The sequence below is a fragment of the Streptococcus massiliensis DSM 18628 genome (assembly GCF_000380065.1).
Classification (GTDB): Bacteria; Bacillota; Bacilli; order Lactobacillales; family Streptococcaceae; genus Streptococcus; species Streptococcus massiliensis.
This window is the reverse complement of the sequence record NZ_KB904366.1, coordinates 1-43,105: the sequence shown is the minus strand read 5'-3', so window position 1 is coordinate 43,105 and position 43,105 is coordinate 1. Positions and strand designations below refer to the sequence as shown.

Genomic DNA, 43,105 nt, shown 5'->3' with positions numbered 1-43,105 from the left:
GACTTTCTCGATTAGTTTTTGAGCGATTTTCTGGTTGACGATGGTTGCAATTTGGTGGTTTTTCTTGACCAGAGAAGTCTCAGCAACAGCCATTTTTCTACAGTCTTTACAGCGGAAACGCCGTTTTCTCAATCGAATCAGCGTTTTGTATCCCGCNCACTCTAAATAGGGAATTTTTGATTCTTTCTAGAAGTCATATTTAGCCATCTGACCATGACAGCTGTAGCATTTAGGAGCAGGATAATCCAACTTCGCGATGATTTCTTTATGCGTTCCAGTATCTAGAACATCCAAGATTATGATGTTAGGGTCTTTTATTCCCAGTAAGTTTGTGATAAAATTGAACTGTTCCATAAGAGTCTTTCTAATGATGGTTTTGTCGCTTTTCATTATAGGTCATATGGGACTTTTTTTCTACAACAAAATAAGCTCCATAATCCCTAAAGTGATTTTACCCACTACAGAAATTATAGAGCCAGAATAAAAAGATTGAGCTTTTCTCAATCTTTTTTCGTTGCCCAAAAATAAAGTGAATTTTTAGGTCAGCAAAAATTAAGTCATAGTAATGTTGGTGTCAATTTTGTTTCAAAAGTATGTAATTCTATTTTCTGTATTTTAAGGTAAGGAAATATCTAATTGTGTTATAGAAAAGTTCGGCTATTTATGGTATAATAGAACGGAACGTCTACGTGATAGAATTGTATGAAAGTTTGAAAATATGAAAAAAATTATCATTAACGGTGGTCATCGTCTTAAAGGACGAGTGACTGTTTCAGGAGCTAAAAATAGTGTTGTTGCTTTGATTCCAGCTATCATTTTGGCTGATGGTTTAGTAATCCTAGATGGTGTGCCAGACATCTCAGATGTAGCAAGTTTGATTGATATTATGAAGGCTATGGGAGCTAAAGTTGAGCGTCAAGAGGACAGCCTCATCATTGATCCTCGTGGTGTTCAAAATATGCCCATGCCTTATGGTAAGATTAATAGTTTGCGAGCTTCCTATTACTTCTATGGAAGTTTATTAGGACGCTATGGTGAGGCAACGGTTGGCTTACCTGGTGGTTGTGATCTTGGTCCAAGGCCAATTGATTTGCATCTAAAGGCTTTTGAAGCGATGGGGGCGTCTGTTAGTTATGAGGGCAGTGCTATGCGTCTGGCGACAGAAAATGGGCAACGCCTGAAAGGTGCAACCATCTACATGGATACAGTAAGCGTGGGAGCAACGATCAATACCATGTTAGCTGCTGTTAAGGCAGTGGGTAGAACGGTTATTGAAAATGCAGCTCGTGAACCTGAAATTGTTGATGTAGCAACCTTGCTCAACAATATGGGAGCTCATATCCGTGGTGCAGGAACGGACGTCATTCTGATTGAGGGTGTTGATAAACTTCACGGAACTCGTCATCAGGTCATCCCCGATCGAATTGAAGCAGGGACTTATATATCTATGGCTGCTGCAATTGGTGATGGGGTGCAGATTAACAATGTTCTTTACGAACATCTGGAGGGGTTCATTGCTAAACTGGAAGAGATGGGTGTTCGTATGACCGTATCTGAAGATAGCATTTTTGTTGAAAGACAAGAAAAGCTTAAACCTGTTATCATCAAAACGGCGCCTTATCCCGGTTTTGCGACCGATTTACAGCAACCGATTACTCCTTTGCTTTTGACAACACAAGGGCGCGGTACGATTATTGATACCATTTATGAAAAACGAGTCAACCATGTAGCAGAGCTGGGCAAAATGGCTGCAAATATTAGCACGATTAGAGATCAGATTGTTTATGAAGGGCCTAATCAGCTTAAAGGTGCTGCTGTTAAGGCAACCGATCTACGGGCAGGGGCTTGTTTGGTGATTGCCGGTTTGATGGCTAAGGGGCAGACGGAAATTACGAATGTTGAATTTATCCTACGAGGCTATTCAAATATCATTGAAAAATTGACTGATTTAGGGGCAGATATTCGTCTGATTGAAGAGTGAACTATCTTTAGAAAAGAGGAAAACAGAGATGAATCTCTGGACAAAATTTGCGGTCTACAGTGTATTTGAGACAGAGCGACTTATTTTGCGACCACCACTTTTTACAGATGCTGAGGATTTTCATGATATTGCTCGTAATCCTGAAAATTTACAATTTATCTTTCCTGTGCAGACTAGTCTAGCAGAAAGTCAGTTTGCTTTGGCAAATTATTTTATGAAGCAACCCTTGGGAGTTTGGATGATTTGCGAGAAAGAAAGCCAGCGGATGATTGGCTGTATTAAATTTGAAAAGTTAGATGAAGTAAAAAGAGAAGCTGAGCTTGGTTATTTTTTGCATAAAGACTATTGGGGGCAGGGGCTTATGACTGAATGCCTACGTGAGCTAGCTTTTTTATCTTTTCAAGTGTTTGAGCTAAAGGTTCTTAGGATCATTACGCACCAGGAAAATATTGCTAGCCAAAAAGTAGCGAAAAAGAGTGGATTTAAGCTCTCTCGTCACTTTAAGGGGAGCGACCGCTATACGCGGAAAATGCGAGATTATTTAGAGTTTCGTTTGGAGAAGGAACAATTTCATGAGTAAGCACCAAGAAATTATTGATTATCTTGAAAATTTGCCAGTGGGTAAGCGCGTCAGCGTGCGCAGCATTTCAAATTTTTTAGGTGTCAGCGATGGAACAGCCTATCGAGCTATTAAAGCGGCTGAAAATCTAGGTCTAGTAGAAACTCGTCCGCGAAGTGGGACGGTTCGCGTCAAGCAGAGTAAGGAAATTTTGCAGCATCTGACCTATCATGAAGTGGCGCAGGTTACAGGATCTGAAGTTTTAGCTGGTCATGCAGGACTTGAAGGGGAATTTTCACGCTTTCTGATTGGAGCAATGGAGACAGATAGTGTCGTTCATTACTTGACTGATAGTGGTTTGGTCATTGTTGGAGATCGGACAAGTGTCCAGCTTTTGGCCTTGGAGCATGCCAATGCTGTTTTGGTAACAGGTGGTTTTAAGGTCTCTCAGAGTGTATTAGAGCTGGCTAACCGCCTCTCAATTCCAGTATTGCGTAGCTCGCATGACACTTACACGGTGGCTCGAACGATTAATCACGCCTTGTCTAATATGCAAATTAAGACCGACATCATCAAGGTGGCGCAGGTTTATCGTGATAGTCAGAGTTATGGCTTTTTGAAAGATACGGATACGGTTCGTGATTATCTCAACTTAGTCCGAAAAAATCGTTTTAGCCGTTTTCCCATCATCAATCAGCATCAAGTCGTAGTAGGGGTGGTGACTATGCGTGATGCAGGTGATAAATCACCAGATTTGTCTTTGCATCAGGTTATGACTAAGTCGGTTTTCACGACATCACCCAAAGATAGTTTGGCCAATGTTAGTCAGCAAATGATTGCTGAGGATTTTGAAATGGTGCCTGTTATTCGTGGGAATGGCACACTTTTGGGTGTTCTAACTAGACGCGATGTTATGGAGCAGATGAACCAGATTCAGACTTCTAATTTGCCGACTTTTAGCGACCAAATCATTCATAAATTGGATAGTAAGGACAGTAAGTTTTCTTTTTTGGTTGAGCCTTTCATGCTAGAAAGCAATGGTGCCCTAGCTAGTGGTGTCTTAACAGAGATGTTAACTACGGTGACTCATCAACTGATGCGCGATAAGGGGAAAAATCTGATTATTGAGCAGTTAGTGCTTTATTATTTACAAGCTCTACAGTTAGACGAGGTTGTTCATTTGGAGCCAACAATTGTGCGTCAGACTAGACGTTCTGCTATTATTGATTATCATCTGTATCGAGAACAACAGTTAGTAGCGAAAGCAACGATTACAGTAAAGATTAATTAAAAGAAAGGAAAGTATGATTACTTTAAAATCACAACGTGAAATTGATTTAATGGATAAAAGTGGAGATTTTCTGGCCAGTGTTCATCTCGGTCTGAGAGAGCTGATTCAGCCGGGGATTGACATGTGGGAAATCGAAGAATATGTCCGCAAACGCTGTAAGGAAGCCAATGCTCTGCCCTTGCAAATCGGTGTAGAGGGTAGCGTCATGGACTATCCTTACGCAACTTGCTGCTCCTTGAATGACGAAGTAGCGCACGCTTTCCCCCGTCACCAAAAGCTGGTCGAGGGCGACCTCATCAAGGTAGATATGGTTTTGGGTTTGGTGGACAAGGCAGAATTGGACGTTTCTAAGCTCAATTTTGATAATGTTGCGCAGATGAAGCAGCACACAGAAAATTTCCGTGGCGGCATGGCCGATTCTTGCTGGGCTTATGCGGTTGGTGAAGTTAGTCAAGAAGTCAAAGACCTCATGGCAGTGACCAAGGAATGCCTCTATCGCGGCATTCAGGCGGCGCAAGTTGGCAATCGGATTGGCGATATCGGCGCAGCCATTCAAGAATACGCCGAAACACACGGCTACGGTGTGGTGCGTGATTTGGTCGGACACGGTGTTGGACCGACCATGCACGAGGAACCTATGGTGCCGCACTACGGCCGTGCTGGACGTGGCTTGCGTTTGCGCGAAGGCATGGTCTTGACGATTGAGCCCATGATTTCGACAGGCACTTGGGAAATTGACACCGACTTTGAAACGGGCTGGGCGCACAAGACCTTAGATGGCGGTCTATCTTGCCAGTACGAGCACCAATTTGTGATTACCAAAGACGGTCCGGTCATTTTGACCAGCCAAGGCGAGGAAGGAACTTATTAAGAAAGATGAAAAAGATTGTTAAAATGGTAAGGCAAAATCACTTTTTACAGTCTTTTTTGTCTTTTTATAAGCAGGCCGAGACTGATATTACCAGCATTGCAGTAGCCTACTACATGCTGATTTCGATTTTTCCCCTGCTCTTGATTGTGGCAAATATCCTGCCTTACTTTCATATCAAGGCCGATACGCTCCTGCAGATTTTACAGGATAATCTGCCCGATACGCTTTATCAGACCGTGGCAAAAATTGTGAAGAGCGTGCTGACTCAGCCTTCGTCGGGCTTGCTCAGCTTTTCCATTTTGTCAGCTCTGTGGAGCTTTTCGCAAAGTCTTTCTTTTCTGCAAAAGGCTTTCAATAAAGCCTACGGCGTGGGAAAGGACCGCAGTTTGATTTGGAACCGATTGTTTGGCTTGATTGTCAGCTTCGGCCTGCAAATCCTTTTTGCTCTGTCGCTCCTTTTGACCATGTTCAGCCGGACGCTGCTGACCCTGCTCCACAATTTTTGGGATTTCGACGATAGCTTTTATCAGCAACTCTCGACCATGACCCAGCCGACCATTTATCTGGTGCTCTTCCTGTCTCTGGTCATGCTCTATTTTTTCCTACCTAATGTCAAAATTCACAAGCTGCGCTATGTGCTACCAGGGACAGCTTTTGTTCTGGTCGTCATTTTCAGCCTTATGCATTTGTTTTCAGTCTATATTGACAATTACATGAACCACTTTATCGATGCTCGCTTTCTGGGCTCGGTAGTGACCGTTGTTATCATGGTCTGGTTTATTATTATTTCCAAAATCCTGATTATTGGAGCCATTCTAAACGCTAGCTACCAAAGTTGCCACGAAGACCAATTTGAAACGCGAAGCGGGCAAATAATTTCTTTAGTCAAAAAGGGAAAAGGTAAAAATTAATTTGGATGAAGGCAATGTCAATGAAAATAAAAAAACTCTATATTATCGGTAGATAATATAGAGTTTTCGCTGTTTGATTAAATAAACCGACAAGATATCATTGAAGTAATTATCCACCCTGAGAGAATCGAACTCCCATCTCAAGAACCGGAATCTTACGTGATATCCATTACACTAAGGGTGGCGACCACATTAGTATAACATATCACAAAAAAATTGGCAAGTAGAAAAATATTAGGTAGTGCTTTTCATTTGGAGAAAACAGTAATTACATGATACCCTCTTAGAGAACTAATTTATTGTTATTGATAACAGAACTTTGGTAGAAAATTAAACTTTAAATTTCTGACTGAGAACATTGTTCTATCCTTTTTAGCAGCTTGCCAAATGCTCAAAAATCTGCTAAAATAATAGTCATAATTAAATATTGTCCGCAAGACTAGTAACCTAGGGGAAGTTTGACAGGGAGAGGCGCCGTGACTGAGAGCTCCTTAGATGAAAGCTAGGCGAATTCACTTGCCCAAGGACGAGGAATTAAGGTCTGGTTTCCAGACAAAAACGGATGGTACCGCGTGTCAACGCTCCGCTTGTGAGTGTTGCTGCGCGGTTTTTTGTTTGAAAAATAATGAGGAGAAATCATGTCAACGATTGAAGAAAAATTGCAGGCTTTGCGGGAAGAAACCCTGTCAAAACTGAAAGAACTAAAGTACGAAAATGCTAAAGAAATGCAAGATTTGCGCGTTTCTGTCCTAGGGAAAAAAGGCTCCCTGACCGAAATTCTCAAAGGCATGAAAGATGTCTCTGCCGATATGCGTCCCGTTATCGGCAAGCATGTCAACGAAGCGCGTGATATTCTGACCCAGGCCTTTGAGGAAACAGCTCAGTTTCTAGAAGAGCAAAAGGTAGCGGCTCAATTAGCCAACGAACGGCTGGATGTGACCCTGCCCGGACGCAAGGTGGCAGCGGGAAATCGTCATGTGTTGACCCAAACCAGCGAAGAAATTGAAGATATTTTCATCGGTATGGGCTACCAAGTGGTGGACGGCTTTGAGGTAGAGACGGACTATTACAATTTTGAGCGCATGAATTTGCCTAAGGACCACCCAGCGCGTGACATGCAAGACACATTCTACATCACTGAGGAAATCCTCATGCGTACCCACACCAGCCCTGTCCAAGCGCGGGCAATGGATGCTCACGATTTTAGCAAGGGGCCGCTCAAGATGATTTCGCCAGGACGCGTTTTCCGTCGGGATACGGACGATGCGACCCACTCCCACCAATTCCACCAAATCGAGGGTTTGGTTGTTGGAGAAAATATTTCTATGGCGGATTTGACGGGGACGCTGGAACTCATCATCAAAAAGATGTTTGGAGAAGAGCGCAGCATTCGCCTGCGTCCAAGCTATTTCCCATTTACCGAGCCGTCAGTTGAGGTTGACGTTTCCTGCTTCAAATGCGGCGGAAAAGGCTGTAATGTCTGCAAGCAGACCGGCTGGATTGAGATCTTAGGAGCTGGTATGGTGCACCCTCATGTCTTGGAAATGAGCGGAATTGACAGCCAGAAATACTCAGGTTTCGCCTTTGGTTTAGGGCAGGAACGGATTGCCATGCTCCGCTATGGAATCAACGATATTCGTGGTTTCTATCAGGGAGATGTCCGTTTCTCAGAGCAGTTCAAATAAAGAATTAATAACATGTTGATAAGAGTCAAGGAAAATCAAGCAGCGCTTCTCCGCGAATTGGAGATTGAAACCTATCAGGAGACCTTTGGTCCTTACATCGATGACGCCGATATGGAGCATTATTTTGCCCATGAGCTGTCGCTTGCGACCATTGAAAAGGAGCTGAAAGACCCTCAGTCTGAGACCTATTTTGTGCTCAAGGATGACCAAATCGCTGGTTTTCTCAAGTTTAACTGGGGGCAGGCGCAGACCGAGCAGCCAGACTTGGACGAGCCTTTTGAAATTCATCGGATTTACGTCCTGCAAAAATATCATGGTTTGGGCTTGGGCAAGGAAATGTTCGAGTTTGCCTTGGCAGAGGCTGAAAAGCGTGGCTTTGCTTGGGCCTGGTTAGGTGTCTGGGAAAAGAATTTCAAGGCGCAACATTTCTATTGGAAATACGGATTTGAGCGCTTCGGCGAGCACCAATACGCCACAGGAGACAAGGTTGATACCGACTGGTTGATTGGAAAAAAGTTGACTTAAGCATGGGGAATCATAAAAAGAGGAAAAATAGATGTTAGTAAGTTATAATTGGTTAAAAGAATTGGTTGATGTGGATGTGCCAAGCAGCGAATTGGCTGAGAAAATGTCAACCACAGGGATTGAAGTAGAGGGCGTGACGTCGCCAGCTGCCGGCTTGTCAAAGATTGTCGTCGGTGAAGTCCTATCTTGCGAGGATATTCCAGAAACGCACCTGCACTTGTGCCAAGTAGATACGGGCGAAGGCGAAGCGCGACAAATCGTCTGCGGAGCGCCTAACGTTCGCGCGGGTATCAAGGTTATCGTGGCGCTGCCCGGTGCTCGCATTGCCGATAATTACAAGATTAAAAAGGGGAAAATCCGTGGCTATGAGTCTTTGGGCATGATTTGTTCGCTGGCTGAGCTGGGGATTTCCGATTCAGTGGTGCCTAAGGAGTTTTCAGACGGTATCCAAATTTTGCCGCAAGAAGCGGTCAATGGGGAAGCAGTTTTCAGCTATCTAGATCTTGACGACGAGATTATCGAGCTTTCGATTACGCCGAACCGTGCGGACGCCCTGTCCATGCTGGGTGTGGCGCACGAAGTGGCAGCGATTTATGACAAGGAAGTCAAGTTTAAAGATTTCCCTTTGGTAGAAAGCGAAAAAGCGACTGCTGAGCACTTGTCAGTAGCGATTGAGACAGAGAAAGCGCCTTTTTATGCGGCACGGATTTTAGAGGATGTGACCATTGCGCCTAGTCCTCAGTGGCTGCAAAATTACCTCATGAACGAGGGCATTCGTCCCATTAACAATGTGGTCGATGTGACCAACTATATCTTGCTTTATTTTGGCCAACCCATGCACGCCTTTGATTTGGACACCTTTGAGGCGGAGACAATCGTTGTGCGCGAGGCGCGTTCTGGTGAGAAGTTGGTGACGCTAGACGGCGAAGAACGCGAGCTGGAAACCAGCGATTTGGTCATCACAGTGGCTGATAAGCCTGTGGCTCTGGCTGGGGTCATGGGCGGAGCCGACACCGAGATTTCTCATACTTCCCGCCGCCTTGTGCTGGAAGCTGCTGTCTTTGACGGCAAGGCTGTGCGCAAGACCAGCGGACGTTTGGGGCTGCGTTCGGAGTCGTCATCCCGCTTTGAAAAAGGCATCAATCTAGCAACAGTCACTGAGGCGCTTGATGCGGCAGCCAGCATGATTGCGGACCTGGCTGGCGCGACGGTTTACAAAGGCAGTGTTTCTGCTGGCCAACTTGATACGGCTGATACCCAAGTTTCGACGAGCTTGGCAGATGTCAATCGTGTCTTGGGAACGGAGCTGGTTTACAACGATATTGAGGAGATTTTCCGCCGTCTAGGCTTTGGACTTTCTGGCAATGCGGAGCATTTTACTGTCAGTGTGCCGCGTCGTCGTTGGGACATCCGTATTCCAGCGGATTTGTTTGAAGAAATCGCGCGGATTTATGGCTATGACCGTCTGCCTGTGACCCTGCCACAAGATGCGGGAACGGCTGGCGAATTGACTGCGACCCAAAAATTGCGGCGCAAGGTCAGAGCGACTGCCGAGGGAGCAGGCTTGACCGAGATTATCTCCTACGCTTTGACAACGCCTGAAAAAGCAGTCGAGTTTAGCCTAGCGCCGTCTCATCTGACCGAGCTCATGTGGCCGATGACCATTGAGCGTAGCGTCTTGCGGCAAAATATGATAGCAGGTATGCTGGACACCGTCAGCTACAATGTTGCGCGCAAACAAAAAGATTTGGCTCTTTATGAAATTGGTAAAGTATTTGAGCAAAAGGGCAATCCTAAGGAAGAGCTACCGCATGAAATCAACAGCTTTGCCTTTGCTCTGACGGGCTTAGTCAGTGAGAAGGATTTCCAAACGCCAGCAGTACCTGTTGATTTCTTCTATGCCAAGGGGATTATTGAGGCGATTTTCGACCGGCTCAACCTGCAAGTGGACTATACGGCTGATAGTAGCTTAGCTAGCATGCACCCTGGGCGTACCGCATTGATTTCCCTCAAGGGGCAAGTGGTCGGCTACGTCGGGCAAATTCACCCAGCGACAGCTAAGAGCTACGATATTCCAGAGACTTATGTGGCTGAGCTTAATCTCTCGGCTATTGAGGAAAACTTGGAAGCCGCGCAGCCATTTTCCGACATCACCAAATTCCCTGCGGTAACCCGCGATGTGGCGCTGCTCCTTGACGCCAAGGTCAGCCACAAGGAAGTGGTGGAGGCAATCCGCGCTGCGGGTGTCAAGCGACTGACGGACATCAAGCTTTTCGACATTTTCTCTGGGGAAAAATTGGGCGTGGGCGTCAAGTCAATGGCTTACAGCCTGACCTTCCAAAATCCAGAAGCAACCCTGTCCGACGAAGAAGTCGCCAAGTACATGGAAAAAATCCAAAAATCCCTGATTGAAAAATTGGGCGCGGAAGTGCGGTAAATTAAGATATGAGCCCGTTAAGAAAACGAGAGAAAAATAGAAATTGTGACAACGGAGCCTCAAGCTCCTAGGAACAATTATCTTTTTTCCGAAGTTTTTAGGGCGAGTTCAGTTACATAAGATACAAGGGCGTTGGCAGAGACATCTGCGACTAGCAGCTAAAACCTTGTTTCTTGGTAGAAACTATCTGAATGTTGGGTAAAGAAGCCATAGACCTACATAACACATCCAATGCCAATAGCTATGGACTGAATTACCAAAAGACAGGAAAAGAGCTGATGAGCCAAGACGAGATAACGGTTATGGATGACAGTAAATGTATTTTTCAGCTTCGAGGTGTAAGACCGTTTTTATCAGATAAATTCGATATTACAAAGCATAAGAATTACAAGCTCTTGGAGGACTATGATAAAAAGAATGTGTTTGATATAGAAAACTATATTAAGAGAAAAGGCAAAGTTAAGCTTAATAGAAATACAGTAATTACAAGATTGTAATATTTTCTGTTATAGCTTTATGTGGCATGGGGTATATTTGGTATAATAAAACAAATTTGGATTTATCGGGGTATGAGTTATAAAATTTCATGAGTTTGGAGATAAAAATTTTCCGCATATATTATTGATACATAGTGGGGGTAATTCTTGGTGGAATTATCTTAGGCAAGCTTGTATGCTATCAGACGAGTACCATGTGATTTTACCAACTCTTGATGGACATGGAGAAGAATACCAAAAAGATTATATCTCAACTGAATATTCAGCACAGATAATAATGGATTATATAAAAGATAATTGTGGTGGGAAGTTGTTTGCATTAGGTGGTGTTTCTCTAGGAGGACAAATTGCGATAGAGTTATTATCATTAGATGATAATATAGCTCAGAAAGCAATAATAGATGGCAGTATTTGTATACCTCAGCCTAGATTGGCAAAAATTTGCATAATAATTGTAAAACTCTTTGGAAAACTTATGTTTAGCAAATCGGTAAGTAAAATGCAGCTTAATCTAATGAAAAAAATATACCCTAAAATGGCATATCCAAAAGAAATAGAAAACTGTTATATGGAAGATATGCCAAGACTTCCTATGAAGACACTAGTGACAATGTATAGAACATATATGGCGAAATATAGATTGAAAGATTCTATTGCAAAGAGCAAAGCACAGGTTTTATATATTTACGGTGAAAAAGAAATGGACTGTGTCAAGCAATCAGCAAAATTGTTTCAAAAAATGCATCCGGATTGTACTCTTTATGAAGCTAAAGGTTACAATCATGGATATTTATCAGCTTATTTACCTTTAGAATGGATGGAACTGGTTAGTCCATTTTTGAAAAATGGTGAACTGAAATCAGGTAAAGATATTTAAAAAATGCCAGTTTGTCGAACTGAATATAAGATATTAAAGACGATAGAAAAGCAACATCTATCGTCTTTTTTAATGCCTATTTTCAATTTATATTGCGATCAATAAATAGGGAAAACTCGCAGAGAAGCTAACTAGTATTTTAGATGCCTCTCACTAATATATACACGACAAAATGCTAATTCCCTTAAATATGTTACAGAAAGTAAAGGAGAAAAGATGATAAGGATAAGAAGCCCTACTTAATAGACAACTAAATATACAAATACTTGGCGATTGGAATTAACTTTTCAGTCGCTTTTTTAATTGGAGGAAAAAATGGTTAAAGAAATGATTAATATCAATGCCAACCTGTTAAAAGAACCTACTTTTGGAACTTTTACAAGAGGTGATGAAGAGGTTCAAGTTGTAAATTTTGCTCTTTCGAAAGGATATGGAAAAGGTAGAGAATATATCAACTGTGCAGCCTATGGCAATAAATCTGAAGTAGCTAAGGAATTTTCAAAAGATGATTCCATTCATGATGTGTATAGGAAACTAGTTGACATGGAAGAAAAATAATTTACACGTTAAGATTTTTAGATAGTCAATCGTTTTAGGTTGACTATTTTTTGTTATAATATTCTTATGAACAACATGATTAAATCAAAATTGGAATTGCTGCCTGCGAGTCCGGGCTGCTACATTCACAAGGACAAGAATGGGACGATTATTTATGTCGGAAAGGCGAAAAATCTGCGTAATCGGGTGCGTTCCTATTTTCGTGGCAGTCACGACACCAAGACAGAAGCTCTGGTGTCCGAAATCGTTGACTTTGAATTTATCGTCACCGAGTCTAACATTGAAGCTCTGCTATTGGAAATCAATCTCATTAAGGAAAACAAGCCCAAGTACAATATCATGCTCAAGGACGATAAGTCCTATCCCTTTATCAAGATTACCAATGAAATCTATCCCCGTCTCATCATCACGCGTCAAGTCAAAAAGGACGGTGGGCTCTATTTTGGTCCTTATCCGGATGTGGGCGCCGCAAATGAAATCAAACGGCTCTTAGACCGCATTTTTCCTTTTAAGAAATGCACCAATCCACCTGAAAAAGTCTGTTTTTACTATCATATCAACCAGTGTCACGCCCACACTATCTGTCATGTTGATAGTCAATATTTTAAAAACATGGCACAAGATGTTGCCAACTTTCTCAAAGGGCAGGACGACAAGATTATTGAGGACTTACGCGGGAAAATGGCTAGCGCTGCGGAACAAATGGAGTTTGAAAAGGCAGCGGAATATCGGGATTTATTGCAGGCTATCTCAACCCTGCGTACCAAGCAGCGAGTTATGGCAAAAGACCTGCAAAATCGGGATGTTTTTGGCTATTTTGTTGATAAGGGCTGGATGTGCGTACAGGTCTTCTTTGTTCGTCAAGGAAAATTGATTGAGCGCGATGTCAATCTCTTTCCTTACTACAATGACCCTGACGAGGATTTTCTAACTTATATTGGACAATTTTACCAAGAGAAAGCCCATCTGGTTCCCAATGAGATTTTACTGCCCAGCGACATTGACGCAGAAGCGGTAGCGGCTTTGGTAGACACAAAAGTTCTCAAACCTCAGCGGGGAGAAAAGAAGCAGCTGGTCAATCTAGCGACAAAAAATGCGCGGGTCAGTCTTCAGCAGAAGTTTGATTTGCTAGAGAAGAATTTGGAGAAAACGCAAGGTGCGATTGAAAACTTAGGGACTCTCCTCAATATTCCGACCCCTGTTCGGATTGAGGCTTTTGATAATTCCAACATTATGGGAACCAGTCCGGTCTCTGCTATGGTCGTTTTTGTCAATGGTAAGCCCAGCAAGAAAGATTATCGTAAGTATAAGATAAAAACAGTTGTCGGACCAGATGACTATGCCAGCATGCGGGAAGTCATCAAGCGTCGTTATAGTCGCGTCATGCGTGACGGGCTTACTCCGCCTGATTTGATTGTCATCGACGGGGGGCAAGGGCAAGTCAAGATTGCTAAAGAGGTAATTCAAGAGCAGTTAGGGCTGGATATTCCTATTGCAGGTTTGCAGAAGAACGAAAGACACCAAACCCATGAGCTACTCTTTGGTGAACCTTTGCAAGTAGTGGAATTGTCGCGTAATTCGCAGGAATTTTTCCTCTTGCAGCGCATTCAAGACGAGGTGCACCGCTTTGCCATTACCTTCCACCGACAACTACGCTCTAAAAATTCCTTTTCTTCAAAGTTGGACGGCATTGAAGGGCTTGGACCGAAGCGCAAGCAATATCTGATGAAGCATTTCAAGAGCTTGACCAATATCCAAAAGGCTAGTGTGGACGACATTGCCGCTATCGGACTTCCCAGAAAAGTCGCAGAAGCGGTCAAGGAGAAATTATCGCAGTAAATAAACTTATTCGTCTCAGCCCTACTAAAAATCCTAGTCCTATATAATGTTTGACAAAGAAAAAGTGGTACGCTATAATGTACATAAATAGGTGAAGAAAATGGTTACAGTATCTGTAAGTAATTTTAGAAAAGATGTTTTCAGTATGATTGAGAACACGATTAAGTATAATGAAACTTTAAATATTACGACAAAACAAGGTAATGCGGTAGTATTGAGTGAGGAAGAATATAATGATCTGATTGAAATGGTGTATATTCAGTCTATCCCTCATTTAAAAGAGGATATTTTAGAAGCAATGGGAACTCCGACATCTGACTTTATTCCAGAAGAAGAGGTTGATTGGTGAGTTATAAGATTGTTTATTCTAAAAAAGCAGTATCTCATATTCAGAATTTGAAATCTACCAAGTTAGATAAAAAAGCAAAGAACTTGATAGAGCTTTTGAAAGAGAACCCCTATCAAACACCACCTAGCTACGAGAAGTTACTGGGTGATTTAAGTGGCGCTTATTCTCGGAGAATTAACCTGAAACATAGGCTAGTCTATCAAGTTGATGAGAAAGAAAAAGTAGTCAGAATTTTGAGTATGTGGTCTTATTATGAGTTTTAAGATGACGTTATCGTTATTAGACGATTAGGAAAAATTGCAGAAGTGTTTCAAAGAGGAACTAACAAAAAACAAATAAAGGAGGAATTAAAGTCTACATTCCTCTTTTTTCTAACAAAAAATACCTGCAAGCTCTTTCAAAAAATGGTACAATAGAGTTATCATATGTAGTAGAGGAAGTATTTTATGAAATTTTTAGAACTCAATAAAAAACGTCATGCGACCAAGCATTTTAATGATAAAGCAGTAGATCCAAAAGATGTTCGCACGGCGATTGAGATTGCGACTTTGGCTCCAAGTGCTCATAATAGTCAGCCTTGGAAGTTTGTCGTGGTGCGGGAGAAAAATCAAGAGCTTTCTGAGATTGCTTTTGGTGGAAATAAAAATCAAATCAAAGAAGCGCCTGTTACCATTGCTTTGTTTGCTGATACAGACCTTGCTCAGCGTGCGCGCAAGATTGCCCGTATTGCTGGGGTCAAGAATATGTCTGATGAACTCCTGCAATACTATATGCAAAACCTGCCAGCCGAGTACAGTCATTTTACAGAGCAGCAAAAGAGTGATTATCTGGCTCTCAATGCTGGTCTGGTAGCTATGAACTTGGTTCTGGCTTTGACTGACCAAGGGATTGCTTCTAATATCATTCTTGGTTTTGATAAGTCTAAGGCCAACCAAGTTTTGGAGATTGATGAGCGTTTTCGTCCTGAACTTTTGATTACGGTGGGCTACAGTGATGAAAAATTAGAGCCAAGTTATCGTTTGCCAGTTGATGAAATTATTGAAAAACGTTGATTTTATAAAATGAAAGGAAAAAAGATGACGATTGATTTTAAAGCAGAAGTAGAAAAGCGCCGCGAGGACATGTTGGCAGACTTGTTCAGTCTCCTTGAGATTAACTCTGAGCGTGACGACTCTAGAGCCGACAAGGAACATCCTTTTGGACCTGGTCCCGTCAAGGCCTTGAAGAAGTTTTTAGAAATTGCGGCGCGTGACGGCTATCCGACCAAGAATGTTGACAACTATGCAGGGCATTTTGAGTATGGCGAGGGTGAGGAAGTCTTGGGAATTTTTGCCCACATGGATGTGGTACCTGCTGGAAACGGTTGGGAGACAGATCCTTACGCGCCGACGATTAAAGACGGCAAACTGTATGCTCGTGGAGCGAGCGATGACAAAGGTCCGACTATGGCTTGCTATTACGGCTTGAAAATCATCAAGGAATTGGGCCTGCCGACCTCTAAAAAAGTGCGTTTTGTTGTCGGAACGGACGAAGAGTCTGGCTGGGGTGATATGGACTATTACTTTGAGCATGTTGGGCTTAAAGAGCCAGATTTTGGCTTCTCTCCTGACGCTGAATTTCCAATTATCAACGGCGAAAAGGGGAATATAACCGAGTATTTGCATTTTGCGGGAGAAAATAGCGGAGCTGTCCACCTGCATAGCTTTACTGGCGGGCTGCGTGAGAATATGGTGCCTGAGTCTGCGACTGCGGTTGTTTCTGGACAGTTGCCAGCGGATTTGGTTGACCAGTTAGATGCTTTTGCCAAAGAAAACCAAGTGAAATTTAGCTATAGAGACTTGGCAGACAGTCAGCTTGAATTGACAATCGTTGGAAAATCCGCTCACGGAGCGTCACCACAGTCTGGCGTCAACGGGGCGACCTATCTGGCGCGTTTCCTCAATCAATTTGACTTTGCAGGAGCAGCCAAGGATTACTTAGTAATCGCTGGAACAGTTTTATTTAACGATCATGAAGGTCAGGCGCTTGGTGTTGCTCACGTTGATGAAAAAATGGGCGCTTTGTCCATGAATGCTGGGGTTTTCCGCTTTGATGATAGCGAAGATGACAACACGATTGCACTGAATTTCCGCTATCCAAAAGGAACGGATCCTGAACTAGTCCAAGCAGAGTTAGAGAAATTGCCAGTTGTCAAGGTGACACTTTCTAAGCATGGTCATACCCCACATTATGTACCAATGGAAGATCCACTTGTATCAACTTTGTTAGATGTTTACGAGCGTCAAACAGGTCTCAAAGGTCATGAACAGATTATTGGTGGTGGAACATTTGGTCGTCTGCTCAAGCGTGGCGTGGCTTACGGTGCCATGTTCCCCGGTTATACGGATACCATGCACCAAGCCAATGAATTTGTGGATGTTGAGGATTTGTTCCGCGCAGCAGCGATTTATGCTGAAGCGATTTACGAATTGATTAAATAAAAATGAAGCTCGTTTGGCTTTGCCAAATGAGTTTCTTTGCAGGTGGGAAATATGGACAGATTAGCAGAAATTACCAAAGCCATTATGGCTGACCCAGAAAATAAACGTTTTACTGAGCAGGGGATTGAGCCGCTTTTTGCAGCGCCAAAGACTGCTCGGATCAATATTGTCGGTCAAGCACCGGGAATTAAGGCGCAAGAAGCGCGGATTTACTGGAAGGATAAGAGCGGCGAGCGTTTGCGAGAGTGGCTGGGCGTTACGGACGATGTTTTTTACCATTCAGGCATGTTTGCGGTTCTGCCTATGGATTTTTACTATCCTGGCAAGGGCAAATCAGGCGACTTACCGCCACGAAAAGACTTTGCGGCCAAGTGGCATCAGCCGATTTTGGATTTGTTACCAGATATTGAGTTGACCATTTTGATTGGGCAGTATGCTCAGAAATATTATTTGCAGCAAAAAGGGGAGGTCAAGCTGACAGACACGGTGGAGCATTATCAAAACTACTTACCAGACTTTTTTCCGCTTGTTCACCCTTCGCCGAGAAATGGGATTTGGCTGGCTAAGCACCCCTGGTTTGAAGAGCAAGTTGTGCCAGATTTGCAGAAAATAGTAGCAGCCATTTTAAAGAAATGAGGAGAATATGGTTTCAGAAATTAGTGCAGAGGATTTTTATCAGAAAGTAGAAAAAGAACATTTGGCTCTTATTGATGTGCGCGAGCAGGATGAGTTTGAGTGTGGGCATGTCGCGGGCGCGCAAAATCTTCCTTTGAGCACTTTGCCAGAGCATTATCAAATTTTGGACAAGAAGCAACATTATTATGTCATATGCAAAATGGGCGGGCGTTCCGCCAGAGCTTGCGACTTTCTCACTTCAAAAGGCTATCAAGTCACCAACGTCCAAGGCGGAGTGGATGCTTATCGAGGAGAGTTGGTGGAATGAAAAAGATAGCAGTTTTAGGGCTTGCTTTGTTAGCTTTAACTGCTTGCTCAAATGGTGCAAGTAAAACAAATGCGAGTGAGGGAGGTAAATCCAGTATTTCCAGCGAAAAACAGGCAAGCTCCTCGCAGAAGACCCCCCCTTCAACCGACAGCAAAGTCCACCACAATGGTTCTTACTATTATGTGGACGGCAAGTATGGTCAGGTTGTGGTTGTCAATAAGCGCTATCCTTTGTCCAGTGATTATAATCCTGGCGAAGATGCGACGGCAAAGGCTGAGTTGCTCAAGTTGATTGCGGCCATGCAGGCAGAAGGATTTCCGATTAGCGACCAGTACAGCGGCTTTAGGAGCTATCAGACTCAGACTTCGCTCTATCAAGATTATGTCAATCGTGACGGAAAAGCAGCAGCAGATCGTTATTCAGCGCGTCCGGGCTATAGTGAGCACCAGACTGGCTATATGCCTGAGCAATGGCATTTACGTTATATTGGGCAAGAAGCGCAGGATATTGCCGATTCAGGGCTTTCTTTGGAAGAATATTACGGCTTTGCAGGCGGCGATTATCAATAATAGGTAAGGTGGCAGCAATGAGTAAATATTTTGTAATTGGTGATGTGCATGGCAAGTTTGGCATGTTGCAAGAACTTTTGAAGTATTGGGATGGAACGAGCCAACTTGTTTTTTTGGGTGATTTGATTGATCGCGGTGAGGATAGCAGATCTGTTTTGACCTTGGTTTGTGACTTGGTAAAAAATCACAATACAATCTGCCTTGCAGGTAATCATGAACATATGTTTAAGGCTTGGTTAGATAATCCAAGTGAATGTTATGATCATTATCGTCGCAACGGCGGTGACACGACTATCAATTCCCTTTTAGGACGACCTTTAAATACGAATGTCAAAGCAATTGCAGATGCACAACGTGTACGAGAAACTTGTCCTAATCTTGTAGAATTTATTTATAGTCTTCCTTATGTCTATGAAACGAATAAGTACATTTTTGTTCATGCGGGATTAGATTTGAAATTGGCTGATTGGCATGATACATCTGATTATGACAAAGTATGGATTCGTCAGCCTTTCCATAGTGGTCAAAATAAAACGGGAAAAACGATTGTTTTTGGGCATACACCGACTTTTTATCTATTTGGAGAAAGACCCGGCACAGAAAAGCTCTGGCAAACAGCTGATGGCAAAATTGGTATGGATGGTGGTGCTGTTTATGGTGGTGTGTTGCATGGACTATTGTTAGATGATGAAGGCATTCGAGAGCGTCACTTTATTCGATACATTTAGCAGAGGACGATTAACTTAGTAAGCTATTAGTAAAAGAAAAGGAGCTATAATCATGAACCTGAAACCGATAACATTGAAAAATGGTGTAACCTTAAGAAACCCTCTTGTCATGGCACCAATGACTGTTCAGCTCAGCTATTTTAATGGGCATGTAACAGGTGATGAAATCCGCTATTATGCTAATCGTTCGCACGATGTGGGAGCTGTTATTACTGCGGCAGCCAATGTTCAGGCAATCGGTAAGGGCTGGCAGGGCGAATTGGGGATTTATGATGATGAATTTTTACCAGAACTCAGCCAATTAGCACAAGCAATTCAAGCTGGTGGCGCTAAAGCCATTGTGCAGCTATTTCACGCAGGACGAATGACTGATAGCAGCGTCCTTAATGGTCGGCAGCCTGTGTCAGCTAGCGCGATAGCAGCAGAACGCCCGCAGGCAGAGCTTCCACGCGCCTTGAGTGAGAAAGAGATTTGGGATTTGATTGAAGATTTCAAGGCAGCTACTCGTCGTGCCATTGATGCGAGTTTTGACGGTATTGAACTTCACGGCGCTAATACCTATATTATTCAGCAGTTTTATTCGCCTCACTCCAATCGTCGCAAGGATGAATGGGGTGGTAGTCGTGAGAAACGTTTCCACTTTATTGATACCTTGATTGATGAAGTACTGACTACTGTTTCGACTTATGCTAAACATCCTTTTATTGTTGGCTATCGTTTTTCACCTGAGGAATTTGAAAAACCTGGTTTGCGAATGGCGGACACTTTTTATCTAGCAGATAGGTTGGCAGAAAAAGGGCTTGACTATCTTCACTTATCAACCAACGATTATCAGCGTCGCCCTATTGAAGAGGAATATCAAGAAAAAACAATCCTTGCTTATGTAGCTGAACGTTTAGCAGGACGACTTCCCTTAATCGGAGTTGGTTCTGTGGAAAAACGTCAGCAAGTTGAAGAAGTGCTAGAACTGGCAGATTTAGTAGCAGTTGGGCGCAGCCTGTTACACGACCCTGATTGGGGCAAAAAGATTTTAAATGATCAAGAAACGGCAGATTTGAGGAAATTACCTATCGCCATTGATGACTATGGTAAGCAAGGCATCTGGAATTTTGTGCAGGCCATCCGTTTAGATAAAAATTTGTAAATGAAACTTAAAGAGCTGGATGACTCCAGCTCTTTTTATAATTATTATATTTATTTACCAGCAATATCTTTGACATCATCAATCATCAGTTTAGTAGATTCGAGTCCACCGCCACTGAGATACCAAAGGTCAGAAGTTAAGTTTACAATCGCTTTGTTCTTACCGGCATTAGTAGCTTGAATAAGCGCATTGTCTAAAATACCTTCGTTAGATGAATTATCTCCACCGATTGCTAGCGTACGGTTAAGAGCAAAGATAATATCAGGGTTGATTTCACTGATGCTTTCAAAGCTCATTTCTTGACCGTGACGAGAATCTTCGATTTTTGTATCAGTTGCCTTGAAACCGAGTGTAGAATAGAGGAAAGCGAAGCGTGATTTAGCGCCAAAGGCAGACATAGATCCTTCATTAAGCATAAGGGTTAAGGCCTTTTTGTCAGATGCTTTGTTCTTATCAGCAATATCTTTGATACTTTTATCTAGGCTAGTCAGTTGTTTTTTCGCTTTTTTGGTTCCCTCTTCGCCAAAAATGCTTGCTAAACTAAGGATATTTGTTTTTGTTGAATTCCAATAGTCTTTATTATCAGATTTGAAAAGAACGGTTGGTGCAATTTCTTTAAATTGATCAACAAAATCAGCTGTGCGCCCAGAAGCAATAATGAGATCTGGTTTGAGAGCAGCAATAGCTTCCATGTCAGGATCTTTCATAGTTCCAACATTGGTCACCTTCTTTGCCAAATCCTTCAGATAAGCTGGGACGGTTTCAGTTGGCATACCTGCAAGGCTACTTTCTTTTCCAAGTGCACGGATAGTATCGGCTGCTCCTAAATCAAAAGTTACAATTTTTTTAGGATTAGCTGGAACAGTTACGTCACCATTGCTTGTTTTTATGGTAACTTCTGTTGCAGCTGCTGAACTTGAACTGGAAGTGCTGCTACTTGTCGTTTTGCTGGTATTTTTAGCACCACAAGCTGCTAAAACAAAGATAGCAACAAGGGCTAATGTTGATAGAAGTAGAGTTTTAAATTGTTTTTTCATTGATATTTTCCATTTTAAAATAATATATTATTAACGATAGATACAGATACGGGTTCCATCAATTTCTCCTATGGTCATTTCCATATCGTAAAGAGGGTTGAGGATCTGAGTTTGCATCATGTCATAGGTGCTTCCTTGTGCAAAAACCTTTCCGTCTTTAAAAGCGACCATTTGGTCAACATACTGGCTGGCAATATTGATGTCGTGAATGACAATGATGATGGTCTTGCCCAACTCATCGACTAGGGAACGCAGAATCTTCATCATACCGATGCTTTGCTTGATGTCAAGATTATTGAGCGGCTCATCTAGTAAAATAAAGTCTGTGTCCTGTGCTAGAACCATTGCAATAAAAACTCGCTGAAGCTGCCCACCTGATAAAGTATCAATCATACGTTCACGAAGCTCTAAAATATTTAGATGACGAAGAGCCAGCTCTATCTTTTCATGATCTTCACTGGTTAATCTGTCACGGCTATAAGGGAAACGTCCAAAACTAACTAGTTCCTCTACTGTCAACTTGGCTTGATAGTTTATTTTTTGTTTAAGGATAGTTAATTCTTTAGCTAATTCTTTGGAATTCCAAGCTTCGATCTCTGTCCCTTTTATGGTTAGGATTCCTTGATCTTTGTCTAACAAACGACTCATGATGGCAAGCAGGGTTGATTTGCCCGCTCCATTTGGGCCGATAAAAGCGGTAAATTTTCCAGTCGGAATTTGTAGTTCAATATCATCAAGGATGAGAGTTTTGCCAAAAGATTTATGAATATTGACTAGTTTCATGTTTGATTTGCCCTCGCTTTCTGGTACAAAAGATAAAAGAAGAAGAGTCCGCCCAAAAGCTCAATGACTGAACTAACGGAGACCTGAAGCCGAAAAACACGCTCAACAATCATTTGTCCAAAAAGGAGACTGACAAAACCTAATAGACTGGCAACTATGAAAAGAGTGCGGTGCTGATACTCGGCGACTAAGATGTAAGTTAGATTGGCAATGAGAAAGCCAAAGAACATCATAGGGCCTACCAGAGCGGTTGTTGTTCCTGTCAGAAGAACAATAGCCCAAAGGATTCTCTTTTGTTCTTTTTCGACCTCAATTCCTAAAACTTGTGCAGTTTCCTTATCCAAATGAAATGCATTAAGTATGGCATTTTTTCGCCAAAGATAAACCACTGCTAATAAAATAATCGGCAGTGCTAGTAGCAAAATACTCGTATTGATGCGCTGAAATGAGGCAAATAGCCGTCCCTGAAGCTTATCATACTCGTTTGGATCCATCAAAACTTGTAGAAAAGTGCTGACACTCCGAAAGAGAGTTGCTACGGTCATGCAGATCAAGAGAATCAAAACGAAGCCTTGTTTTAGCAATTTCTTGATAACAGGTTGCAGCAGGAGGAAAAAGAAAGCTAACAAACTTAGAATCAAGATAAATTGACCAAGGGCTGGAATAGTTTCTCCTAAAAAGCGAGCAGCAATGAAGAAATAGAGACTTTGCAGAAGAACATAAAAACTTTCAAGTCCTAGAACACTAGGAGTTAAAAAACGATTTTCCGTGATCGTTTGAAAACTGATTGTTGCAAAACTGCTGGCAACTGCGACCAGTATGTAAGCGACTAATTTCCAACTGCGTAATTTGAGAGAGTAGGGGGTCAGTGGCGTTTTAGAGAGGAAAAAATAGAAACAGACTGCAAGAATGCTTAAGAAAATGAGCCCTAAAATCCATATTCGAGTAGCTGGTTTTATCTTAGGCATGACGCTGACCTCCTTTCCAAAGCAAGATTAGGAAAATGATACTGCCTAAAATACCTAAAACTAAGCTAACAGATAACTCATAAGGACGAATGACTAAGCGTGCTACAATATCGCAAACCAACACCAGACATGCTCCTATTAATGCAATGCTGCCCTTGACCCGCTTGATATTGTCACCCCAGAATTGCCGCACTAGATTGGGAACAATAACGCCTAAAAAGGGTAAGGAACCTACTGTAATCATGGTAACACTAGTGGTCAAGGCAACAAGAAAGAGCGTTAGTTTTTCCATCTGGCTATAAGAAATTCCTAAACTCTGGCTGGTGTCTTCACCAAGTTTCATAATAGTAAAGACATCTGCCAAGATCCAAGTGGCTACTAAGATGATCAAGCTAAGAAAAAGCCATTCGTATTGATGACGCTGAATCATGGCAAAAGACCCTTGCGTCCAAGAGGTCATGCTCTGTACTAGATTAAAACGAAAGGCAATTAACTGCGAACTAGCGCTTAAAATTCCACTAAAAATCATCCCCACCAAAGGAAGTAACCATTTTTCTGAAAAGGATAAATTTCGTATGGAATAGATAAATATCATGGTAAAGAACATGGCTGAAATAAAAGCGCTAACCATCTTTTGTAGCAGGGTAGCCTGCGGGAAAAGAAATAGGCTGATGATCATCCCTAGTCTAGCCGCATCAACAGTTCCAACCGTAGAAGGTGCCGCAAAGGGATTTTGCGTGACAGTTTGTATAAGAAGCCCCGCAATACTCATACTAGAACCAGCCAAAATAATACTGAGCGTTCGAGGAAGACGTGATTCCTGAAAAAGGGTCCAAGTCTCGGAGTGTCCCCTAAAAAGCATGTCCCAAGAAAAATTACTGGCACCAATGGTCAATGACACAAAAATCAATAGCGAAAGCAAGAACCAAAGCGGCAAGGTGCGTTTTAACAAGTCCCTATCAACTCCCCTCATCTTTTTATTGTGGATAGCTACACACATATAGTAGAGTAACAAAAATAACACCTACTGTCAATAAATTTTCTGACAATTTAATTTTTCTGACAATTTCTGAAATTTTCAAAGATAATTTGGATAAAATCCGCCAAGAGACACAATTAGGAATAGCGTATTTCCGTAATTTTTGCTATACTAATAAGTATATAAAATTCATAAAAGTAGGAAAACTATGTCTAAAATTAAAATTGTGACAGACTCTTCTATCACTATCGAGCCACAAGTTGTAAAAGATTTAAATATCACTATTGTTCCCCTTTCTGTTATGGTGGATGGTGTGCTTTACTCAGATGCTGATCTCAAAGAAGAAGGAAAGTTTTTACGCCTTATGCGGGAAAGTCAAAACTTACCCAAGACAAGCCAGCCCCCAGTTGGTGTTTTTGCCGAGATTTTTGACAGCTTAGCTGAGGAAGCTGACCATATCATTGCCATTCATATGTCTCATGCCTTGTCAGGGACGGTCGAGGCGGCTCGGCAGGGGGCTAATCTTTCAGGGGCTTCTGTGACGGTTATTGATAGTAGCTTTACTGATCAAGCTATGAAATTTCAGGTAGTGGAAGCAGCACGTCTGGCAAAAGAAGGAGCAGATTTAGCAACCATTTTGGCACGAATTGAAGAAGTAAGAAAGAAATCAGAGCTTTATATTGGCGTCTCTACTCTAGAAAATCTTGTCAAAGGTGGTCGTATTGGGCGCGTGACGGGATTATTGAGCTCTCTTTTGAATATTCGTGTGGTTATGCAGATGAAAAATCACGAACTACAGCCTATTGTCAAAGGGCGGGGAGCGAAAACCTTTATTAAGTGGTTGGATAATTTGATTGAAAATCTCAAAACAAAAACTGTGGCAGAGATTGGAATTTCATATGCAGGAACCAGAGAATTGGCTGATACGATGAAAGCAAAATTGCAGCCAGTGGTAGAAAAGCCTATTTCTGTTCTTGAAACTGGTTCAATCATCCAAACACACACAGGTGAGGATGCATTTGCTGTCTTAGTTCGTTACAAATAAGCTAAAATTTCTATTGATAGCTTAAAATATCCTGAAAAAACTAAAAAATTGTCATTCTCGCTTGACCTATCGCTATTTTTAAGATATGATAATAATTGTTGGAGCGAGAGCTCACAAAAAAATTGGAGGATTTGTTTAAATGGCAAACAAACAAGATTTAATCGCAAAAGTGGCAGAAGCTACTGAATTGACTAAAAAAGATTCTGCAGCAGCAGTTGATGCAGTTTTTGCAGCTGTAACAGAATACCTTTCAAAAGGTGAAAAAGTTCAACTTATCGGTTTTGGTAACTTTGAAGTTCGTGAACGTGCAGCCCGCAAAGGTCGCAACCCACAAACTGGTAAAGAAATCGAAATCGCAGCTTCTAAAGTACCAGCTTTCAAAGCAGGTAAAGCTCTTAAAGACGCTGTTAAATAATTGCAAAAGAAAAAGCCTGTCACATCAACGCATGACGTTGGGTGATGGGCTTTTTGTGTCTTTTAGGACATGAAGTTAAAAATTTTAGTAATACCTTCACGCATTTTCTTTTGTGAGAGTTAAAAACTAAGCTTATTTAGCTGATAAATAGTTCACCATTCTTGAGAACAATTTCCTGCACCTGAGCGTATTTTTTGAGTGCTTTGAGCTCCTCTGGGTGGCTGATAAGGGTAATAACCGAGCCAGCCTTGCCCATGCGCCCCGTGCGTCCAGAGCGGTGGGTATAGCTTTCCACATCGCGAGGAACATCATAGTTGACGACGCACTCCAGTGAGTCAATATCAATTCCTCGAGCCACCAGATCCGTTGCCAGAAGCAGGGTGATGTCGTGGTTTTTGAATTTTTCTAGAATGACCTTGCGGAATTTGACATTGACATCGCTAGCCAGAGATACCGCATTGGCTTCCCGATACTGCAATTTTTCTTCGGCGCTACCGAGATCAGAAAGCGAGTTGAAGAAGATCAGCCCACGAAAATCAAAAACGTTAGACAGCTTGCGCAGAAATTCCACCTTGTCGCGCTTGGCAACCTGCACATAGTAATGTTGGATATTGTCCAATTTTTGGTCGGAAATTTCGATAACAGTCGTATTTTCTGCTAGTTTTTGCCGGTCGACCTTGGCGGTGGCACTCATATAAATGAGCTGGTGGTCGCGCGGCGCGTAGTGAGTGATTTTATCAACGAAATGGTACTGTGAGTCGCTCAAAAGCTGGTCAAATTCGTCTAAAACAATGGTGTCAACATTCATCATCTTGATTTTTTTCAGCTTGACCAGCTCAAAGATCCGCCCCGGTGTTCCAATGAGGATTTCAGGTCCTTTTTTCAAGCGTTCGATTTGCCGTTTTTGGCTGGAGCCTGAAAGGAAGAGTTGACTGGTGAGACCCAGTAGCTCCGCCCAGGTCTTGCAGACCTCGAAAATCTGCCCGGCCAGTTCCGTATTGGGAGCCAAAATCAGCAGTTGCTGCGATTTTTTAGGGGTCAATCTTAATAGGCTTGGCAAGAGATAAGCAAGAGTTTTTCCTGTCCCTGTCGGGCTGATACCAAGGACGGATTGCCCTGCGGAAATAGGCTCAAAGAGCTGCTCTTGAATGGCAGTCAAATTCTCAAAACCCAGTCTTGTCAGTTGCTCCTGCCAGCTTGTCGGAAGTTTAGTCTTCATCATCCACCTCAAATCTAATCCCTGCGTCCTGCCGCATGGTAAAGAGGGTCTCATGCACAGCCCTGGCCGCAGCCAGCCAGTCTTGATAGACCGCCTCCTTGCCGCTTTCCACCACATTCGCAAAAGCCAGCGCCTCCTCTAACATCTGGTGCTCCGCTTTTTGCAGAGGCACTTCCTCTTTTTCTCCTTTTAGGTTTTGGAAAATAGCAGAGCTGACCCACTCGATAGAAGGCAGTATCAGGGTTCCGTCTGTTGTGTAGATTTCAGATGGCAAAAAACTGTTGATGTTTTTCCCAGTTTGCAGATTGACCTGAAAATCTGGATAAATGAGCTGTCCCGCGCCATTTAGGTCAATCGTATTCGCTAGCTGCTCTGCCTTGTAAAAAGCCTTCTGAGGCGCTCCAAAGAGGCGGATAGCCGCATAAATCGGATAGATGCCCAAGTCCATGAGCGCTCCGCCGGAAAACTTAGCTGAAAAGACATTAGGCTCTTGCCCAGCCAGCAAGGCCTCCATTTTCGAAGAATATTTGGCGTAGGTAAAATTGGCACCAAGGACGGTCTTGTCCTTCAAAAAGGCTGCAAGGGTCGCAAAAGCGGCTTCGTGGTAATTGCGTGCTGCCTCAAAAAGATAGACTTGGTGCTCCTGTGCCAATTTGACTAATTCCTGCCATTCCTCAGGGCGAGAAACGGCTGGCTTTTCGATGATGACATGCTTGCGTGCCATTATCGCTACCTTAGCTTGATTGAAATGCAGCGAATTGGGGCTAGCAATGTAGACGATGTCAATATCACTAGAGAGAAATTCAACCATTTCCGTGTAAATTGCGACCTTGTCATAACTTTGAGCGAAGCGCTCCACGCTGGTCAGCGTACGGGAATAGACCGCCTGTAAGCTATATTTTTGGCTGAGCTTCGCCGCCTTGATGAACTCATGCGAAATAAAGCCCGTTCCGATAATTCCTAATCTTAGCATAGTATCCTCATTTCTAATTTGTCAGATGAAGGACAAAATTTCATTTTAATCCTTTTTGCCTCTTTCATTATATCATGATTTAGGGTAAAATAGGTAAGACAACAAATAATGGAGTGAACGATGCAAAATAGACCGATTATTATTGGAGTGACAGGTGGTTCTGGTGGTGGCAAGACCAGTGTTTCACGGGCAATTTTGTCCAATTTTCCCAATGAAAAGATTGCCATGATTGAGCACGATTCTTACTATAAAGACCAGTCGCACTTGACCTTTGAGGAGCGGATTCAGACCAATTATGACCACCCTTTTGCCTTTGACACAGACCTGATGATTGAGCAAATCCAGGAACTTTTGGCGGGGCGCCCTGTGGATATTCCGACTTATGACTATACGGCGCATACGCGCAGCAACAAAACCTATCGGCAGGAGCCGCAGGACGTTTTTATCGTTGAGGGGATTTTGGTCTTGGAAGATAAGCGCTTGCGCGATTTAATGGACATCAAGATTTTTGTTGATACGGATGATGATGTGCGGATTATTCGGCGGATTAAGCGGGATATGGAAGAGCGTGGGCGGAGCCTAGATAGCGTGATTGAGCAGTATCTGGGTGTGGTTAAGCCCATGTATCATCAGTTTATCGAGCCAACCAAGCGTTATGCGGATGTCATCATTCCAGAAGGGGTCAGCAACAAAGTAGCGATTGATTTGATTACAACGAAGATCGAAAAAATACTGAAAGAGGCAAGAGAATAGAAGAAAGGAAGTCTGGTGTGGTGCTGGACTTTTTAGGTAACAAATGAAGTCTATAGTAAAAAGAGAATTTCACTCTCGCTCGAAATTTTTTGCCTGCCTCTTGACCTTTTGTGCGGGTTTTATTGATGCTTACACCTTTATTGAACGCGGTGGCACTTTAGTTGCTGGGCAGACGGGAAATGTTGTCTTTTTGTCAGTTGAGCTCATTCACCGTAGTACAGGAGAAATTGAGGTGAAGCTGGCGACCATGTTGGCTTTTATGTTAGGGATTTTTCTGATTACCATCTTTAAAAGCTTTTTTGAGCAATCCATCTGGCGTGTTGCTAGCATCGTACCGCTGATGCTTGCTTGCGCAGTGACTGGCTGTCTTCCTAGCACAGTGCCCAATATATTCATTGTGCCTCCGATCGCTTTTTGCATGGGAGTTGTAGCAACGGCTTTTGGCGAAGTAGATGGTATTGTTTACAATAATTCTTTTATGACGGGAAATATTAAGAAAACCATGATGGCATTTGGTAATTATGTTCGTATGAAAGAGAAAAAATATTTCCAAGAAGGCTTATTTTTTGTGGCTTTATTGACTAGTTTTATTATAGGAGCCATTGTGTCGACTTATCTGATCCAATTTTATATTTTAAAAACGATTTGGATTGTTGCAGTCATTCTTTTTGCTTTTATCGTCTTTAGAATTAGCCAGTATGTGGGCTTTAAAAAAGCTATGAGTTTGAAAAAAGAAAAATAAGACGAAATTTTCAGAAAAATTTGATTTTTTGTTGACATTTATTTTTTACTGTGATAGAATACTAAGCAATAAACATCGAAGGAGAAATAGCCAAACATGTCTACAATGAAGTTTTACCAATTTAACTTGTTGTTGATTTACTCGGACTAATGCAGAAGCATTAGTCCTGTTTGGCTTACCAAGCGGGAGTAATCAAAACATCTCGCTGGTTCGCGAGATGTTTTTTATTTTACCAACTTGCAGAAAAGGAGTTCATTCATGCGTAAAGTTGAATTTTTAGATACCAGCCTTCGGGACGGTGAGCAGACGCCGGGAGTTAATTTTTCGGTCAGAGAAAAGGTCGCCATAGCAAAGCAACTAGAGAAATGGGGAATTTCCGCTATAGAGGCAGGTTTTCCTGCTGCTAGTCCAGATTCTTTTGCGGCGGTAGAAGCTATTGCTAAGTCAATGGAGCGGGCTTCGGTGACAGGATTAGCGCGCTCGGTCAAATCAGACATTGACGCTTGCTATGAGGCGCTCAAGGAAGCGAAATTTCCTCAAATTCACGTTTTTATCGCAACCAGCCCCATTCACCGAGAGTACAAGCTGAAAAAGTCCAAGGAAGAAATTCTGGCAGCCATTAAAGAGCATGTGTCTTACGCACGTTCTAAGTTTGACATTGTGGAATTTTCTCCGGAAGATGCGACACGTACAGAGTTGGATTTTCTTCTGGAGGTCGTCCAGACGGCGGTGGACGCAGGAGCTAGCTACATCAATATCCCTGATACGGTCGGCTTTACTACGCCAGAAGCCTTTGGTCAGATTTTCAAGTACTTGATTGACCATGTCAAGACCGACCGCGAGATTATCTACAGCCCGCATTGCCATGATGACCTTGGTATGGCGGTGGCAAATAGCTTAGCGGCTGTTAAAAATGGAGCTGGGCGCGTGGAAGGCACGATTAACGGTATCGGTGAGCGGGCGGGAAATGCGGCCTTGGAAGAAGTAGCTGTCGCGCTCAACATTCGCTCGGATTATTACCAAGTGGAGACAGACCTCAACTTAGCAGAAACCATGAACACTTCTGAACTCATTTCGCGTTTTTCAGGGATTGCTGTTCCCAAAAATAAAGCTGTGGTCGGAGGCAATGCCTTCTCTCACGAATCGGGCATTCACCAAGACGGCGTGCTAAAAAATCCATTGACCTATGAAATCATCACGCCAGAATTGGTCGGGGTCAAAAGCAACTCCTTACCGCTGGGCAAGCTATCTGGTCGCCATGCCTTTGTCGAAAAGCTCAAAGATTTGGCGCTGGACTTTGAAGAAAGTGAACTGGCTCAACTCTTTGCTCGCTTCAAGGCCTTGGCGGATAAGAAAGAGCAGGTTACTGACGCCGATATTCGTGCCTTGGTCGCAGGAGTGGTCATCGAAAATCCAGAAGGTTTCCACTTTGACGACTTACTCTTGGTGACCAATGAAGACAAGACCATTACTGCCAGTGTGCGGCTGGTCAATGAGAGCGGTGAGACGGTCGAATGCGTGGCGGAAGGACAAGGAAGTGTTGAGGCGATTTTCAATGCCATTGACCAATTTTTCCAGCAGCAGGTCAAATTGCTGTCCTACAATATTGAGGCGGTGACGGACGGTATCGACTCGCAAGCGCGGGTTCTGGTTGCCGTTGAAAATGTGGATACGGACACGATTTTCAACGCTTCTGGTCTGGACTTTGACGTTTTGAAAGCTAGCGCCATTGCCTATATTCACGCCAATGCCTTTGTCCAAAAGGAAAATGACGGCCAAATCGGGCGGGGCTTGTCTTATCGCGACCTCCCAAGCAATGATTAGAAAGAGACAAAGATGACGAAAAAAATTGTAGCGCTGGCAGGCGACGGTATCGGTCCTGAGATTATGGCTGCGGGCTTGCAGGTTCTAGCTGCGGTGGCAGAGAAAGTGGCTTTTGACTATCAAGTAGAGGCTTTGCCCTTTGGTGGTGCAGGAATTGACGCTTGCGGGCATCCTTTGCCAGAAGCAACTTTGGCAGCAGCTCAGCAGGCGGATGCTATTTTGCTAGCAGCGATTGGGGCACCTCAGTATGACGAGGCGCCTGTGCGTCCAGAAGTGGGGCTTCTGGCTTTGCGGCGGGAGCTCGGGCTCTTTGCCAATATTCGCCCGGTCAAAATTTTTGATGCGCTCAAGCATTTGTCGCCCTTAAAGGCAGAGCGGATTGCGGGTGTGGACTTTGTCGTTGTGCGCGAGCTGACTGGCGGGATTTATTTCGGTCAGCATCTCTTGGAAAACAATGCTGCGCGGGACATCAACGACTACAGCTACCGAGAAATTGAGCGGATTGTGCGGCAGGCTTTTGAGCTGGCGCGGACTCGGCGGAAGCGCGTGACCAGCATTGACAAGCAAAATGTGCTGGCGACGTCCAAACTCTGGCGGCGCGTGGCAGAAGAAGTCGCGCAGGATTACCCCGATGTGACCTTGGAGCACCAGTTGGTGGACAGCGCAGCCATGCTCATGATTACCAATCCAGCCAAATTTGATGTCTTGGTGACGGAAAATCTCTTCGGCGATATTTTGTCCGATGAAGCCAGCGTTCTCTCGGGCACCTTGGGGGTCATGCCTTCGGCTAGCCATTCGGGAAATGGACCTAGTCTCTACGAGCCCATTCACGGCTCGGCACCTGATATTGCAGGTCAAGGTCTGGCAAATCCAGTCAGCATGATTTTATCCATTGCCATGATGTTGCGCGACAGCTTTGCGGAATATCAAGCCGCTGAAAGCATAGAGCGAGCAGTTGCCGCAACCTTTGCCCAAGGGATTTTAACCAGAGACTTGGGCGGCACAGCCAGCACGACAGAAATGACGGAGGCAGTTATAAGCAATTTATGAAATGGATATGGATTGGACTAGTCTTGGTCTGGAATGTCATGGTTTTTGCCCTCTATGGGTTGGACAAGCAAAGAGCGAGGCGAAAGAAGTACCGGATTTCAGAGCGGACTTTGCTCCTCAGTGCCCTGTGTGGTGCAGGTTTAGCAGCCTTGTTAGCCGGGAAATATTTTCATCACAAAACGAGAAAATGGTACTTTTGGTGCACCTGGCTACTTGGCATGGTGCTTGAGCTAGCACTTATTTATTACATTTGGAGAAGCTAAGATGAGTGGAAAATCGATTTTTGATAAATTATGGGAGCGCCATGTGGTTTATGGCAAGGAAGGCGAGCCCCAGCTGATGTATGTAGACCAGCATTATATTCACGAAGTAACCAGTCCTCAGGCTTTCCAAGGCTTGCGCGATGCGGGACGCAAGGTTAGGCGACCCGATTTGACCTACGGAACCTTTGACCACAATGTCCCTACGGTCAATATTTACGACATTCGCGATGTGATTTCCAAGGCTCAGATTGACAAGCTGTCGGACAATGTTAAGGAATTTGGCATTGAGCATGCCGCTCACGGCTCCGAGTTACAGGGCATTGTCCATATGGTCGGGCCGGAAACGGGCAAGACCCAGCCGGGCAAATTTATCGTTTGCGGCGACAGCCACACAGCGACCCACGGCGCTTTTGGAGCCATTGCTTTTGGGATTGGGACCAGTGAGGTGGAGCACGTCTTTGCCACCCAGACGATTTGGCAGGTCAAGCCCAAGAAAATGCTGGTTGAGTTTGTAGGAGCGCCGCCCAAGGGTGTTTATTCCAAGGACTTTATTCTTGCCTTGATTGCTCGCTATGGTGTTGGAGCTGGGGTCGGCTATGTAGTTGAATACCGAGGGGATGCGATTAGCCACTTGACCATGGAAGAGCGCATGACCATTTGCAATATGTCGATTGAGTTCGGCTCAAAAATGGGCATCATGAACCCTGACCAAAAGACGTTTGACTATGTTCGTGGTCGGGAAAATGCACCGCGTGATTTTGAAGCGGCAGTTGCCGACTGGAAGACCTTGGTTAGTGATGAGGACGCTGTCTATGATAAGGTCATCCGCATCGATGTCAGCGAGTTAGCACCTATGGTGACTTGGGGAACCAACCCTTCTATGGGAGTCGAGTTTAATGACGCCTTCCCAGAAATTCGCGATATGAATGATGAGCGTGCCTACCGCTACATGGATATGGAGCCGGGGCAAAAGCCAGAAGATATTGACCTAGGATATATTTTCATAGGTTCTTGCACCAACGCTCGCCTCAGCGATTTGCAGCTGGCAGCGCGATTTGTCAAGGGCAAACACATTGCGCCCAATCTGACAGCTATCGTTGTGCCGGGCTCGCGCCCTGTTAAGCGAGCCGCTGAACGTATGGGGCTGGACAAGATTTTCATGGACGCAGGTTTTGAGTGGCGCGACCCTGGCTGCTCCATGTGCCTGGGAATGAACCCTGACAAGGTGCCTGACGGCGTGCATTGCGCGTCAACCAGCAATCGGAATTTTGAAGACCGCCAGGGCTTCGGTGCCAAAACGCACCTCTGTAGCCCCGCCATGGCAGCCGCAGCCGCCATTGCAGGACGTTTCGTGGACGTGCGCCAGATGCCTGAAGCACAGTAGAGGGCAGCCTATGGAAAAATTCACGATTTACACGGGAACGACCGTCCCCCTCATGAACGACAATATTGACACCGACCAGATTTTGCCCAAGCAGTTTCTCAAGCTGATTGACAAGAAGGGCTTTGGCAAGTACCTCATGTACGCTTGGCGCTATGTGGACAACCGCTACACGGAAAATCCAGATTTTATCTTCAACCAAGCACCGTACCGAAAAGCAACCATTCTCATCACGGGTGATAATTTTGGAGCAGGTTCTTCGCGGGAACACGCGGCTTGGGCGCTAGCAGACTACGGCTTCAAGGTCGTCATTGCAGGCTCTTTTGGAGATATTCATTACAATAACGAGCTGAACAACGGCATGCTGCCGATTGTTCAACCGCTGGACGTGCGGCAAAAATTAGCCAAACTAGTACCTACTGACCAGCTAACCGTTGACTTGGAGCAGCAAAAAATTTTTTCGCCAGTCGGAGAATTTTCTTTCGATATTGACGGCGAATGGAAGCACAAGCTCCTCAACGGTTTAGACGATATTGGCATCACGCTTCAATATGAAGACTTAATTACAGAATACGAAAAACATCGCCCTGCCTATTGGCAAGAGGAAAAATAAGAATTTTAGAAAAGGAAACCTATCATGACAAAACACATTCAATGGAACCGCCAACTCTCACAAGAAGGATTAGAAATTCTTCAAGGTCAAGGGGGCTGTATCGTCTGCCCGACTAAGGTCGGCTACATTATCATGACTAGCGACCGTGCTGGGCTTGAACGGAAATTTGAAGCCAAATCACGCAATCGCAACAAGCCGGGTGTTGTGCTCTGCGGTAGCATGGACGAGCTGCGCGCTCTGGCTCAATTAACGCCAGAAATCGAAGCCTTTTACCAAAAGCACTGGGATGAGGATATCTTGCTGGGCTGCATTCTGCCTTGGAAGTCTGAGGCTATGGACAAGCTCAAGGCCTACGGTGACGGGCGTGAGGAGCTGATGACTGATGTGCGTGGTACGAGCTGTTTTGTTATCAAGTTTGGTCTGGCTGGCGAGCAGCTGGCGGCTAAGCTCTGGGAAGAAGGCAAAATGGTTTACGCTTCCTCAGCCAATCCGTCAGGAAAAGGAAACCGCGGGAAGGTTGAAGGAATTGGCGAACGCATTGAAAATGCTGTGGATTTGGTGCTTGAAGCCGATGACTATGTAGCCTCTATCCAGCCTGACAAGACGATTGAAACCCGCTATGAGCAAGGGGTTATGGTTTCTATGGTGGACAAGGACGGCAAGCTCATTCCCGAGCAAGAAGGACAGCGTTCCATTAGCCCATGCCCAGTGGTTATCCGTAAAGGCTTGGACATCGACAAAATCATGATGCACCTGTCGGATACCTTCAACTCTTGGGACTACCGCCAAGGAGAATATTATTAAAGATACGAGGGCGTATAAAAAGCGACAGAATTTTAGGAAACTTGACGACGGTTCCATGAACCTAGGAAAGTTTATCTAAATTCCGAGCTTTTAGCCCGAGTTCAGTTATAAGATACAAAGCCGTTAGCAGAGACATCTGCGACTAGTAGCTAAAGCTACTGTCTCAGAACGAAAAGCACGAGGTGCCTTTTCTAGTCTCTACACTAATTTCAAAATCAAAAATTATCGTTTTGATTTTGAAATGTCGGAAAACGAGAGTACTGCCCGAGCTTTCCTCGCTGAAGCCCGAATTCAATTCCAAAACACCAAAGGTATTAGCAGACAAGAGGTTGGAGAATTCCAGCCTCTTTTTCTCAGAAAGTTTTTTTCGATTTTGTTATAATAAGAGGAAATAGGAGGTGGCTGTGGCATCAAGTAAGAAATATTTAGAGTTTGTTTTGGAGCAGTTGGCAGATTTAGAGGAGATTAGCTATCGCGCGATGATGAGCGAGTACATTCTGTATTATAAAGGGCGGATTTTGGGCGGTATTTATGACAATCGCCTTCCCAACCTTGATTTTCAAAAATATCCTTTTGAATGGAAATTTTCAAAAATTTCCGTTATAATGGATATTAAGAGGTGAGAACATGAACTATATTGCTTTGATTGGAGATATTATTGACTCCAAAAAAATTGCTGACCGAGGGCAAGCCCAGCAAAAATTGTTGGCGCTCATGAAGGAACTGAATCAAAAATACCAGCAATGGCTGGTGTCGCCTTTTACGGTAACGACAGGCGATGAGTTTCAAGCGCTTTTAAAGCCCAATACTCAGCTTTTTCAAATGATTGATGACTTGGTGCTGGCTTTTGCCCCTCACCAAATTCGTTTTGGAATTGGGCTTGGCAAGATGCTGACCGATATCAATCCCAAGCAAAGTATCGGCTCGGACGGCCCAGCTTACTGGCGGGCGCGTGAGGCTATCAATCGCATTCACGCTAAGAACGACTACGGCAGCAATCATCTGGCTGTTAGTCTGGAAAATGAGGAAAGCAGCCAGCTTATCAACAGTATCTTGGCAGCGTGCTCATTTATAAAAGGAAAATGGACCCCGTCTCAGCTTGAGATTTTACAGTGCTTGCTAGCACAAGGGATTTACGACGAAGGTTTTTCCAATAAAAAAATAGCAGAGCTGCTCGGCGTCAGTCCCAGCGCTCTCAATAAGCGAATCAAGGCTAGCGGGCTGAAAATTTATCTGCGAAATAAGCGCCAGGCTATGGATTTGATTTTGAAAGAAGCGGAAAGAGAGGATGACCATGTTAGCTAATTTTTGGGGATTTTCGGAATTTTATTTGCACAATCCTATTTTATTATTGGTGATTTTAGCGCATATTTTAGCAGATTTTCAGTTGCAGAGCCAAAAAATGGCTGACTTGAAAGCATGCCGCTTGCCCTTCTTGCTCTTGCATTTAGGGGTTGTTTTGCTGCCCTTGCTCGTCTTGAGTCTCCTTTTTCCAGCGAATATCTTTTATTTCTTGCTGGTCTGGCTCAGCCATGCAGTCATTGATTTCCTTAAATTTAGAAGCAACGCTTTTATTCAAAGGAAAAACTTGGAAAAATATGCTTTCGTCCTTGACCAACTCTTGCATTTGGCAGCGATTTTTGCTTTTTATTTCCTTTTTGCGCAAAAGACGGCCCCGGTTTGGCTAAAGGAGGCGGCAAGTGTGGTGCAGGCTTTGGTGCTTTTTGCCGCTATCGGCAAGCCGGTCAATATTTTGTTCAAACTATTTTTTAGCAAGTACCAAAGCAGGGAGGACAATCAGGATACGATTGCGGGCGCGGGTGCTATGATTGGATGCTTGGAGCGCTTGATTATGGGTTTGTCCTTGATTTTGGGGCAATACGCTTCTATCGGGCTGGTCTTTACTGCCAAGTCCATTGCCCGCTACAATAAGATTTCTGAAAGCCAGTCTTTCGCCGAATACTATCTAATTGGCTCGCTTTTCAGTGTCATCAGTGTCTTGGTTTGCTACGGTTTGCTTTATTTTTAAAGGATTTCTGATATGTCACCGTTAGGAGGAAGCTATGGCAAAAGCATTGGAAGAGATGACTTTGGAGGAATTGTGGCAGCTGTTTCCGATTTTTTTGGAGCCGCATGATGACAAATGGTTGGACTGGTATGAGAAAGAAAAGGTGCGACTTTTGTCGATTTTTAGGCCTGAACAAGTGAGTCGTATCAGCCACATCGGTAGCACTTCAATAGCTACTATCTGGGCAAAGCCCATTGTCGATATTCTTTTGGAAATTCCTCAAAAAGTCAAGATGTCGGAAATAAAAAGGCTTCTGCTGCAAAATGGCTACTTGCTCATGTCAGAAAGTGAGAAGCGGCTGTCTTTTAATAAAGGTTACACACCAGCTGGCTTTGCGGACAAGGTTTTTCATCTTCATGTCCGTTATGCTGGCGACCATGATGAGCTCTATTTTCGGGATTATCTAAAGGAGCACACTGTGGTTGCTAAGGAGTATGAGCAGCTCAAGCTAGCCCTTTGGAAGCAATACGAGCACAATCGCGATGCCTATACGGAGGCTAAGGGGGATTTTATCAAAACCTACACCCAAAAAGCCAAGGAAGTTTACAAAGATAAATATGAAAGCGAGGTCTAATATGTCCAGTCAAAATCAGAAAAGAACTGCTTTTTTGGCGCCAGATGATTATAAAGATTTGCTGGCGCGCATTCCTGCTGGCAAGGTTGCGACCCTAGCTAGTTTGCGAGAATACATGACCGCTGAGCGCGGTATTCATTTTACCAATCCTTTTGAAACGGGCGTCGGCGTTCTTGTTCTGGCTTGGAAGGACGACGATTTGCCCTATTGGCGTGTCCTTAAAGCGGGCGGCGAGCTCAACGGCAAATATCCCGGCGGTCTGTCCGCTCAAAAGGAGAAATTGGAAAGTGAGGGACTGCCTGTCATTGCCAAAGGACAGCGCCTTTTCGTCAAAGACTATGAAGAGTATTTGGTGGATTTTTCAGATAGCGGAAAGTAGAGGTCACTATGCTTCCTATTTTGCTTATAGCAATTTCTTTTTTGCTTTTCATTTATTATCTGATTCAGCAATCCAAGCACCCTCAGGGGATTGTGGGGCGTTTGATGATGAAAATTTGGAATAGAGCTTATTTGCCCATGGTTGACTGGGCTTTGTCTTTTATTCTTCGGCAGGACTTTTCAAAAATTTTAGATATTGGCGTGGGGAATGGTCGCTCGACGCTGCGGCTCAAGCAGCTTTTTCCGAGCAGCCAAATCTATGGTCTAGATATTTCTGAGACTGCCATAGCCGAAGCTAGAAAGTTAAGCAAGACTATAAATTTTGAGGTGAAAGATGTCGCCAATACTGGCTATGAAAGCGAGAGTTTTGACCTCATTTGTGCCTTTCAAACGCATTTTCATTGGACGGATTTGACCAAAGCTCTGCTAGAAATCAAGCGTATCTTGCAGCCTGACGGGCAGCTGATATTAGCCTGCGAATGGAGCAAAATTAGCTACTATCTAGCGGAATTCAAGGATTTGTCAAACTTCAAAAATTATTTGAATGAATTAGGTCTACAAGTTTTACGATTTGAAAAAAATCCAACTTGGGTCTATTACCAGATTGGAAAAATAAAAGAGTAATCTTGCCACGAATTTTAACAAAAGAAGTAGAAAAAGTATGGGAAACTTGCTTGTAAGTCCATACTTTTTTGTTATACTGTAAGTAGCGATTAGTCAGAAAGGAAGAAATCATGCTTGGAGAAAACATTGCCGCATTAAGGAAGAAGCAGGGAATGTCGCAGGAAAAATTAGCTGAAGAACTTGGTGTCTCAAGACAAACTATTGCTAAGTGGGAGGTAGGTAATAGTGTGCCTGACCTTGTGCTTGCTGCTAAGCTCGCTACTTTTTTTGACATTAGTCTTGAAGATTTGATGAATCTAGAAGTGGATTATCTGACACCTGACTTACCGAGAGGCGAGTATATTTTTGGAAGGGTGCAGGTCAATGATAAGGGGCAGATTACTCTGCCTGCCCGTGCTAGAAAGATATTTCATATTAAGGCGGGGAGTGAGCTACTTTTACTGGGGGACATCAATCAAGGACTGGCACTTATGGATACTCGTTTTTTCCTAGAAGGCTTTAAGGCTGTTGTGGAGAATGAAGAAAATGAAAGTTAATCGGAGAATGATGATTTTTTTACTGATTTTTATTGTATTGATTATGGTTTTTTTGCCTTTGTGCATGGAAATATGACCTATGACCGAAAGGCTTTGTGGCTAATTCGGGCTACTCATATGGCTGAAAAACAGTTTAAGTTAGAAGATGGGTCTGTTATCAATTATGGCGAAGGATCAGATAATGGTCCTGCCTTACTCTTAATCCATGGTCAGGAAGTATCGTGGCAGGATTATGCTAAGGTTTTGGGGGATTTGAGCAAGAAATATCATGTTTTTGCGGTTGATTGCTATGGGCATGGCAAGTCTAGTAAAAATCCCGCTAAGTATTCGGCGGTAGCAAATGGACAAGACTTTATCCTCTTTATTAAGCGGGTCATCAAACAACCGGTTTTACTTTCTGGGCATTCTTCGGGTGGACTTCTGGCGACTTGGATAGCAGCGAATGAGCCCGACTTGGTTAAGGGACTGTTGATTGAAGACGCACCTTTCTTTTCGACTGAATCAGGGCGTGCCCAGTCGACCTTTGCTTGGTTGGGTTTCAAGGACATGCACGATTTTTTGACAAGTGGTCAGAAAAACTACACGCGTTATTTTTTAGACCATACCTACTTGGAACAGGCTTTTGGGAAAGAGAATTTCTACAAAATTGTCAAGAAACCTGCGCTTAATTATCTGAAAAAATATCCTAATAAAATCCCACGTATCTGGTATTATCCCCCTTTCTTAGGAGTGAATACCATTTATGACTTAACAGCCAATTTGCAGGACGGAACGGGCGATTATGATTTGCGCTTTGGTGTGACTTTCTATGATTTTTCTTGGCTGCAAGATTTTAATCAAGAGGAAACTTTAAAGAAAGTGCAATGTCCGTCAATTTTGATGCATACGGCACATCCGCCACATCTCAAAGGTTATTATGACGATAAGGGAATTTTGCTCAGTGCTATGGATGGCAAGGATGCCAAGCGAGTGCACGAGTTGTTGAAAGATAATGTTTTTATGGATAATTTGAAAAGCCAGCATGATATTCATCAGGATTTGCCTGCTACTTTTGTCAAAGCGATAGATGATTTAGCCAAACGAAGCAAATAAAAATCACCCGAGTGGGTGATTTTTTGTTATAATAGAAACATGAAAAACTCAGAGAAAATTTCAACTTATCAATTAGTGCTAGCGCAACTTGAAGCTTTGCTTGAGGGCGAGGATAATGCTCTGGCTAATCTGGCAAACAGCTCCGCTCTTTTAAACCAGGCCCTTCCTCAGTCCGTTTTCACGGGTTTTTATCTTTATGACGGCAAAGAGCTGGTTTTGGGACCTTTTCAAGGTGGCGTGTCCTGTGTGCACATTGCGCTGGGCAAGGGCGTCTGCGGAGAGGCAGCAAGGAAGCAAGAGACAATCATTGTGCGCGATGTGACCAAGCATGACAACTATATTTCCTGCGATAGCGCTGCAAAAAGTGAGATTGTGGTGCCCATGCTAAAAAATGACAAGCTGCTGGGGGTGCTTGATTTGGATTCGTCTGTGGTGGCGGATTATGACCAGATTGACCAAGAATATCTGCAAAAATTTGTCGACCTTTTGGTGGAAAAAACGACTTGGAATTTTGAAATGTTTGGGGAGAAAGTCTAATGTATCAAGCTTTATATCGAAAATATCGTAGCCAGACCTTTGGGCAACTCGTCGGGCAGGAAGTTGTGGCGACAACGCTTCGTCAGGCGGTTGAGCAGGACAAGATTAGCCATGCTTATCTTTTTTCTGGGCCGCGCGGTACAGGGAAAACCAGCGTTGCCAAGATTTTTGCCAAGGCCATGAACTGTCCCAATCAAAAAAACGGCGAGCCTTGTAACGAGTGCTATATTTGTCAGGCGATTAAGGACGGAAGCCTTGAGGACGTCATCGAGATTGACGCGGCGTCAAACAACGGGGTGGATGAAATCCGCGAAATTCGCGACAAGTCAACCTACGCACCTAGCCTCGCCAAGCACAAGGTCTATATCATTGACGAGGTGCATATGCTTTCGACGGGCGCTTTCAACGCGCTTTTGAAGACCTTGGAAGAGCCGACCGAAGATGTTGTTTTCATTTTGGCGACGACAGAATTGCACAAAATTCCTGCGACTATTTTATCTCGTGTTCAGCGTTTTGAGTTCAAGGCGATTAAGACCAAGGCCATTGAGCAGCATCTTGCTAGTATTTTAGAGCAAGAAGGGATTGCTTTTGAGGCAGAAGCGCTAGCCATTATTGCTAGACGTGCCGAAGGTGGGATGCGGGATGCCTTGTCCATTCTCGACCAAGCGCTTAGCCTCAGTCAGGATGATGAGCTGACGACCGCCATTGCCGAGGAGATTACAGGCTCGATTAGTCTAGGTGCGCTGGATGCTTATGTGGCGGCTTTGATTGGCAATGATACAGCGCAGGCGCTGGAAAATCTGGATTTGATTTTTGATAGCGGAAAAAATATGGCACGCTTTGTCACCGACCTTCTGCAATATCTGCGGGATTTGCTCATCGTGCAGACGGGTGGGGAAAATACCCACCATAGCTCTATTTTTTTGGAAAATCTGGAGACGCCGCAGGCTCGTTTGTTTGCCATGATTGAGCAAGCAACGACCAGCCTTTCTGAAATTAAAAATAGCCTCCAGCCCAAGATTTATACCGAAATGATGACCATTCGCTTGGCGGAAAAAAGCGAGTCAAACCCAGCTCTCTCTGGGCAATTCGCTGAGGAATTAACCAGCTTGAAGGAAGAAATCCAAAGCCTTAAGCAGCAGCTAGCGCAAATCGAAACGAACGGCGTGGCAGCGCCCGCTAAGCCTGTGCAACGTAGCCAGAAGACCAGCAAGGGCTATAAGGTTGACCGCGCCAAGGTCAACAGCATCCTCCAGGAGGCTATGGAAAATCCAGACCTCGCTCGGGGCAATCTCATCAAGCTGCAAAATGCTTGGGGGGAAGTGATTGAGAGTCTAATTGGGGCGGATCGGGCTTTGCTGACAGGTTCTCAGCCTGTGGCGGCAAATGAGCACCATGCCATTTTGGCTTTTGAGTCTAGCTTTAACGCCGAGCAGACCATGAAAAGGGACAATCTCAACACCGTTTTTGGCAATATTCTCAGCAATGCAGCAGGCTTTTCGCCAGAAATCCTCGCCATTTCCATGAGTGACTGGACGCAAATCCGGGCAGAATTTTCCGCCAAAAGTCGTGGCAACCAGACCAAAAAGGAAGAGCCGGCAGAAGAAAGTCTTATTCCAGCAGGTTTTGACTTTTTAGCCGAAAAAATTACCATTCAAGAGGATTAACCTTAGATTTTTCCAGCATTTCGTGCTACAATAGAAGTATGAACAGACGACAATTTTTGACAATGGCGATTTTTACAGCCATAGAAACCTATTTTTTTAACGATGCAATGATAAGGGAAGACTACCTTTTTGCAGGTTTTTTTGCTTATCTCATTCTACGTAATTTCTATCTTGCTCATGTTGCGAGCAAAATTGCTAAAGTTATTGAAAAACAGATCAAGAAAAAATAAGGAATGGTGTTATTAAGATTATAGATAAAAATGAGCCTGGGACAATAGTCCCTTATCTCCAAAAAAAGCAACGGCAAATCCGTTGCTTTTTTGCATGGTTGCGATAGTCTTGGTAAAATAGAATTGCACAATAAACCATTTAGAAAGGCTATCCCATGCATATTCACTATAACACAAATCAAACAACTTTACCACTAGAAATCAGTTCTTTCTTGCCACAAGACCATCTCGTCTTTACGATTGAAAAAGTGGTGAATACTTTGGAGGATTGTCACTTCCACGCCTTCTATCATGCCTTTGGTCGCC

45 protein-coding genes, 1 tRNA gene and 4 pseudogenes are annotated in these 43,105 nt (G+C 43.7%); 42 read left to right on the top strand and 8 right to left on the bottom strand.

What is annotated here, in order from left to right; genetic code table 11:
• Positions 1 to 354 (bottom strand): annotated as a pseudogene (locus A3I3_RS10065) (transposase family protein); the annotation flags it as partial.
• A gap of 364 nt (positions 355 to 718) precedes the next feature.
• On the opposite strand from A3I3_RS10065, the gene A3I3_RS0101430 reads away from it, so the two are divergent.
• From A3I3_RS0101430 to A3I3_RS0101410, 5 genes are read left to right on the top strand one after another with little or no spacing between them, the layout of a single operon-like run.
• Entirely contained in the window at positions 719 to 1,981 is a 1,263-nt protein-coding gene (locus A3I3_RS0101430; RefSeq protein WP_018370959.1) for a UDP-N-acetylglucosamine 1-carboxyvinyltransferase, read from the top strand.
• A 28-nt stretch (positions 1,982 to 2,009) separates the two neighbouring features.
• On the top strand, positions 2,010 to 2,561 hold the full coding sequence (locus tag A3I3_RS0101425; RefSeq protein ID WP_018370958.1) for a GNAT family N-acetyltransferase: 552 nt from the start codon (positions 2,010 to 2,012) through the stop codon (positions 2,559 to 2,561).
• Complete coding sequence (spxR, locus tag A3I3_RS0101420; RefSeq protein ID WP_018370957.1) at positions 2,554 to 3,831, top strand: CBS-HotDog domain-containing transcription factor SpxR; 1,278 nt, start codon at positions 2,554 to 2,556, stop codon at positions 3,829 to 3,831. Before A3I3_RS0101425 ends, spxR begins: the two co-directional genes overlap by 8 nt.
• A 13-nt stretch (positions 3,832 to 3,844) precedes the next feature.
• A complete protein-coding gene (locus A3I3_RS0101415; RefSeq protein ID WP_018370956.1) occupies positions 3,845 to 4,702 on the top strand; it encodes a methionyl aminopeptidase in 858 nt (285 codons plus the stop codon).
• A 5-nt stretch (positions 4,703 to 4,707) separates the two neighbouring features.
• The gene (locus tag A3I3_RS0101410; protein ID WP_018370955.1) at positions 4,708 to 5,613 is read left to right on the top strand and encodes a YihY/virulence factor BrkB family protein; all 906 of its coding nucleotides are present in this window, start codon (positions 4,708 to 4,710) and stop codon (positions 5,611 to 5,613) included.
• Between the two features lie 112 nt (positions 5,614 to 5,725).
• Here the strand turns inward: A3I3_RS0101410 and A3I3_RS0101405 are convergent.
• Positions 5,726 to 5,797: transfer RNA gene (locus A3I3_RS0101405), tRNA-Arg, on the bottom strand.
• Positions 5,798 to 6,251: 454 nt separating this feature from the next.
• Here A3I3_RS0101405 and pheS point away from each other — a divergent pair.
• From pheS to A3I3_RS0101325, 16 genes and pseudogenes are all read left to right on the top strand, one after another.
• Entirely contained in the window at positions 6,252 to 7,298 is a 1,047-nt protein-coding gene (gene pheS / locus A3I3_RS0101400) for a phenylalanine--tRNA ligase subunit alpha (RefSeq protein WP_018370954.1), read from the top strand.
• A gap of 12 nt (positions 7,299 to 7,310) precedes the next feature.
• Positions 7,311 to 7,823: a GNAT family N-acetyltransferase gene (locus A3I3_RS0101395; protein WP_018370953.1), complete on the top strand. Its 513-nt coding sequence runs from the start codon at positions 7,311 to 7,313 to the stop codon at positions 7,821 to 7,823.
• Positions 7,824 to 7,854: 31 nt separating this feature from the next.
• Positions 7,855 to 10,260 (top strand): phenylalanine--tRNA ligase subunit beta, encoded by a 2,406-nt coding sequence (gene pheT / locus A3I3_RS0101390; RefSeq protein WP_018370952.1) that lies wholly within the window; start codon positions 7,855 to 7,857, stop codon positions 10,258 to 10,260.
• A gap of 194 nt (positions 10,261 to 10,454) precedes the next feature.
• Positions 10,455 to 10,757 (top strand): annotated as a pseudogene (locus A3I3_RS10060) (conjugal transfer protein TraG); the annotation flags it as partial.
• Positions 10,758 to 10,836: 79 nt separating this feature from the next.
• On the top strand, positions 10,837 to 11,634 hold the full coding sequence (locus tag A3I3_RS0101380) for an alpha/beta fold hydrolase (RefSeq protein WP_026129801.1): 798 nt from the start codon (positions 10,837 to 10,839) through the stop codon (positions 11,632 to 11,634).
• A 315-nt stretch (positions 11,635 to 11,949) separates the two neighbouring features.
• Positions 11,950 to 12,153 (top strand): annotated as a pseudogene (locus A3I3_RS0101375) (hypothetical protein); the annotation flags it as partial.
• A 105-nt stretch (positions 12,154 to 12,258) separates the two neighbouring features.
• Positions 12,259 to 14,031: an excinuclease ABC subunit UvrC gene (uvrC, locus tag A3I3_RS0101370; protein ID WP_026129800.1), complete on the top strand. Its 1,773-nt coding sequence runs from the start codon at positions 12,259 to 12,261 to the stop codon at positions 14,029 to 14,031.
• 100 nt (positions 14,032 to 14,131) lie between these two features.
• Positions 14,132 to 14,380 (top strand): type II toxin-antitoxin system Phd/YefM family antitoxin, encoded by a 249-nt coding sequence (locus tag A3I3_RS0101365; protein ID WP_018370947.1) that lies wholly within the window; start codon positions 14,132 to 14,134, stop codon positions 14,378 to 14,380.
• On the top strand, positions 14,377 to 14,643 hold the full coding sequence (locus tag A3I3_RS0101360; protein ID WP_018370946.1) for a Txe/YoeB family addiction module toxin: 267 nt from the start codon (positions 14,377 to 14,379) through the stop codon (positions 14,641 to 14,643). Before A3I3_RS0101365 ends, A3I3_RS0101360 begins: the two co-directional genes overlap by 4 nt.
• A gap of 183 nt (positions 14,644 to 14,826) precedes the next feature.
• Positions 14,827 to 15,432, top strand: coding sequence for a nitroreductase family protein (locus tag A3I3_RS0101355; RefSeq protein ID WP_018370945.1), 606 nt, complete (start codon positions 14,827 to 14,829; stop codon positions 15,430 to 15,432).
• 24 nt (positions 15,433 to 15,456) lie between these two features.
• Positions 15,457 to 16,860 (top strand): dipeptidase PepV, encoded by a 1,404-nt coding sequence (gene pepV, locus A3I3_RS0101350; protein ID WP_018370944.1) that lies wholly within the window; start codon positions 15,457 to 15,459, stop codon positions 16,858 to 16,860.
• Positions 16,861 to 16,911: 51 nt separating this feature from the next.
• Complete coding sequence (locus A3I3_RS0101345) at positions 16,912 to 17,496, top strand: uracil-DNA glycosylase family protein (RefSeq protein ID WP_018370943.1); 585 nt, start codon at positions 16,912 to 16,914, stop codon at positions 17,494 to 17,496.
• 7 nt (positions 17,497 to 17,503) lie between these two features.
• A complete protein-coding gene (locus A3I3_RS0101340) occupies positions 17,504 to 17,803 on the top strand; it encodes a rhodanese-like domain-containing protein (RefSeq protein ID WP_018370942.1) in 300 nt (99 codons plus the stop codon).
• Positions 17,800 to 18,372: a M15 family metallopeptidase gene (locus A3I3_RS0101335; protein WP_018370941.1), complete on the top strand. Its 573-nt coding sequence runs from the start codon at positions 17,800 to 17,802 to the stop codon at positions 18,370 to 18,372. Before A3I3_RS0101340 ends, A3I3_RS0101335 begins: the two co-directional genes overlap by 4 nt.
• A 17-nt stretch (positions 18,373 to 18,389) precedes the next feature.
• A complete protein-coding gene (locus A3I3_RS0101330) occupies positions 18,390 to 19,100 on the top strand; it encodes a metallophosphoesterase (protein ID WP_018370940.1) in 711 nt (236 codons plus the stop codon).
• A 52-nt stretch (positions 19,101 to 19,152) separates the two neighbouring features.
• A complete protein-coding gene (locus tag A3I3_RS0101325; RefSeq protein ID WP_018370939.1) occupies positions 19,153 to 20,244 on the top strand; it encodes an NADH-dependent flavin oxidoreductase in 1,092 nt (363 codons plus the stop codon).
• A gap of 50 nt (positions 20,245 to 20,294) precedes the next feature.
• Here the strand turns inward: A3I3_RS0101325 and A3I3_RS0101320 are convergent, their stop codons facing one another.
• Genes A3I3_RS0101320 through A3I3_RS0101305 form a run of 4 tightly spaced genes read right to left on the bottom strand, consistent with a single transcriptional unit; the run spans position 20,295 to position 24,005 of the window.
• On the bottom strand, positions 20,295 to 21,281 hold the full coding sequence (locus A3I3_RS0101320; protein WP_018370938.1) for a siderophore ABC transporter substrate-binding protein: 987 nt from the start codon (positions 21,279 to 21,281) through the stop codon (positions 20,295 to 20,297).
• Between the two features lie 30 nt (positions 21,282 to 21,311).
• Positions 21,312 to 22,064, bottom strand: a complete 753-nt coding sequence (locus A3I3_RS0101315; protein WP_018370937.1) for an iron ABC transporter ATP-binding protein — start codon at positions 22,062 to 22,064, stop codon at positions 21,312 to 21,314.
• Entirely contained in the window at positions 22,061 to 23,032 is a 972-nt protein-coding gene (locus A3I3_RS0101310; protein WP_018370936.1) for an iron chelate uptake ABC transporter family permease subunit, read from the bottom strand. Before A3I3_RS0101310 ends, A3I3_RS0101315 begins: the two co-directional genes overlap by 4 nt.
• Entirely contained in the window at positions 23,025 to 24,005 is a 981-nt protein-coding gene (locus A3I3_RS0101305; protein WP_026129799.1) for an ABC transporter permease, read from the bottom strand. The genes A3I3_RS0101310 and A3I3_RS0101305 overlap by 8 nt, the downstream gene beginning before the upstream one ends.
• Before the next feature lie 214 nt (positions 24,006 to 24,219).
• Here A3I3_RS0101305 and A3I3_RS0101300 point away from each other — a divergent pair, with 214 nt between their 5' ends.
• Both A3I3_RS0101300 and A3I3_RS0101295 read left to right on the top strand, forming a co-directional pair.
• Positions 24,220 to 25,056, top strand: coding sequence for a DegV family protein (locus tag A3I3_RS0101300; protein WP_018370934.1), 837 nt, complete (start codon positions 24,220 to 24,222; stop codon positions 25,054 to 25,056).
• Between the two features lie 139 nt (positions 25,057 to 25,195).
• Positions 25,196 to 25,471, top strand: coding sequence for an HU family DNA-binding protein (locus tag A3I3_RS0101295; RefSeq protein WP_018370933.1), 276 nt, complete (start codon positions 25,196 to 25,198; stop codon positions 25,469 to 25,471).
• A gap of 136 nt (positions 25,472 to 25,607) precedes the next feature.
• Here the strand turns inward: A3I3_RS0101295 and A3I3_RS0101290 are convergent, their stop codons facing one another.
• Complete coding sequence (locus A3I3_RS0101290; RefSeq protein ID WP_018370932.1) at positions 25,608 to 26,690, bottom strand: DEAD/DEAH box helicase; 1,083 nt, start codon at positions 26,688 to 26,690, stop codon at positions 25,608 to 25,610.
• Positions 26,680 to 27,663 carry a Gfo/Idh/MocA family protein gene (locus A3I3_RS0101285; protein WP_018370931.1) on the bottom strand — a complete coding sequence of 328 codons (984 nt, stop codon included), beginning with the start codon at positions 27,661 to 27,663 and terminating at the stop codon, positions 26,680 to 26,682. The genes A3I3_RS0101290 and A3I3_RS0101285 overlap by 11 nt, the downstream gene beginning before the upstream one ends.
• Before the next feature lie 120 nt (positions 27,664 to 27,783).
• Between A3I3_RS0101285 and udk the strand changes: the two genes are divergently transcribed.
• The 19 genes and pseudogenes from udk to A3I3_RS0101185 all read left to right on the top strand — a co-directional run bounded on the left by udk (position 27,784) and on the right by A3I3_RS0101185 (position 42,799).
• Positions 27,784 to 28,416, top strand: coding sequence for a uridine kinase (gene udk, locus A3I3_RS0101280; protein WP_018370930.1), 633 nt, complete (start codon positions 27,784 to 27,786; stop codon positions 28,414 to 28,416).
• Between the two features lie 43 nt (positions 28,417 to 28,459).
• On the top strand, positions 28,460 to 29,158 hold the full coding sequence (locus A3I3_RS0101275) for a YoaK family protein (protein WP_018370929.1): 699 nt from the start codon (positions 28,460 to 28,462) through the stop codon (positions 29,156 to 29,158).
• Positions 29,159 to 29,416: 258 nt separating this feature from the next.
• A complete protein-coding gene (locus A3I3_RS0101270) occupies positions 29,417 to 30,982 on the top strand; it encodes a 2-isopropylmalate synthase (RefSeq protein WP_018370928.1) in 1,566 nt (521 codons plus the stop codon).
• Between the two features lie 12 nt (positions 30,983 to 30,994).
• Positions 30,995 to 32,032, top strand: coding sequence for a 3-isopropylmalate dehydrogenase (leuB, locus tag A3I3_RS0101265; protein WP_018370927.1), 1,038 nt, complete (start codon positions 30,995 to 30,997; stop codon positions 32,030 to 32,032).
• Entirely contained in the window at positions 32,029 to 32,295 is a 267-nt protein-coding gene (locus A3I3_RS0101260; RefSeq protein WP_018370926.1) for a DUF1294 domain-containing protein, read from the top strand. Before leuB ends, A3I3_RS0101260 begins: the two co-directional genes overlap by 4 nt.
• A gap of 1 nt (position 32,296) precedes the next feature.
• Positions 32,297 to 33,679 carry a 3-isopropylmalate dehydratase large subunit gene (gene leuC, locus A3I3_RS0101255; protein ID WP_018370925.1) on the top strand — a complete coding sequence of 461 codons (1,383 nt, stop codon included), beginning with the start codon at positions 32,297 to 32,299 and terminating at the stop codon, positions 33,677 to 33,679.
• 10 nt (positions 33,680 to 33,689) lie between these two features.
• A complete protein-coding gene (gene leuD, locus A3I3_RS0101250) occupies positions 33,690 to 34,289 on the top strand; it encodes a 3-isopropylmalate dehydratase small subunit (protein ID WP_018370924.1) in 600 nt (199 codons plus the stop codon).
• Between the two features lie 24 nt (positions 34,290 to 34,313).
• Entirely contained in the window at positions 34,314 to 35,093 is a 780-nt protein-coding gene (locus A3I3_RS0101245) for an L-threonylcarbamoyladenylate synthase (RefSeq protein ID WP_018370923.1), read from the top strand.
• Positions 35,094 to 35,497: 404 nt separating this feature from the next.
• Positions 35,498 to 35,638: pseudogene (locus tag A3I3_RS10770) on the top strand (TfoX/Sxy family protein); the annotation flags it as partial.
• Between the two features lie 82 nt (positions 35,639 to 35,720).
• Positions 35,721 to 36,398 carry a SatD family protein gene (locus tag A3I3_RS0101235; RefSeq protein ID WP_018370921.1) on the top strand — a complete coding sequence of 226 codons (678 nt, stop codon included), beginning with the start codon at positions 35,721 to 35,723 and terminating at the stop codon, positions 36,396 to 36,398.
• Positions 36,388 to 37,122, top strand: a complete 735-nt coding sequence (locus tag A3I3_RS0101230) for a DUF3307 domain-containing protein (RefSeq protein ID WP_018370920.1) — start codon at positions 36,388 to 36,390, stop codon at positions 37,120 to 37,122. Before A3I3_RS0101235 ends, A3I3_RS0101230 begins: the two co-directional genes overlap by 11 nt.
• Before the next feature lie 34 nt (positions 37,123 to 37,156).
• The gene (locus A3I3_RS0101225) at positions 37,157 to 37,735 is read left to right on the top strand and encodes a GrpB family protein (RefSeq protein ID WP_018370919.1); all 579 of its coding nucleotides are present in this window, start codon (positions 37,157 to 37,159) and stop codon (positions 37,733 to 37,735) included.
• A complete protein-coding gene (locus A3I3_RS0101220; RefSeq protein ID WP_223873769.1) occupies positions 37,719 to 38,114 on the top strand; it encodes an MGMT family protein in 396 nt (131 codons plus the stop codon). Before A3I3_RS0101225 ends, A3I3_RS0101220 begins: the two co-directional genes overlap by 17 nt.
• Positions 38,115 to 38,122: 8 nt before the next feature.
• Complete coding sequence (locus tag A3I3_RS0101215) at positions 38,123 to 38,737, top strand: class I SAM-dependent methyltransferase (RefSeq protein WP_018370917.1); 615 nt, start codon at positions 38,123 to 38,125, stop codon at positions 38,735 to 38,737.
• Between the two features lie 110 nt (positions 38,738 to 38,847).
• A complete protein-coding gene (locus A3I3_RS0101210) occupies positions 38,848 to 39,273 on the top strand; it encodes a helix-turn-helix domain-containing protein (RefSeq protein ID WP_018370916.1) in 426 nt (141 codons plus the stop codon).
• 72 nt (positions 39,274 to 39,345) lie between these two features.
• Entirely contained in the window at positions 39,346 to 40,365 is a 1,020-nt protein-coding gene (locus A3I3_RS0101200) for an alpha/beta fold hydrolase (RefSeq protein ID WP_018370915.1), read from the top strand.
• A 39-nt stretch (positions 40,366 to 40,404) separates the two neighbouring features.
• Positions 40,405 to 40,902 carry a GAF domain-containing protein gene (locus A3I3_RS0101195; protein ID WP_018370914.1) on the top strand — a complete coding sequence of 166 codons (498 nt, stop codon included), beginning with the start codon at positions 40,405 to 40,407 and terminating at the stop codon, positions 40,900 to 40,902.
• Positions 40,902 to 42,569, top strand: coding sequence for a DNA polymerase III subunit gamma/tau (dnaX, locus tag A3I3_RS0101190; protein ID WP_018370913.1), 1,668 nt, complete (start codon positions 40,902 to 40,904; stop codon positions 42,567 to 42,569). Before A3I3_RS0101195 ends, dnaX begins: the two co-directional genes overlap by 1 nt.
• A gap of 38 nt (positions 42,570 to 42,607) precedes the next feature.
• Entirely contained in the window at positions 42,608 to 42,799 is a 192-nt protein-coding gene (locus tag A3I3_RS0101185) for a DUF3272 family protein (protein WP_019231842.1), read from the top strand.
• Positions 42,800 to 43,105 lie beyond the last annotated feature (306 nt).

Excerpts from the sequence above, each read along its gene's own strand:
- A3I3_RS0101430 (WP_018370959.1), top strand. The coding sequence starts at position 719 with ATGAAAAAAATTATCATTAACGGTGGTCATCGTCTTAAAGGACGAGTG.
- A3I3_RS0101425 (WP_018370958.1), top strand. The coding sequence starts at position 2,010 with ATGAATCTCTGGACAAAATTTGCGGTCTACAGTGTATTTGAGACAGAG.
- spxR (WP_018370957.1), top strand. The coding sequence starts at position 2,554 with ATGAGTAAGCACCAAGAAATTATTGATTATCTTGAAAATTTGCCAGTG.
- A3I3_RS0101415 (WP_018370956.1), top strand. The coding sequence starts at position 3,845 with ATGATTACTTTAAAATCACAACGTGAAATTGATTTAATGGATAAAAGT.
- A3I3_RS0101410 (WP_018370955.1), top strand. The coding sequence starts at position 4,708 with ATGAAAAAGATTGTTAAAATGGTAAGGCAAAATCACTTTTTACAGTCT.
- pheS (WP_018370954.1), top strand. The coding sequence starts at position 6,252 with ATGTCAACGATTGAAGAAAAATTGCAGGCTTTGCGGGAAGAAACCCTG.
- A3I3_RS0101395 (WP_018370953.1), top strand. The coding sequence starts at position 7,311 with ATGTTGATAAGAGTCAAGGAAAATCAAGCAGCGCTTCTCCGCGAATTG.
- pheT (WP_018370952.1), top strand. The coding sequence starts at position 7,855 with ATGTTAGTAAGTTATAATTGGTTAAAAGAATTGGTTGATGTGGATGTG.
- uvrC (WP_026129800.1), top strand. The coding sequence starts at position 12,259 with ATGAACAACATGATTAAATCAAAATTGGAATTGCTGCCTGCGAGTCCG.
- A3I3_RS0101365 (WP_018370947.1), top strand. The coding sequence starts at position 14,132 with ATGGTTACAGTATCTGTAAGTAATTTTAGAAAAGATGTTTTCAGTATG.
- A3I3_RS0101355 (WP_018370945.1), top strand. The coding sequence starts at position 14,827 with ATGAAATTTTTAGAACTCAATAAAAAACGTCATGCGACCAAGCATTTT.
- pepV (WP_018370944.1), top strand. The coding sequence starts at position 15,457 with ATGACGATTGATTTTAAAGCAGAAGTAGAAAAGCGCCGCGAGGACATG.
- A3I3_RS0101345 (WP_018370943.1), top strand. The coding sequence starts at position 16,912 with ATGGACAGATTAGCAGAAATTACCAAAGCCATTATGGCTGACCCAGAA.
- A3I3_RS0101340 (WP_018370942.1), top strand. The coding sequence starts at position 17,504 with ATGGTTTCAGAAATTAGTGCAGAGGATTTTTATCAGAAAGTAGAAAAA.
- A3I3_RS0101335 (WP_018370941.1), top strand. The coding sequence starts at position 17,800 with ATGAAAAAGATAGCAGTTTTAGGGCTTGCTTTGTTAGCTTTAACTGCT.
- A3I3_RS0101330 (WP_018370940.1), top strand. The coding sequence starts at position 18,390 with ATGAGTAAATATTTTGTAATTGGTGATGTGCATGGCAAGTTTGGCATG.
- A3I3_RS0101325 (WP_018370939.1), top strand. The coding sequence starts at position 19,153 with ATGAACCTGAAACCGATAACATTGAAAAATGGTGTAACCTTAAGAAAC.
- A3I3_RS0101320 (WP_018370938.1), bottom strand. The coding sequence starts at position 21,281 with ATGAAAAAACAATTTAAAACTCTACTTCTATCAACATTAGCCCTTGTT.
- A3I3_RS0101315 (WP_018370937.1), bottom strand. The coding sequence starts at position 22,064 with ATGAAACTAGTCAATATTCATAAATCTTTTGGCAAAACTCTCATCCTT.
- A3I3_RS0101310 (WP_018370936.1), bottom strand. The coding sequence starts at position 23,032 with ATGCCTAAGATAAAACCAGCTACTCGAATATGGATTTTAGGGCTCATT.
- A3I3_RS0101305 (WP_026129799.1), bottom strand. The coding sequence starts at position 24,005 with ATGAGGGGAGTTGATAGGGACTTGTTAAAACGCACCTTGCCGCTTTGG.
- A3I3_RS0101300 (WP_018370934.1), top strand. The coding sequence starts at position 24,220 with ATGTCTAAAATTAAAATTGTGACAGACTCTTCTATCACTATCGAGCCA.
- A3I3_RS0101295 (WP_018370933.1), top strand. The coding sequence starts at position 25,196 with ATGGCAAACAAACAAGATTTAATCGCAAAAGTGGCAGAAGCTACTGAA.
- A3I3_RS0101290 (WP_018370932.1), bottom strand. The coding sequence starts at position 26,690 with ATGAAGACTAAACTTCCGACAAGCTGGCAGGAGCAACTGACAAGACTG.
- A3I3_RS0101285 (WP_018370931.1), bottom strand. The coding sequence starts at position 27,663 with ATGCTAAGATTAGGAATTATCGGAACGGGCTTTATTTCGCATGAGTTC.
- udk (WP_018370930.1), top strand. The coding sequence starts at position 27,784 with ATGCAAAATAGACCGATTATTATTGGAGTGACAGGTGGTTCTGGTGGT.
- A3I3_RS0101275 (WP_018370929.1), top strand. The coding sequence starts at position 28,460 with ATGAAGTCTATAGTAAAAAGAGAATTTCACTCTCGCTCGAAATTTTTT.
- A3I3_RS0101270 (WP_018370928.1), top strand. The coding sequence starts at position 29,417 with ATGCGTAAAGTTGAATTTTTAGATACCAGCCTTCGGGACGGTGAGCAG.
- leuB (WP_018370927.1), top strand. The coding sequence starts at position 30,995 with ATGACGAAAAAAATTGTAGCGCTGGCAGGCGACGGTATCGGTCCTGAG.
- A3I3_RS0101260 (WP_018370926.1), top strand. The coding sequence starts at position 32,029 with ATGAAATGGATATGGATTGGACTAGTCTTGGTCTGGAATGTCATGGTT.
- leuC (WP_018370925.1), top strand. The coding sequence starts at position 32,297 with ATGAGTGGAAAATCGATTTTTGATAAATTATGGGAGCGCCATGTGGTT.
- leuD (WP_018370924.1), top strand. The coding sequence starts at position 33,690 with ATGGAAAAATTCACGATTTACACGGGAACGACCGTCCCCCTCATGAAC.
- A3I3_RS0101245 (WP_018370923.1), top strand. The coding sequence starts at position 34,314 with ATGACAAAACACATTCAATGGAACCGCCAACTCTCACAAGAAGGATTA.
- A3I3_RS0101235 (WP_018370921.1), top strand. The coding sequence starts at position 35,721 with ATGAACTATATTGCTTTGATTGGAGATATTATTGACTCCAAAAAAATT.
- A3I3_RS0101230 (WP_018370920.1), top strand. The coding sequence starts at position 36,388 with ATGTTAGCTAATTTTTGGGGATTTTCGGAATTTTATTTGCACAATCCT.
- A3I3_RS0101225 (WP_018370919.1), top strand. The coding sequence starts at position 37,157 with ATGGCAAAAGCATTGGAAGAGATGACTTTGGAGGAATTGTGGCAGCTG.
- A3I3_RS0101220 (WP_223873769.1), top strand. The coding sequence starts at position 37,719 with ATGAAAGCGAGGTCTAATATGTCCAGTCAAAATCAGAAAAGAACTGCT.
- A3I3_RS0101215 (WP_018370917.1), top strand. The coding sequence starts at position 38,123 with ATGCTTCCTATTTTGCTTATAGCAATTTCTTTTTTGCTTTTCATTTAT.
- A3I3_RS0101210 (WP_018370916.1), top strand. The coding sequence starts at position 38,848 with ATGCTTGGAGAAAACATTGCCGCATTAAGGAAGAAGCAGGGAATGTCG.
- A3I3_RS0101200 (WP_018370915.1), top strand. The coding sequence starts at position 39,346 with ATGACCTATGACCGAAAGGCTTTGTGGCTAATTCGGGCTACTCATATG.
- A3I3_RS0101195 (WP_018370914.1), top strand. The coding sequence starts at position 40,405 with ATGAAAAACTCAGAGAAAATTTCAACTTATCAATTAGTGCTAGCGCAA.
- dnaX (WP_018370913.1), top strand. The coding sequence starts at position 40,902 with ATGTATCAAGCTTTATATCGAAAATATCGTAGCCAGACCTTTGGGCAA.
- A3I3_RS0101185 (WP_019231842.1), top strand. The coding sequence starts at position 42,608 with ATGAACAGACGACAATTTTTGACAATGGCGATTTTTACAGCCATAGAA.